The organism is Duganella flavida (assembly GCF_009857445.1).
Classification (GTDB): domain Bacteria; phylum Pseudomonadota; class Gammaproteobacteria; order Burkholderiales; family Burkholderiaceae_D; genus Rugamonas; species Rugamonas flavida.
Window position 1 is genome coordinate 1 of the sequence record NZ_WWCN01000022.1, and the last position, 57671, is coordinate 57671.

The window sequence follows — 57671 nt, forward strand, 5'->3', positions numbered from 1 at the left end:
AGTTTAGTATCTATTCCACGCTCCATGCGCACTGGGTCAGCTTGGTGTTGTGATTCGATATAGTCACGCACTGCGCGTTCAATCAGCTGCTCATCGGCGACATTGGTGGCCTGGGCCAAGTATGGCGTTACTACAAACCACACAAGCAATAAAGTACGTTTCATCAAATATCTTCCTTTATCAAGGGCCGCTGGTGGCCGCTAGCGGCAACCATCAGGCGGATTTCCATACTGCCAAGGACATAACGTACCATCGCCAGCTAATTTGAAAATATCAAACTCGATGCAATAGTTGGCAACGTCTGCACCTGGCCGCCTCCGGAATTAACCAATTGTCAGCGAAAACAGGGGCCAGACAATTAGACCTGCCACGAAAAAAACTACTAAGAATATTGATGCATACCACCTCACTGCCGACTGTGCCCATCGAGGCAATCTTCCGACGAAGCGACTCCCCGGCTGAAGATTTCCTCGTTCAGGATGAAACCAAAAACACAGGCACAAAAATCCCCAGGGCATAATAATAAGTGGTCCGGCAAGCGTTCCAGCTATCCAACCCACCCTAGTGGGAACGTAAGATAAAATTATTGCCAGCCCAGCAAATGCTGCGACAGAAATAAGGAAAAACCACCATCGGTGGCTAAAGAGTTTTGCCGCAATGTTGGAGCACATCGAAGGTAGCATCTAACATTCACTTCCATCAAAAGTATGATTGATTCGATTGCTATTACGATGCGTAACGTCCGGTTCTGGCCGTACCCAGCCAACATCAGAGAGCTTAGCATCTTGCTCGCATGAAAGGCTCACACTTTGCCACTCCAGGCGTTGTCGCCCCAAAGTTAAATTTGGTTCCTCTAGCGTTGGAAACTGGACACTTGTCTCGGGTACAAGCACCTCACGGAATCGTGAATATGGCTAGCACAAGGAAGCAACCACCGACGGCAAAATACAATGTTCCGTAGGCAAACCTATAACGAAATCCCGATCAGTAGAAGCAAACAACACTTGCCAACCTTGATTGCTACCTGCATTTACGCTCCAAGTTCAACTTTAAAGACTCCGTCAGCTTCTGGCCGATAACAGTATTTTCAATCGAAATGCACGCGCTCGAGCTTTCCGGTATGGACTGGTATTGCAAAATAAGAGCCAGTAACCAATGAGACGACTAACTGATTTGATTTATTGAAACTTTGTATACTGCCCCAAGCATAATGAGACATGGTTGGAGTAAGTTCCACTATGCTGTCGAACAAATCCCCAAGCACAACCGTGCGCACCAACTTATTCCGGCTGTATAAGAGGATGATTGGCTCCGCCAAAGTTACGCTACGCGGCACCAAATTCATTCCCTCATACCCAATTGCAATTGTTTCCCCGTCATCGGACACGAATATCCAACGATGCCATCCCGGAACTACCCCAAGCAACTCTCCTGTTGATTTCACTCTCAGTGAAGTGGTTTGAGCGTGGATATCAGCGGTCGCACAGAACCTCCCCGAAATAGAACATACGGTTTGGGTCTCAGGAGACGGTAGTGGTTCATCCGCCCATGCATATCCGGTTGAGCAGGCCATTAATAGTATTGGAAAAAAGTATCGAGTCATAGATCCAAATTTTTTGCGTTTCGCTAATGTCCGCAGTTGGCCGAATCGAGCCTTCTCAATTAGCCCCACGAAACAGCTCCGATGGGAGCGAGTCAGGCTCATCATCATGCCACCACCATTGAATTGGCGTTTCGGCACCATCCGATGTGAAGGTGAAGACAGTCGCTGAATCGTACCGACTGTATGCGATATCAACAAGGCGATAATGCTGTGCCGGTGAAAAGCTTGCAGCCTGTCTGTTGATGGGAACAGAAACCACATATTCGCCTCCCCAGACAAGCGGGTGAGTACGCCAAGCTGTGGTATTGGATGTCATGATTTGATTGAGTAACGGCTCCTGGCCGTTTTGGGACATGAATTTCATCTCTCAGTAACAATTTTTCCAGTAGAAGTCTGTGATAGCGTCCTGAATATTTTTCGGAAGATTCTCATGAATTCTCAAATTTTCTAGCCATAAAAAAACTTTCCTCGGCGTGGAATGCTCGCAGACCTTTTGAAATTCGGCAGCACAGGCTGGGTTAAAGCTTTGCAAAGCCCCTTCAATCTTTCTATATGTGAAGGCCAATTCTTCCATTTGCGTTCCTCAACAGAGAACCAAGAATAAAACCTAGGTGACCGATCCTGGCCGGAACACGACGCAGCCCCTTATTCAAAATATTACTGCAATTTCTCCATTCTCTCTTTGTAGATTTGTAGCATCTCAACTGGACAGCCATCGGAAGTACGTTTTAGCGGTCCAATGCCGCTAATGAAAAAATTACGTTCCTTATTTTCTTCACCAAGCTTCGGATTGCTTACAGATCTAGACCATTGGGCACGCAATACATTATGACTCACCTCAATGAGTAACATGGATTGGGTTTCCACCCAACTAGGTTTTACCTTGTCATTTCTATCGGCATCTTGAAAATAAATTAAATGATTTCCATAATTTGAGTCATTTTTATATTCCGTTAACGAAATACTATAATTTTCATCATCTAATTTAGGCCAAAACATACCTTTGCCATCGCAAATCGTTACCATGAAATCGGTAGTTTTTTCAATTTTCTCTCCATCAGAGTTCGTGTCAGTATTATCAGAGTATGCCCCAACTAATTGGAGCGTTCCTTTCCAAATACCGTCAGGAAGTCTAGCATTCTGATGGCTCTGGTTAGAGGGAGTATTGCTATTCCTCTCCATTTGATTGGCGCAACCAGAAAGAAGAAAGATAATTAAAATTATGTGATTTTTAATCATATCGAAATTTTTATTTCTAAATACTTCAACCTTTCAGGATTTACGAATAGGCGACCGCTTTTATGGCCGAAAGCGGAAGAGCCATAAACAACTATGGATTTCGCTCATTCAACCAGCGGATTGCATGGGCTTGTGCGCCAAAAACGAGTGACGCGACGAAAAAACCCGAAAAGAAAAGAAATGGAACATTTGTCAATGCCGTATCTGTAGATGCATACACTCCGCCACATGCTGAAAGGACAAGTGTCGGCAATGCATACGTCCTTGTACGTGGCTTTATACATCTCACGATCAGAAATACAAAGATACACAAGCCAATGCCCGCTGCGATATAGATTAAAATCTCTCCGCCCATATTGTTGTGCCTTCAAATCAAGGTAGTCTGCTTTTGGCCGATTGGTGCCGTCACTCGAATTGAGTATAACTCAGGGTTACGTAGTCAAAAATCTTAGCGGCAACCTGGAGGCGCATTGATCTTGGCTAGGCAATCCACAAAAGCGTGCTCACCAAGCTGCTGGCATGCACGAAATTGTGCTCTAGCAGCGTCACAAGTCATTTGCGGAGGCTTGGCCATCTTAGTCCTAGTCCGTCCGTTGATGTTTATGAGCTTGCCTGAAAAGTATAAATAAGAAATGCTTTGTCCCTTGGCTACCGGAAGCCTGCACATGCGTACCTGAGGGTTCGGCATTTGCTCGCACCTGACGGATGGAAACATTTTTACCAGCTCAGATTCATTTGTTTCGAAGTTGATTGCTGTGTAGTCGACTATCAGGTAATCAGTATTTTTCTTCACTGCCAGGCTCGATTTGCCGGTCTGTGCCATAGATGGGCAGATGAGAAAACAGCTCATTAAGAATATCGCGCTGACTGTTTGTTTCATTCTTTCTTCCCTATGTTATCGCTGCAAAACAAAAAGCCTACTGTGTATCTAAACCGAAAATTTGGCGCTGCTTTCAACGTCCTGTACTGGCCGTCAGGCGTCGGAAAATGTGGCGGCGAGGAAGCCGCTTTCATCCATGGCTCCGGATGCCGATATGCGTAATTCCCTGGTTAGCCATAAGATTGATGAGCTCAACTAGAGCCTCGATTGGAGCTGTTCCAAAGTCACCCGTCATATGCCACCAGTCTCCCGTCTTCTGTAGCTGTGTGAACGAATGAACCGCGCCGCTTAGCCCTTCTCTATTCATTCCGCCTTGATCTTCGATATCGAGCCAGTGCGTGATCCAATCTTCGATTTGCTTGATATTGTTGGGCGCGCTGTTGAGCAGAATCTGCACTTGGTTCCACAAAAACGGGTGCAGCTCCAAAGTCAACGGACCAAATTTGTACATCTGTGGTTTGAAATTTGGATCTAAATCAATTCGAACTTCCGTTGGTTTATTCTGCCCATCATCGGTTTTGCTCATCAGATCGACGCGCAAGTATCGATATGGATAAGGTATCGCATCATTGTTGATGCTAAGTAGTAGTTCGCTGACGGTGCTGGGAAGCTTCGATGTGATGTCGTCCCTTGCGTGCAAGAGGAACCGTACGTAGCGCTCGCGTTCCCCCGAGAGGATTTCTTGTAAATTCATACTTCGCTCAGTTTGATTTTAGGAGGTAGAGCGTGCTGCCACTGACTGCTCTTGGCCGGTTGCAGTCTAAACAATAGCGGAGGAGCGAGTTTTTAGATAGTCCTCAACCCGTTTTAACAGCAGCGCGCAGCGTAGCATCGTTGCATCGCTATCATTCAATTGTTCGCGCTTGACGACCGTGAATTCTTGAACGATTGAGTTGGCCGGAAACTGCTGCCAGGTTACATCAATATGGCGCCAGTCCTCCCCGATGCGAAGTCCATTCCAGAAATGGATCTCTAGCGCTTCTCCAGTCCATACCTTCCCCTTGAGGATCTCTGTCTTGGGATAGTAATACTGCACCGTCCGGGGCGTAGGATAGCATTGGCCTAAGGCTGGATTGCCCATCTGTTCCGCTCCTAAATAAGCGGTTTGCCTGTCTCATGAAGCAGTGAGCGCGTCTCTAAGGTGAAGCATAAAATCTTGAGGATGACGCTCCATTGTGCAGTCCGATCTATATCCTCTTATCGCGTAGGGCCGCTATTGGCCGGTTGCAGCATTATCGCTCGACCACTTGAACCGCATGCTCGTGGCCGGTTTTAAACATTTTCGCGAACGCGACCACCTCTTCTAACGATTCGTTCCGATGACAGGTAGTGATGATGAGATGCTGTCCACTCCCATCCTCGCCAACGCAAATCCAGTCCAGAGCATCCTCCCATTTATCGGCGTCCTGGCCGAGTACGCAAAAGAGCTCAATACGGTCCTGAAGCAATTCGCGCAGAAACCCATCGTCCTGCTCGGAACGATATTCGGATTTCGAAAACAAAACAATTTTTCCAGAGTAAGCCATATTTTAAAAGGGTCCGCATTTGGCCGACTTGCGCCTAACGTGCTTTAAATTGCCGGTGTACTGCAATACTTCCGCCAATACAAATTCCTAGCAGCAGTACACCAGGAATCAAAGAAATTACCGATTCCTGCGCGGACGCTATCGGCCAGCCCCTGTGCAGCAAACTTAAAATCGCTACGACCCACCAAGCGGTTGTTACGATTGCGATGACGTACCATAGGTACTTTGCCCAGACTCGTTTCAACACTAAACCGAGAGAAGTCAGCAACAGGCTGCTGGCGGCCACTAGCCACACCATAGCGTCGTTGGACAACGCCCACCACCCAGCATATCCGGCCGTCACAAGTAGCAGCATTGCGATTGTCTTTACAGCCATTGCATCTTTTCCTCAATAAACTATCTGTGCTGTACCAACCCTGGCGCTCATGCGACTTTCCGGTTATGGCCGTATTCGGTCTGCTCCATGCAGAGTAGCATCTTGCTCGTTTGAAAAACTCACGCATTGTCACTGCAGGCACTACGGCCCCGAAATCTCTTAGACGACAGAGCTCATGGTAGGACTATCAAAAATGAACAGGATTGAGAATGGGTTAGCCTGAATGCCATAATGATTATTGCATTTTAGAAACGTATCTTGGCCACGACAATCATTTTAAAACGAGCAAAATAGATTGCAAATTGACACTGGTCGATGTATTTTTAATACCTTGCTACATCAACATTTTGAGGGGATCATCATGCATCGCTTGCTTTCCGCTTCATTGGTTATGGCCTGCTTCGCTCTGTGCTCGACGCAAGCTTCGGCCGATACCGTCCAACTTAATAGCTGGACCAATGGCTGGGCTGACGTATCAGTCTTTAACTCAATTGATAGTCACGCCTACAGCGGTGCGGCCGGCGGCTTCAGCGGTCAGTTGAATGGCGGTACCTTCCAGACGTATTGTGTCGATCTGTACCAATCCTTCAATTGGGGCACCACATATACCGACTATTCCGTAGTCGCTCTGAGCACTACCGTGTCGCACGACTTAGCTCGCTTGTTCACCAGCCATTTGGGCGACGTGGTCGATGGCAATACTTCTGCGGCGTTTCAGCTGGCCACTTGGGAGATAATGTATGAGCAAGGCGGCAGCTACAATCTGAGTGCCGGCAATTTCACCGAAAGCGGCAATGCTACTGTGCACAACATTGCACAAGGCTACCTTGACACACTCGGCCAGAGCGCTATCTACACCGTCCAGAAACTGGAAAGCCCGACCAGCCAGGACTTTGTCCTCACCACCGCCGTCCCAGAGCCTTCCAGTTACGCCATGCTGGCGGCGGGCTTGGGTCTCATAGGCTGGATCAAGCGCCGCAAGGCCTGATCCATGACCGGCCCGGTCAGCGCGCTTCTCCAGGATACGCTGAAATTACTTTCGGATTAAGTACTGCCGCCTCGAACCGCAGCGGCTCGGCACCGTTGTCTGCCACCTCATTAGCGTCACAGGTCGCGGGTGTGAGATATGCTAATTTGACATGTGTCAATGCCAAAACTCACGAAAACCGGATCTCCGTTGCGCTGCGGGACGGTAAAGCTTGTCGTGTTATACGATGGTCCTCCGTCATGGCCTGGAACGGAGAATTCGATCGGTTTGCTCCCTAATGCAGCCTCGAGGGATGTTGTAGTGGGACACGACATGCTAGCAAGTTCGAGGTTAAGAACATTGAGAATCTTCGGTTTGTTTGGCGGTGACTGCTCTAAGCTCCAGTGAATAACGACCTTCTTGATTCCCAATTCGGATGCAGGGGGATCGTAATACGCGAAGAATCTAGGGGATGAATGGGCACTAAAAGGCCCTTGCCAAATGATCTGTTCGTTTAAGTTTGGCAGCTTCAACTCCTGCTCGATAGCACGGATATCTACTTCTTGATCAATTCGCGCGAGCTTGGCCACAGCTTCGGCGATTACCTGACCTGAGCTTTCCTCTTGTAGCTGTGCGGAGACTTGTGACACAGAGGCCAATATTACCGCTCCAAAAATTGTGCTGAGTCTTCTCATCTCTATTCTAAAAATTGCTTTGGTAATAGTCAGCTATTGGCCGACACCTGCCAACCGCTAGTGCCTATACACAGCCAATAGCATTAAAGATAGCATTTTTGCTCCTCTGCAAAATGCGTGAAATCTCACTAGCTTGAGTGAAGCGAAGTGAATCGGGCTATCGAGCCAGCGGGTGGGCGTTGAGCCAGGTTTGGAGTTGCGCGGCGGCGTCGGTTGGCAGGTGCAGGCCTAGCTTGGTGCGGCGCCAGAGGATGTCTTGGGCGGTGCGCGCCCATTCGTAGCGGCGCAGGTATTCCACTTCGGTGGCGTAGAGGCCGGGGGCGATTTCGTCGCCTAGAGAAGCGATGTCGATACGATCGGCCAGCAGGGTGTGGATGCGGGTGCCGTAGGTGCGGCAGTAGCGCGTCACCAGCGCTGATGGCAGGCCGCTGTAGCGTGCCAGCTGCGCCTCCTGCCATTTGCTGAATTCCAGCACCGAGCGGTTGTGCGGCTCGGCGCCGAATAAGTCGCCGCCCGGCAGGCAGGCGTTGTGGGTCCAGCCGCCGTGGCGGTTGTCCAGCGCTTTGGCTACCTGGTCGACCGCTTCCTCCGCCAACTTGCGGAAGGTGGTGATTTTGCCGCCGAAGACGCTCAGGATCGGCGGACCGTCGTCGTCCACTTCCAACCGGTAATCGCGCGTGACGGCTTTGGCGTCGGCGCCGTCTTCCACCAGCGGGCGCACGCCGGAATAGGTCCACACCACGTCAACCGGCGTAATCGGTTGCGTGAAGTACTGGCTGGCCAGCTGGCACAGATAGGCGATTTCGTCTTCGCTGATGGCGACCGCGTTGGCGTCGCCCTGATAATCAAGGTCGGTGGTGCCGATCAGCGTAAAGTCGTGCTCATACGGGATCGCAAACACGATGCGTCCGTCGGGATGCTGGAAAATGTAGGCGTTGTCATGCTCGAAGATGCGCTTGACCACGATGTGGCTGCCCTTGATCAGCCGCAGGTGGCCGCTGTCCTGCTTCGGCAGCGCTGATTGCAGCAGGCTGGCGGTCCACGGTCCCGCCGCATTCACCACGTAGCGCGCGTTGACGCGGATTTCGCCGCAACTCGGCTTGAACAGCGTCGCTTCCCAATCGGCGGTCTTGCGTTCCAGCTTGGAGCACACGGCTTGCGTGAGGATGGTCGCGCCCTTCTCGCAGGCGTCGATGGCGTTCAGCACCACCAGCCGAGCGTCGTCCACCCAGCCGTCTGAATAAATGAAGCCGCGCTCAAACTCCGGCTTCAAAGGCTTGCCTGCCGCGTGGGTACGCAGGTTGATACCGGCCGATGCCGGCAGCAGTTCGCGGCGCGCCAGCATATCGTACAAAAACAGCCCGGCGCGTATCATCCACGCCGGCCGCTGGCCCTGCGCATGCGGCATTACGAAGCGCAGCGGCCACATGATGTGCGGTGCCGCACGCAACAGCACCTCGCGCTCGATCAGCGCCTTGCGTACCAGGTTAAACTCATAATATTCGAGATAGCGCAGGCCGCCGTGTATCAGCTTGGTGGACGCCGACGACGTATGCGCCGCCAGGTCATCCTTCTCGCACAGTACGACCGACAGCCCGCGACCCGCCGCATCACGGGCGATACCGGCGCCGTTGATGCCGCCGCCGATGATCAGGACATCGCAATCGAGTATGTGCTGCGGTTCCGCCATATGGTCCCTTTGGAGCTGTATACCTGTACGTTACGACAAGTGACGTCAAGTAACAATAGGCATGATCTATAATCGCGGATACTTCTGCAACTGAGAGATGATGTTTTGACAACCTCGAACTCCCTACCCGCCTGGATTAATCGCCGCAATATGATACGTGCCGCCATTGCCGCCGGTCTTGCAGCGCTGGTCGCCGGCGGCCTGCTGCTCGCCTACCTGCTGCTTTACGTAGCACCCAACCTGCCGTCGCTGGAAACCATCACCGACTACCGTCCGAAAATCCCGCTGCGCGTCTACACCGCCGACAATGCCCTGATCGGCGAATTCGGCGAAGAGCATCGCGATTTCGTGCCGGTCAAGGACATTCCGGAACTGATGAAGAAATCCGTGCTGGCGATCGAGGACAAGCGCTTCTACGAACATAACGGCATCGACTGGAAACGCGCGTTGGGCGCGGCCAAAGCTAATCTCGGCGGCGCCATGCGCCAGGGCGGTTCGACCATCACCATGCAGGTGGCGCGTAACTTCTTCCTGACGCGCGACAAATTCTATGGCCGCAAACTGAATGAAGTGATGCTGGCCCTGAAAATCGAGGCGACGCTCAACAAGGACCAAATCCTTGAGCTGTACATGAACCAGATTTACCTCGGCCAGCGCTCGTTCGGTTTCGGCGCCGCCGCCCAGACCTACTTCGGCAAGTCGCTGAAAGAGCTGTCGATCGCCGAGATGGCGATGCTGGCCGGCCTGCCGCAGAATCCTGCGCGCCACAATCCGGCCGTGAATCCAAAGCGCGCCAAACAACGCCAGCAACTGGTGCTGCGCGCCATGCGCGATGCTGATTTCATCACTGACCAGCAGTACCAGAAGGCGCTGCACGAAACCCTGCACATCAGCCGCAAAGGCCAGGACTTCGACGTCCACGCCGAATATGTGGCCGAACTGGCGCGCCAGGCGGTGTACGCACAGTTTAAGGAAGATTCGTACACCAAGGGCATCAGCGTCTACACCACGATTTTGAAGGCCGATCAGAAGGCCGCTTACGAATCGATGCGCCGCAATGTGCTGAACTATGACCAGCGCCACGGCTACCGCGGCCCGGAAGCCTTCATCACGCTGCCGGCCAGCGAAGAGGAACGCGACGACGCTATCGAAGAAGCACTGCAGAAGCGCCCAAGCAGCGACGGCCTGATTCCCGCCGTCGTGCTGGACGCCGGCCCGAAAGCAGTCAAGGTGCAGAATCCGTCCGGCGAAGAAATCTCCATCAGCGGCGACGGCCTGCGCCTGGTCACCAACGCCTTGAGCGACAAGGCCAAGGAAGGCGTGCGCCTACGTCCAGGTGCCGTGATCCGCATCATGCAGGGCGATAAAAACGGCTGGATCATCACCCAAGTACCGCAGGTATCGGCGGCCTTCGTGTCGCTGGACACCGTCAGCGGCGGCTACCACGCCATGGTGGGCGGTTTCGATTACAACCTGCAGAAGTTCAACCACGTGACGCAGGCATGGCGCCAGCCCGGTTCCTCGATCAAGCCATTCGTGTACTCGGCAGCGCTGGAGCGCGGGTTCTCGCCGGCTACCATCATCAACGACGCGCCACTCAACCTGACCGGCGCCGAAACCGGCAACGAAGCCTGGTCGCCGCGTAACGACGACGGCAAATTCGACGGCCCGATCTCGATGCGCACCGCGCTGTCGGAATCGAAGAACGTGGCCTCGGTGCGCATCCTGCGCGCCATCACCGTACCGTATGCGCACAGCTATCTTGGCAAGTTCGGCTTCGACCTGGCCAAGCATCCGAAGAATCTCACGCTGGCACTGGGCACCGGCTCGGTGACGCCGGCGCAGCTGGCCGGCGCCTACTCGGTTTTTGCCAACGGCGGCTACTCGGTCGAGCCTTACCTGATCGCCAAAATCGTCGATGGCGACGGCAAGATCATCCAGGAAGCCAAGCCGCGCACCGCGCTGCCGGACGAAGCCCGCGTGCTTGATCCGCGCAACGTGTTCGTGATGGACTCCATGCTGCGTGAAGTGACGCGCAGCGGCACCGGCGGCGCAGTGGCGCGCCTTGGCCGCCCTGACCTCGCCGGTAAAACCGGTACTTCCAGCGATGCGGTCGACGGCTGGTTCGCCGGCTACGGCGGCGGCATCGTTGCGGTATCGTGGATGGGCTTTGACGATTCGCGTTCGCTGGGCGGCAAGGAGTTTGGCGCCACCGCAGCGCTGCCGATCTGGATCGACTACATGAAAGTAGCGATGCAAAGCCGTCCGCCGCTGGACCGTCCGGTGCCGATCGGCCTGACGCAGGTGAACGGCGAATGGCTGTACGATGAATTCACGGGTGACGCCGCGCGCCACTCGCTGGATATGGATGAAGAGCCGGCCGGTGCTGAGAACGTGGAGCCGGCGGCTGCCGGCGCAGCGGCAGCTCCTGCTGCACCGGCAGCGCCGGCGGCGCCAAACGCGGAGAACATCAAACCGGTGCCAACCGGCCCGGCGCGCTAATTAAGGCCGACGCTTAGGCCGACAGATAGCCGCGCATCATCCGCACGGCACTGTTGGCGAAGCGGTCGGGATCGATATCGGCCGCGCGGTACTTCCAGCGCTTGACGTACCAGTCCTGGAACATGGCCATGATGTGCGCGGCCACCAAATCCGGGCTACCTTGCGGTCGTCCCGGCACCTGCGCGATCACGTCGGCATACAGCGCCTGCACGTGCATCTCCGATTCCTTGGCCGTGCTGCGCTGCTCCGCCTGCAGCACGCGTGAATCCATAAAGACGAAATAGAACCACGGCTGCAAAATTTCCGACACATAGATCGAGGCACGCATCAGCGCCTCCAGCCGGTCCAGCGGATCGGCGATGTCGGTGTACATCTTGGGTAGCTCGTGGGTAGCGTGGCGCACCACGTCTTCGATCATTTCCGCCAGCTGATCCTTGCTGCTGATGTAGCCATACAAGCCACCCATCGACAGCCCGGTCTCGCCGCACAAGTCGCGCAGGTTCATGGCGCGGAAGCCCACCTCGTTGGCCAGCTTGAAGGTGGCGTTGAAAATTTTCTCCAGATTCTCCAGCGCCGGCTTGCGGCGCTTCACCGTGATGCGGTCGGCATAACGGTCGAGCAGATATGCCCAGATATTGACGCCGTCCAGCGGCGTCACAGCCTGAAATTGTTGGAAGTCGAATTGCGCCGCCAAGGTTGTCCCTGTGTTGTGTATTTTTCTCAATCGATTATAGCGCACGAGCCTCTGTACGCTCACGACGCCCGCAGATTGGCTCCCAAGGCCGTGCGTGCGGACTGCAAGGCCTGTACGCCGGTGCTACATTTTGAAGACAACCATAACCACCGGAGACCATCATGACTCGACGCATCTGGAGCACCCTCACCTTATGCCTTGCCTTTCTCGCCGCCCTGCCCGCGCCATCGTGGGCGGCCGGCTACACCCAGACCAAGTATCCCATCGTGCTGGTGCACGGCCTGTTCGGCTTTGACAGCGTGGGGCCGGTAGACTACTTCTACGGCATCGCTTCGGCGCTGCGCAGCGGCGGCGCCGATGTGTATGTGACCTCGGTATCGGCCGCCAACAGCACCGAGGTGCGCGGCGAACAGCTGCTGCTGCAGGTCAAGCAGATCCTGGCGGCGACCGGTGCGTCCAAGGTCAATCTGGTGGGCCACAGCCACGGCGGGCCAACCGCGCGCTATGTCGCTTCGGTGCGGCCGGACCTGGTGGCCTCGGTCACCAGCGTGGGCGGCGTCAACAAGGGCTCGCGCGTGGCCGATGTGCTGATCGGCGCGGTGCCGAATGTGACGTACAGCGTGGCGAATGCGGTGTCGGGCCTGATCAGCTTCCTGTCCGGCAGCCCGACCTTGCCGCAGAATGCGCGCGCGGCGGCGACCTCGCTCAGCACGGCCGGCACGGCAGCCTTCAACGCGCGCAACCCTCAAGGCGTGCCGACGTCGGCCTGCGGCGAAGGCGCGTATCAGGTAAGCGGCGTGTACTACTTTTCGTGGAGCGGTGCACAGCCTTACACCAATGTGCTGGACGCCAGTGATCCGGTGCTGGCGCTGACTTCGCTGGCCTTCGACGGCGCCAAGAACGATGGCCTGGTCAGCAGCTGCTCCAGCCATCTGGGCCGCGTGATCCGCGACGACTATGCGCTCAACCATCTGGATGAGGTGAACCAGCTGATTGGCATCACCAATCTGTTCGAGACCAATCCGGTAACCATCTACCGCCAGCAGGCCAATCGCCTGCAGGGACTGGGGCTCTGATGCGGATCGCGCTGCGCATTGCGGTGTTGGCTGCGGTTGCCAGCTGTGCGGCCTACTTGCTGCTGATGCGGCAGGACGGTCCCGCCGCCCTGGCCGCGCCTGCGCAGCGCGCCTCGCCGGACTACTTCCCGTTCGTGCGCTCGATGGCCGGCACGCTGCCGGACGGCGCGGCGCGCGTCAATGCGGACGGTCAGCTGGTCGTCAATGCGGAACTGGCCTACCTGTTCGATTACTATCTGGCCGGTTTGGGCGAGCGCCCGCTGGAAGCCATCCGCACCGAGATCATCCGCGAGCTGGAGCGCCGGCTGCAGCCTGGGCCAGCCGCGCAAGCACGCCGCCTGCTGGATGCATGGCTGGCCTACAAGCGCGCGCTGGTCGATGTGGAACGCGGCCTGCCGGCGCAAGCCGATCCGGTGCTGTGCGCACGCCAGCGCTTGACGGCCATGCAGCAACTGCGCGGCGCCTATTTCAGCCAACCAGAAATCGCCGGTCTGTTCGGCGACAGCGACGCTTACGACCTGGACGCCATCTCCCGGCTGGAAATCAGCAGCGATGCCAGCCTGACCGATGCACAGCGCAAGCAAAAACTGGCAGCGTTGGACGCCCGCCTGCCGCAACAAGCCCGCGAAGAAAAAGAAGCGCCGACGCGCGTACTGAGGTTGGAAGAATCCGTCACCGCAGCCCGTGCACGCGGGGCAGATGACAATGAGGTGTACCGCTTGCGCTCCGCCGCTATCTCCCCCGCCGCCGCCGCGCGTCTGGCCGACGTCGACCGCGAAGAAGCCGACTGGCAGCGCCGCATCAGCAGCTACCAATCTCAGCGCCGTCAGCTGCAGCAAACCGCCGCCAACGAAGCCGCATTCCAGCAACTGCGCGACAGCACCTTCAGCGCCGAGGAACAAAAACGCCTGCCGGCCTACGAATAATCAATGCACATACCGCGCAATAAAATACACGCCACCAATCACTACCGAGGCAAAGCCGTAAAGCTTCCAGGCTTGATTCGTAAGGAATTTGTAAAAATCCATGTGCGTTGTGGTCAAAGCAGTGTGAAAATCTTCCCACTGCTTGGCCAACGCCGCATTGAAATCTTCCCGCTGCTTGGCTAGCGCTGCATTAAAATCATCCCGCTGCTGCGCCATTGCTGTCTTCATCTCTAACTTGTGCTCGTACAACAAGGCTAAGATACGCTCGTGGCCATCGCGCATTTCCGAACGCAACAGTTGAATATCATCTTTGGTGGCAAAACTCGCGTGTATCACAGCCACATCGGTCTCCACTGCCGCGGCACGGGCTTCGATGGCGGCGAAACGTACATCATAGGCAGGTCGCCCGGCCTTTTCAACTCCTTCGTTTCCATTGGTGTCTGGCATGATCGCTTTCCTTGAAAGCGCTATCGATGAGCCATCACGCTAACACCTGTGTGCAGGCGTCATTTGATCTGCCTCAAACGAAAAAAAGGCAGCCCGGAGGCTGCCTTACTGTGCTGCTGTGCCAGATAGTGGCTTACTTTATTCTTGCTTAGAACTCTTCCCAATCGTCCGACGACGCGCTGGCCATCTGCTTGGCCGGCGCTTTGGCAGCAGGCGCTCTCGCTGCGGGTGCTTTCGGCGCCGGACGCGGCGCGGACGCGACAACGGCCGGCACGGTGCTGGTCTTGCGCGCCGCTATCGCCGGTTTGCGCGGCATGGTCGACTGGTCGATACGGAACACGCTCACCACTTCCGCCAGTTGTGCCGCCTGCTCCTGCAGCGATGCCGCCGCTGCAGCCGCCTCTTCAACCAGCGCCGCATTTTGCTGCGTCACCGTATCCATCTGCCCCACCGCCATGTTGATCTGGTCGATGCCGGTGCTCTGCTCCTGGGTCGCCATGCTGATCTCGCCCATGATGTCGGTCACGCGCTGCACGCTGGTGACGATCTCGCCCATCGTCGCACCGGCCTCTTCCACCAGCTTGCTGCCAGCGCCGACCTTCTCCACCGAGTCGCCAATCAGCTCCTTGATTTCCTTGGCTGCTGCCGCCGAGCGCTGCGCCAGCGTACGCACCTCGCCCGCCACCACCGCAAAGCCGCGGCCCTGCTCACCGGCACGGGCTGCTTCCACCGCCGCATTCAGCGCCAGAATATTGGTCTGGAAGGCGATGCCGTCGATGACGGCAATGATGTCCACAATCTTGGCCGACGAGGCATTGATCGAATCCATGGTCTCCACCACGCGCGCCACCACATCGCCGCCCCGCTGCGCCACGCCGGAAGCGGACGCCGCCAGCGTATTGGCCTGGCGCGCATTATCGGCATTCTGCTTGACGGTGCTGGTCAGTTCTTCCATCGAGGATGCCGTCTCTTCCAGCGAGCTGGCCTGCTCCTCGGTGCGCGACGACAAATCCAGATTGCCGCTGGCGATTTCCGCCGACGCCGTCGCAATCGTATCCGTACCATTGCGCACCTGGCCGACGATGCTGATCAGGCTATCGTTCATGCCCTTGAGCGCGCCCAGCAGTTGGCCGGTTTCTTCCGTGGTCTGCACCTCGATGCGGCTGGTCAGGTCGCCCGAGGCCACCGTCTGCGCCACGCGCACCGCTTCATTGATCGGAGTCGTAATCGCGCCAGTGATGTAAGCGGCGCAACCGATCGCCACGGCAGCAGCAATCACCGCAGCAATTACCATCGCCCATTCGGCGCTGCTGACCGCTTCCGTGCCGATCTTGACGCTGTCATCGGAGATGCCTTCGTTCAGGCGCTCGATTTTCATCAGCGTGACTTCGGCCTTCTGGAACAGCGGGCGCGACAGGTCAAACTGCTTGTAGAAATCGACGAACAGCTCTTTCTGCTTCTGTTCATCCTTGTTGGACGCCGCTGCGCTGATGATGTTGCCGATCTTGTCGTCGACCGCCTTCCACGCGTCCCACTCGCCGGTGAACTGCTTCCACAACACGGCTTCTTCATCGGTTTGCGGCAATGGCTCGTAGCGTTTCCAGCCGCGATCGATATTGGCCCAGGCCTTCTTGCGCATTTCAATCGCGGCGGCGAACTTGTCCTGCGCCTGCGGATCCTGGTCGTACATGCCGGCGTACGTCGTGGCGGCCGACACGGCGGTCTGTCCCTCGCTCATCACCAGCAAGCCCTGCACCGACGGCAGACGCACCACGCCAATCTCGTTGACCGCACCGCCCACCTTGACAATGCCGCGATATCCGGCAGCTCCCACCACCAGCAAAGCCACCATCATAATCGCGACCAGCGTCGCCAGCTTCCACTTGATGAGTAGATTCTTGAACATCCCGTACTCCTGATAGTGGACAGTTAGAATTGGTGAATATTGACTATTCCCAACTAATATGCGGCGGCGGGAACTCCCCCGTCAATCATAATCTGACGGGGTGTGGCTAGGCGCTCACAGTATCAACCAGCGGCCACGCGGTTGCGGCCGGCCCGTTTGGCCTCGTACATGGCGGCGTCGCCGGCCGAGATCAGGCGGATCAAATCGTAATCGTGCTGGTCCGAGCACACCACGCCCATGCTGGCTGTGTAGCGCACCGACAGCTTGTCCAGTTCCACCATCTCGTACTCGATGCGGGCGCGCAGGCGTTCGGCCACCTTGAGCGCGGATGGACGGTCAACGCCGTCCAGCACCAGTACGAACTCCTCGCCGCCGAAACGGGCCAGCAGATCGTGCGGCCGCAATTCCAGCCGCACCAGGCGCGCCAGGTGGCGCAGCACTTCGTCGCCGACAGGATGCCCGTAGGTATCGTTTATGACTTTGAAGAAATCCACATCGATCATGATCACCGCCAGGCTGCGGCCACCGCGCTGGGCCCGCAAGCCGGTGCGCTTGCCCTGCATTTCCAGCCCGGCACGGTTCAGCGCCCCGGTCAGCGCATCCAGCGTGGACAGGCGGCGCAGGCGCTCGGCATAGCGCCACATCACCATCAGGATCACGCCAAAAGCGATGCAGATTTGCGCCAGCGGCACCGCCAGCGTACTCAGCGCCATCACCAGCGAGCTGGCGGCGTCGGCTGGATCGCTGTGGGTAAGCATGTGCGTGCCGCGTAAAAACAACGCCACGCCCAGCAGCACAAAGCCCGCCACGGCAATGCCGGACACACGCCAGCTGCCGCGCCGCGCAATGGCAAACGCGCACATCCAGTTGAGAATCGCATAATAGAAACCGCTGAAGCACAGGCGCGCGCGCAAGCTTGGCGCTACCAGCGTGTAATAAGCCATGACCACCAGCGCAATGCCGGTGATGATGCCGATCGTGGTCCATGACAGCGTGTTGTTGCAGTAAACCCGCAAGCCGCGCAGCACCAGCGCGATGCCGAAGGCAATCACGCCATAGCCGAGGATATTATTGACCAGCAGCGGCAAACCATCGACATTGCACATCACCATGCCGATCGACACCGCCACATTGCCAGCGGCCCACCAGCGCTGCTCAGGCGGGCTGTCCGCATAGCAGGCGGAAGCAACCAGCAACGCTGTGGTCAGCAGCGTCACGCAAATTTGAACCAGTAAAAGAGTGTCGAGATTCAGCACGCCAGCATCCATCGTGAGGAACTGTCAATGTAGCGCACGCACAGTCCATAGGCAATCACTAAATTGCAGAAAAGAAAGCAAGCGGGCCGCCGCGTACACCCAGTATCATGTACAGTGATGTTTATCGCAGACTACCCACCGCACCATGCCTTATCCGATTGAGCACAAGCTGGTCATTGGCATCGCCTCCAGCGCCCTGTTTGACCTGACCGCCTCGCACCAGGTGTACCTGGAAGGCGGCGCCGAAGAATACCGCAAGTACCAGGAGCAGCAGATCGGCACCGTGCTCGACAAGGGAGTCGCCTTCCCCTTCATTCGCCGCTTCCTGAGCATTAACAAGCTGCATCCGGACCAGACGCCGGTAGAAGTGGTGCTGTTTTCGCGCAATTCGCCGGAAACCGGGCTGCGGGTGATGAATTCCATCGCCCACTACGGGCTGGACATCTCGCGCGCCTGCTTCCTGACCGGCGGCGCGCCCTACACCTACCTGCCGGCCTTTAACACCTCGCTGTTTTTAAGCGCCAATGAGGAAGACGTACGCCGCGCGCTGGACGCCGACTACCCGGCCGGGCTGGTACTGCCATCGCGCACCGAGGATGATGAAAACGACGGCGAACTGCGTATCGCCTTCGACTTTGACGGCGTGATTGCCGACGACGAATCCGAAACCGTCTTCAAGCGCAATAACGACGTCGACGAATTCCACGCCCACGAAATCGAAAAAGTCGCCATCCCGCACCAGCCGGGCCCCTTGGCCGATTTATTCCGCAAGCTGTCGATGATGCAGCAGATGGAGGAAGAGGCGCAGCGGCGCGACCCGGCGTATAAAAAAATCCTGCGCATCGCCATCATCACGGCGCGCAGCGCGCCGGCCCACGAACGCGTGGTGACCACGCTGAAAAGCTGGGGCGTATCGGCCAACGAAACCTTCTTTTTAGGCGGGATGGAAAAGGCGCGCGTGCTAGGCATCTTCAAGCCGCACATGTTCTTCGACGACCAGCTTGGCCATCTGAAGTCCCCGGCCGGGAATATCCCTATGGTGCACATCCCATTCGGCGTGGCTAACCGCGTATAATGTAGCCCTTAGATAACCGTTGAATGTCTGTTGTGTCGTCAGCCTTAACTAAATCCATTCCCAAACCCGGCAACCGCTTTGCCCTGCCCGCGCTGCATGGCTCGGCGGACGCTTACGCCCTCGCGCAAATCGCGCTCGATCTCAAATCGCGTGGCCAGATGTTGGCCATCGTGGTCGCCAACGCCAGCGACGCCCAACGCTTGCGCGATGAAATCCCTTGGTTCGGCGGCGATCAACTGCGCTGCCACCTGCTGCCGGATTGGGAAACCCTGCCTTACGACGCCTTCTCGCCGCACCAGGACCTGGTGTCCGAGCGCCTGGCAACCCTGCACGAAATCACCAGCGCCCAGTGCGACGTGATGCTGGTGCCGGCCACCACTGCATTGGTGCGTATGGCGCCGCCGTCCTTCCTGGCCGCCTACACTTTCTTCTTCCAGCAAGGTGAATCGCTGGACGAGGCGCAACTCAAGTCCCAGCTCACGCTAGCCGGCTACACCCACGTCACGCAAGTGATGTCGCCCGGCGAGTACTCGGTGCGCGGCGGCTTGATTGACCTGTTCCCGATGGGCTCTGCACTGCCGTATCGCCTCGACCTGTTCGGTGACACCATCGAAACCATCCGCACCTTCGACGCCGACACCCAGCGTTCGCTGTACCCGGTCAAGCAGGTGCGCTTGCTGCCGGGCCGCGAGTTCCCGATGGATGAAGCGTCGCGTACCGCCTTCCGCAGTCGCTGGCGCGAGCATTTTGAAGGCGATCCGTCGCGCGCTGTGGTCTACAAGGACATCGGCGCAGGCATCGCTTCCGCCGGTATCGAATACTACCTGCCGCTGTTCTTCGAACAAACCGCCACGCTGTTCGAGTACCTGCCGCAAGGCGCGGTGGTGGCCACCGTCGGTGATATCGAAGCTTCGATCAAACGCTTCTGGACCGACACCTCGTCGCGCTACCGCTTCATCAAGTCGGACCGCGAGCGCCCGATCATGGCGCCGGAAGACCTGTTCCTCAACGAAGAACAGTTCTTCGTGCTGGCCAAGCCATATCCGCAGATCGCCATCCGCAAGAACGCTGATGCCGGCGCGTCCGAGCTGTCCGCACCTGTGCCGGATATCGCCGTCAACCGCCACCTCGACGATCCACTGACCAATCTGCGCGCCTACCTGATGCAATCGGGCAGCCGCGTGATGATCTGCGCCGAATCCAACGGCCGCCGCGAAACGCTGCAGCAGTACTTCAGCGAATACGATTTACCGCTCGCACCGGTAGAAGGCTACGACGGCTTTGCCGCCTCGGACGCCAAGCTGGCCTTGGGCGTCGCCCCGCTGCACGCTGGCTTCGAGTCGTCCGCCAACGGCTCAAACCTGATCTTCATCACCGAAACCGAACTGTATGCAGGCTCCGGCCGCCGCGTCGGCAAGAAGAAGCAGGAAGCCGTCACCCAGGTCGAATCGATGGTGCGCGACCTGTCAGAGCTGAAGATCGGCGATCCGGTGGTGCACGTCAATCACGGCATCGGGCGCTACATGGGCCTGACCAGCATGGACCTCGGCGAAGGCGAAGCAGAATTCCTGCACCTCGAATACGCCAAAGAGACCAAGCTGTATGTGCCGGTCTCGCAGTTGCACGTGATTTCACGCTACTCCGGCGCCTCGCCGGACGATGCACCGCTGCACACGCTGGGCTCCGGCCAGTGGGAGAAAGCCAAGCGCAAGGCCGCAGAACAAGTGCGCGACACCGCCGCCGAACTGCTCAACCTCTATGCCCGCCGCGCGCTGCGCCAGGGCCACGCGTTTGAATATTCGGCGCACGACTACGAACGCTTCGCCGACAGCTTCGGCTTCGACGAAACGCCGGACCAGCAGGAAGCCATCAACAACGTGGTGCGCGACATGACCTCGGGTAAGCCGATGGATCGTCTCGTGTGCGGCGACGTCGGCTTCGGCAAAACCGAGGTAGCGCTGCGCGCAGCCTTCATCGCCGTCATGGGCGGCAAGCAGGTCGCCATCCTCGCGCCGACCACGCTGCTGGCCGAGCAGCATGCACAAACCTTCGCCGACCGCTTTGCCGACTGGCCAGTGCGTATCGCCGAGATGTCGCGCTTCCGCACCGGTAAAGAAATCGCCCAAGCCATCAAGGGCATGGCCGACGGCACGCTCGATATCATCATCGGCACCCACAAGCTGCTGTCGGATGACGTGAAGTTCACGCGCCTCGGTCTCGTCATCATCGACGAGGAACACCGTTTCGGCGTACGCCAGAAGGAAGCCCTGAAATCACTGCGCGCCGAAGTCGACGTACTGACGCTGACCGCCACGCCGATCCCGCGCACGCTGGGCATGGCGCTGGAAGGCCTGCGCGATTTCTCGGTAATCGCCACCGCGCCGCAAAAGCGTTTGGCCATCAAGACTTTCGTCCGCAGCGAGCAGGAATCCATCATTCGCGAGGCCTGCCTGCGTGAGCTCAAGCGCGGCGGCCAGGTCTACTTCCTGCACAACGAGGTGGAGACCATCCAGAACCGCCTCGCCATGTTGACGGAGCTGCTGCCGGAAGCGCGCATCGGCGTGGCCCACGGCCAGATGCATGAACGCGACCTGGAAAAAGTGATGCGCGATTTCGTCGCCCAGCGCTTCAACATCCTGCTGTGCACCACGATTATCGAAACCGGTATCGACGTGCCGACCGCGAACACCATCATCATGCACCGCGCCGACAAATTCGGCCTGGCGCAGCTACACCAGTTGCGTGGCCGCGTCGGCCGTTCGCACCATCAGGCGTACGCTTACCTGCTGGTGCACGACGTGCAGTCGCTGACCAAACAGGCGCAGCGCCGCCTCGACGCCATCCAGCAGATGGAAGAACTGGGCAGCGGCTTCTATCTCGCCATGCACGATCTGGAAATCCGCGGTGCCGGCGAAGTCCTCGGCGACAACCAGTCCGGCGAGATGACCGAGATCGGCTTCCAGCTGTACTCGGACATGCTGAACGAAGCGGTGCGCTCGCTGAAAGCCGGCAAAGAGCCGGACCTCGCCGCGCCGCTGGCCACCACCACCGAAATCAACCTGCACGTGCCGGCGCTCCTGCCTGCAGATTTCTGCGGCGACGTGCATGAACGCCTGTCGATCTACAAGCGTATGGCAAATTGCGCTTCTCAGGATAAAATCGACGACATGCAGGAAGAGCTGATCGACCGCTTCGGCAAGCTGCCGGATCCAGTGAAAGCGCTGATCGAAACGCACCGCCTGCGCATCGCCGCCAAAACCGTCGGCATCGTCAAGATCGACGCGCACACCGAGGCAGCCAACTTGCAATTCATGCCGAAGCCGCCGATCGACCCAATGCGCATCATTGAACTGATACAGAAGAACCGCCAGATCAAGCTGAATGGGCAGGACAAGCTGAAGATCACCGCCGTCATGCCCGACCTGTCTGCGCGCGTAGCACAGATCAAGGCCGCGATTAAACAACTTACTTAACTACTTCTACGCCACATGACTATCGCAAAAACCGCCATGAACCTCGTACTCCAGGGTGTAGGCGATTGCAAAGCGCGCCTTGAGCGCATTAGCGCACTGACCGCGTCGGCCAACCTGACCTGGCTGAGCGACCGCGCCGTACGCTGCGAAGGTATCGCCTTCTCGCCAGCACTGCGCCAAACGATTGAAGTAGCAGCGCAAGCCGCGCAGTTGGATGCGACCTACTCGATCGGTTATCACAAAATGAGCGAGTTCAAACTGGTGGCGATGGATATGGACTCCACCCTGATCACCATCGAGTGCATCGACGAAATCGCCGACATGCAGGGTTTGAAGAAGCAAGTCTCGGAAATCACCGAAGCGGCCATGCGCGGCGAACTGGATTTCTCGGAAAGCCTGAAGCGCCGCGTGGCGCTGCTGGAAGGCCTGGACGCATCGGCGCTGGAGCGCGTGTACGAAGAACGCCTGCAATTGTCGCCGGGTGCGGAAAGCATGCTGAAAGCTGTGCAGGCTGCTGGCCTGAAAACCTTGCTGGTATCGGGCGGCTTCACCTTCTTCACCGAGCGCTTGAAAAAACGTTTGGGCCTGAACTACACCCACGCCAACGAACTGGAAATCGTCGACGGCAAGTTGACCGGCAAGGTAGTTGGCGGCATCGTTGATGCGGAAGAGAAGAAATGCACCGTGGAACGCGTGTGCGCGGAGCTGGGCATCTCGCCATCGCAAGCCATTGTGATGGGCGACGGCGCCAACGACTTGAAGATGATGAGCATCTCGGGCATGTCAGTGGCATTCCGCGCCAAGCCGGTGGTACGCGGCCAGGCCAACGTGGCGCTCAACTACGTCGGCCTTGATGGCATCCTGCCGCTACTGACTTAATTTCAGTAGCTCCTTGTTGGCCGTCTTGACCGCGTACATTTTCGCGTCACCGGCGGCCAGCAGCTCGGCTACGCTGAGCGGCTTTTCAGGATCAAATTCCACTACACCGCAGGAGAACTGCAACCGGTAGCCGCGCTGCGCCTTGTTGTTGTAGTCATCCAGCATGCTGCCGAATTTATCCAGCACGGCCAGCGCATCGGATTCGCGCGCGCCGGTCAGCAGCACCACAAATTCGTCGCCACCCAGCCGCGCAAACAGGTCCGTGCTGCGGAAGCTGGCGCACATCACCTCCGCAAACGCCGCCAGCGCGAGGTCACCTTCTGCGTGGCCAAAAGTGTCGTTGATCGGCTTGAAGTGATCGAGGTCAATAAACGCCAGCGACGCTGGCCGCTTATTACGCACGCAAAAACTCAGCCCGTATTGGGCTAGCTGCAGGAAGCCGCGCCGGTTGGAGATCTTGGTCAGTTCATCCGTGGTCGAGGTATGGAGAGCTGCCAGTTCATTTTCCACCATTGAAGCGAGGTCGCGCAAAGCGATGGCGTCGTCCTGGTCGAACTCACGTGGTTCGCTGTCGATAATGCACAGCGTACCAAGCTTTTGGCCATCGCCGGCACGTAACGGATAGCCAGCGTAGAAGCGGATATTCGGATCGCCCGCCACCAGTGGATTGTCGGCAAAGCGCTCGTCCTTGAGCGCATTCTTGACGAGGAAAACATCGTCGCCGAGGATGGCGTGGCCGCAGAAAGAGATGTTGCGTGGCGTTTCGGTGGCGTCCAACCCTTGCGCCGATTTAAACCACTGGCGGTCTTCATCGACCATGCTGACCAAGGCCGTCGGCACGCCGAACATGCGTTTTGCCATGCGGGTGACACGGTCGAAGCGCTCTTCCGGCGGCGTGTCCAGTACATTGAGGGATTTCAGCGTTGCTAGCCGAAGCGCCTCATTTTCGGGAATGCTAGGCTCTTTCAAAATGGCCTCCCAAGCTGTGATATGTGAATACTACCCTAACTTTTTGCTAGTTAGCGCAGCTATTAAGCCATCTGTCGCATCCTCGATATAGTCCAGCACCTGATCGAAGCCTTTGGCGCCGCCGTAGTAAGGATCGGGCACCACATCCGAGCCGCTGCGTGTGGCGTGCGACATCATCAGCCCCAGTTTATGCTGATGCTGCGGTGGACAGGCAGCCTTCAGCAACTTGAGGTTGTCGTGATCCATCGCCAGCAGGTGGTCAAATTCTTCAAAGTCCTCTGCCAGGACCTTGCGCGAGCGCTGCGCCGACAAATCGTAGTCACGCTTGGCCGCATATTCCATCGAACGCCCATCGGGCGGCTCGCCGATGTGATAGCCGTGCGTGCCGGCCGAATCGATATGGAAGCGATGCGCCAATCCGGCCGCATCAACGCGGTGGCGGAACACGCCTTCCGCCGTCGGCGAGCGGCAGATGTTCCCCATGCAGACAAACAGCACCGATACAGGCTTGGACATGGGATACTCCTCAGTTAATCGACAAGCTTGTATTTTATCGCTGAAGGAGAAGGAATGACATTGCACTGCGGCTGCCGCTTGGTGAGTATTAACGACAAAGTACAAGGCGCGGTCGTGCCGACGGCCTTTCTTTATCCCGCGGTGGGCGAGGAAAAGCTGGAGCAGTTCGGCCCTTACTCGCTGGAGGTGGCGTTGGATGCGCCGCCGGCGGACGGCGTCTATCCGCTGGTCGTAATCTCGCACGGGAACTCCGGCACGCCGTGGGCCTATCGCCAATTGGCCAAACACCTTGTACTGGCGGGCTTTGTGGTCGCCATGCCCGCACACACCGGCAATACACGGCTCGATAATTCGCTGGCCGGCAGCGCCGCCAATCTTGCCAACCGTCCGCGCCACATTACGCTGGCCATCGATGCGGCGCTGACCGATCCGGTGCTGCAAGCGCATATTGCAGGCAGCGGCGTGGCGGTAATCGGCCATTCCATCGGCGGCTACACCGCGCTGGCGGCGGCCGGGGGGCAAGCGTGGAGCGGCCAGCACGAACGTAAGGACAGCAACGGAGAGCCAGCGCCGGTGCCGGTCACGCCGGATGCGCGCATACGCTCGCTGGTGCTGCTGAATCCCGCCACCTTCTGGTTCATCGACGGCTCGCTGCGCTCACTGCGCCTGCCTATCCTGATGCGCACCGGTGAAAAAGATGAGCTCACACCGATTGAACACGCGCACAACGTCATCAACGGCGTCGCCGATGCGTCGCTGGTTGAGCACAAAGACATTTCCGGTGCGGGCCACTTTGCCTTCATGAGCAAGTTCCCGCCCGAGATGACGCGGCCGAACTTCAAGCCGTCGCAAGATCCGGAAGGCTTCGACCGCGAAAGCATCCAGCCCGAATTCTTCGCCGACGTCACCGCCTTCCTCAAGCGTACGCTCTCTTAGTGCGACACCACCGCCAGGCGATGCCGCGCCGGCGCACTGCGCGCCAGCGGCACCGCCGGCGTGCTTGGTACGGCGCGCAGCGCGCCCTCCTCCTGCAGGCTGAGACGGAACACGCTCACCAGCTGCGCCAGTGAAGTCGCCTGCTCCTGCATGCTCCGCGCCGCAGTCGCAGCCTGCTGCACCAGCTCCGCATTCTGCTGCGTCACTGTATCCATTTGCGTGATCGCCTCGTTGACCTGCTCAATGCCGTGGCTTTGCTCCTTGCCCGCATGCGTGATCTCGGAAATCAGATTCGTCACCTGCTGCACACTGGCGACCACGCGCGACATCGTCTCGCCGGCTTCCGCTACCAGCTTGCTGCCCGCCTCCACCTGCCCGACCGAATTGCCGATCAACTCCTTGATCTCCTTGGCCGCACCGGCCGAACGCTGTGCAAGGTTGCGCACTTCTGAAGCCACTACCGCAAAACCACGTCCCTGCTCACCCGCACGCGCCGCCTCCACCGCAGCGTTCAACGCAAGGATATTGGTCTGGAAGGCGATACCGTCAATCACCGCAATGATGTCGCCAATCTTGCGCGAAGACGCATTGATCGACTCCATCGTATGCACCACGCGCCCCACCACCTCGCTGCCCGCCTGCGCCACCGTGGACGCCGAACTGGCCAGCTGGTTGGCCTGTGCCGCCGCGTCGGAATTCTGGCGCACGGTGGACGTCAATTCCTCCATCGACGCCGCTGTCTCCTCCAGCGAGCTGGCTTGCTGCTCGGTGCGCGAAGACAAGTCGAGATTCCCCGCCGCGATCTGGTCGGAAGCCGCCGCAATCACGTGCGTGGAGCCGCGTACGTCAGTCACAATCTTGGCCAGGCTGTCGCGCATCAGCTTCATCGCGTACAACAGGCTATGCGTATCGCCGGCACGCACCTCCACGTGTGCCGACAAATCACCAGCGGCGATGCGGGTGACGATGTCGGTAGCGTAGGCAGGCTCGCCGCCCAAACCACTCATCAAGCGGCGCGTGATCATCAACGCCCCCACCGCACCCAACACCACACTGCCCACCATCAGCGAAATAATCAGCATGCGCGATGACGAATAGCGCCGCACGCCCTCTTCCGCCGCATCCTTGCCGCCGTCCGAGTAGAAGTTGACCAACTTATCAACCTGCCCGCGCATGGAGACGATCAACTTGTTCGATTCGCCGCGTATCAGTTTTTTGGCGCCTTCCGCATCGCCGGCGCGCATGGCGGCGCGGATTTTAGCGTCTTCCACCATGTAGCGGTCCCACTGCTCGGAGAACGGGCCGTACAGTGCTTTTTCTTCCGGCGTTTCCAGCATGGCCTCGTATTCGCTCCGCATTTTTTTTAAATCGTCGAGGTCGGTGGCGATCACTTTGTCGTATTTATCCATATCCGCCGGATCGGTCGAGATAATATATTGAAATTCTCGCGTGCGAATTCGCGCTATTTGAGACTTAACATCCTCAATAATTCTCACACTTGGTAACCAGCGGGATGAAAGTCTAGTCGATATTTCATTAACTTTTGCAAGTTCGTATATCGAAAATATACCCACAATGGCCGTCATTAACAGCACCGCGCAGAATGACAAGCCTAGCTTGGTTGCTATCCTCATGATATTCCCCTTTTAAATCACCGCGTTCATTTAAATTTATCACAGGCGAATAAAATTAATCTAGAATAATTCGTGATATGCACCCGGGAGCTAACCATGCTGGCATCGATCGAATATCAAGGAAAAATCGCACAAGCGCTTGCTAATTTCTCCTGGGATAATGATTTAAATATTATTTTTGAGATTTTACGGAATCGTTTTGATAGTTTCAACGATAACGGTTTTTATCCACATCCGGACGAAGTGGCGTTGCGCCAGGAGCTGAAAGAAGTGTCCACCTTGCGCAGACTGGCGGAGCAGATTCGCGCGCTGGACGCCAATGGTGTGGTGCTGCGCAATCTCGGACTCGCCGGCCTGCAGGAGGATCGCCGCAACGCCGTGCTGTACGCGCTGACGCTGATGCTAGGCTATCCGACTTCTACCGACCAGCGCACCGGCCGCGTGGCGTGGGACGTGAGGGCGCGCCCGCAAACCGGCACCGATGGCCGCTTCGTTACCTTCTCCGAACGCGTGGGCAGCGCCGACATGCACACCGACTCCTCGTTCTACCCAATGCCGGAAGAGCAGTTCATGCTATACGTGGTGAGCGCCGCGCAGTGCGACGGCGGCCACTCCATCCTGATCGACGCCGATGACATCTATCACGGCCTTCATCGCACGCCGGAAGGCGCAGCCGCCTTCGCGCTGTTAAGCAGCACACCCGTACCGTTCCGGGTGCCCGCCGTGTATGCGGCCGGTGACGACCAGCTGGAGATCTACGAGGCACTTGTCTTCGGCCCGCCGACGCGCAAAGACGAGTTGTTCACCATGCGCTGGCGCTATGACTCGATCAAAAAAGGCCTGGCCGCGCGGCCCGACATGAGCAGCCCAGAACTGGAAGAAGCGGTAGAGATCATGCACTGCGTAGCCGAGCAGGAAGCCGTGCGCTTCATGGAGCAGCTGCCGACCGACACGCTGATGCTGGCCGATAACCACCGCATGCTGCACGGCCGCACCACCTATAGCGACGAGCGCCGCCACCTGGTGCGCATCCGCATGTCGGACGTGCCCAATGCGCAGCGCATCGGGCCTTCGGGAGTGGTGAGGGATTAGGCCAGAATTTGCTTGAGCGCTTCTACCAGCTTGGCGCATTCCTCGTCGGTGCCGATAGAGATGCGCAGGAACTGGTCAATGCGCGCTGCGGTGAAGTGGCGCACGAGAATGGCGCGCTCGCGCAGGCCCTTGGCCAGTTTCGCGCCGTCGTGCTGCGGATGGCGAGCGAACACGAAGTTAGCCTGCGACGGCAGCACGTCAAAGCCCAGCGCCTGCAACTGCGCATTCAGCCAAGTGCGGCTGGCAATGATGGCGTTGGAAGTCTGCTCGGTGTAGGCCACGTCATCCAGCGCGGCCACCGCGCCGGCTTGCTGCACTTGACCCAGCGGGTAGCAATTGAAGCTGTTCTTTACGCGCTCCAAACCGGCGATCAAATCTGGATGGCCAAGCGCAAAGCCGACACGCAGACCCGCCAGCGAGCGCGATTTGGACAGCGTCTGGATCACCAGCAGGTTGTCGTAGCGGCCCAGCAGCGCAGCGGCACTCAGGCCGCCAAAGTCCACGTAGGCTTCATCGATCACCACCACCTGGTCCGGGTGCGCAGCCACCAAAGCCTCGATCTGCGACAGCGGCAGGCCAATGCCGGTCGGAGCGTTTGGATTGGCGATGATGATGGCGCCGCACGGCTGGTTGTAGTCGGCGATGTCGATTTCGAAGCGCTCGTTCAGCGGTACCTGCACACACTCGATGCCGTACAGGCTGCAGTAAGTCGGGTAGAAGCTGTAGCTGATGTCTGGCGCAAGCAGCGGCAAATCGTGCTTGAGCAAAGCGTGGAAGGTATGCGCCAGCACCTCGTCCGAGCTGTTACCGACGAAGACCTGCTCACGCGTCAAGCCGAAACGGCGCGCCACCGCATCCTTCAGCGCCGCGTTGGACGGATCGGAATACTTGCGCAGGCTATCGCCTGCCGCCGCCTGCATCGCGGCGATGGCTTTCGGCGACGGGCCGTAAGGATTTTCGTTGGTATTCAGTTTCACGAGGCCCGGCATCTGCACCTGCTCGCCCGGCGTGTAAGGCGTTAAACCATGTACGACTTTGCTCCAGAACTTACTCATTACAGCTCTCCAAATGCTTGCTCAATATCTGCGATCAAATCCTGTACGTCTTCCAGCCCGACGTTGAAGCGCACCAGCGTGCCCTTGTCCTGCCAATTCTTGCGCATGTGCTGTATGCGGTATGGCATGACCAGGCTATTCGCACCACCCCAGCTATAGCCGATCTTGAACAGCTTGAGCGAGTCGACAAAGCGGTCGGTCTGTTCCTCGGTGTAACACTCGTCGAGAATCACTGAAAACAAGCCGCCAGCGCCGCTGAAGTCGCGCTTCCAGATTTCGTGGCCGGGGCAATCCGCGAAGGCCGGGTGCAGCACCTTGGTGATTTCAGGCCGCGCTTGCAGCCATGCTGCCAGCGTGCGTGCTGCTGTGTCGTGCGCGTCGAAACGCAGGCGCATGGTCGGCAAGCCGCGCGACACGAGATAAGCATCGTCCGCGCCGACGCCCATACCGAGCCGCATATGCGCGAGGCTGATACGGTCATGCAGGTCGCGGTCGCGCGTAATCACAGCGCCCATCAGCACATCCGAGCCGCCTGACTGGTACTTGGTCAGCGCCTGCATGATGATGTCCACGCCCAGATCAAAACCGCGCAGCGCCAGACCAGCAGACCACGTGTTATCGAGCGCCACCAGCACGCCGCGTTCATGCGCAGCCTTGCAGATGGCCGGCAGGTCCGGCACTTCCATCGACACCGATCCCGGCGCCTCGGTCCAGATCAATTTCGTATTCGGCTGGATCAGCGCCGCAATGCCCTCGCCGATCAACGGATCGTAGTAGCGCGCCGTAATGCCGTAATCGGCCGACAGCCAGCGTCCCAGCTCGCGATTCGGGTTGTAGACGTTATCCGGCAACAGCACATCGTCACCAGATTTGAGCACCGCAAAGTCCACCATCGCAATCGCCGCCAGCCCGCTCGGCGCCAGCAGGCAGTGCTTACCGTCCTCGATCTCCGCCAAACGCGCTTCCAGCGTGAAGGTGGTCGGCGTGCCATGCAGGCCGTAGGTATAGGCGTTCTTCTCTTTCCAGTCGCCCGAACGCATGGCCGCCACGTTCTTGAACAGCACCGTGGATGCGTGATGGATCGCGCTAGGAAAAGCAGCAAAGCCTTCCGGCGCCTGATAATCCGTGTGGATCAGCGCCGTTTGCGGGGACTTTTTAACGCTCATCGCATATTGCCGGTGTGGCCCAGCGAATAGCGGCCCGGTTGCGGCCAGACGGTCAGGCCGTGCGGCTCCTGGCCCACGCTAATTTTTTTCACGTCGCCGTTGCTGGTGTCGATGCGGTAAACCACATCGTCAAAGCGGCCCGAGATCCACAGCCATTTGCCGTCCGCGCTGACGTTGCCCATGTCCGGGCTGCCGCCGCCAGGAATCGGCCACTGCGATACTACTTTTTCGGTGGCGAATTCGATCACGGTCACGCGGCCTTTGCCTTTCGGTTTGCCGTGAATGTTGTGGGTGCCACGGTTGGCCACATACAGCTTGGTGCCGTCGCGGCTTGGATACAGGCCGTGCGCGCCCACGCCGGTCGGGATGAAGCCGACTTTAGTGAACGACGCCGCATCCACCACGTGCACGCCGTCGGCGTCCATGTCGGCGATGTAGTAACGCTTGCCGTCCGGCGAAACGCGTATATCCTGCGGCATGCCCTTCTTCTTACTGCACACTTCATTGGCCAGCAGCTGGTCGATCGGATCTTTCTCCGAGAAGCGTGTGGTCGGCATCGACAGTTTCAGATAGCCGTCCACCTTGCGCGTGGCGAGGTCGATACGGGCCACGGAACCGGCGAATTCGCAGGTGAACATGGCGTAGCGGCCGTCCGGCGAGAAGTCGGCGTGGTTGATGCCGCCGCATTGCGGCACGTCGATCGCGTATTGCAGCTGCATGGTCTTCGGATCGCGGAAGTCCAGGCGGTGCAAGGCCTCTGCCACCACGATGGCCGATTTACCGTCCGGCGAGAAGTACATATTGTATGGATCGTCCACCGGCACCTGCGCGCCCGGCTTGCCGGTGCGCGGATCGATCGGCGTCAGGCTGCCCTTGTTGGTGCGTTCGGCGTTATTCGCCACCCACAGCGTTTGCAGGTCCCACGCAGGAACCACGTGCTGCGGACCGACGCCGACTTTGAATTTGTCGACGACTTTCAGCGTCTCCTGGTCGATCACGTAGACGTCGTTGGAGCGCAAGTTAGGCACGTAGATGCGTTGCAGGTGGTCGCGCACCGAAGGGCTCATGTTCGCAGGACTGATGCCGGCATAGACGTTGGCCGGAGCTGCAGCAGGTGCGGCGGCAGGTGCTGCCGGTGCAGACGATTGGGCGGCGGCCCACAAGCCGCCTGCGGCGATCAGACCGGTGGCGGCCAATGCCGCATAAACGATATGATTAATTTTCATTTGGATTCTTTACTAGAAGTGGATGGCGCGCCATGCGCCGCAAAATCGGAAATCGCTGCCACCGAGGTATCGACAACGCGCTGCACGCCAAGCTTGCCCAATTCGGCAGTGGCGCGGCGCGCGTCACCGCGCACGCCGTCGCTCACGGTCGGCGATGGGCCGCGCGCCAGCGCTTCGGTGCGCACCAGGGATTTATCGGTTGCCAGCATCAGGGCCGCATCGGCAAGACCGGCATGCAAGCCGATTTCAGCCTTGCTGTAGCCGCGCTTTTCGAGATCGGTGACGTAAGCCTCCTGCGTGACGTCGTAGTAAGCCAGCAGTGCCAGCGCGCCAGCCTTGCCGTCCTTGGCCCACGCCTTGTTCAGGCGTTGCGCCACCCGCGTTTCGCTTTTCTGGTAGCCGCCATGATCGCCGATCAGGACGATGTGGCGGAAGCCGTGCTGGCGCAGGCTCTGGCCCGCCGCGAACAGCAGGTCTTCAAAAGTGGATTCAGGGATCGACAGCGTGCCGGCGAACTTCATATGGCCTGCGGGCGGCGTAATGCTGCCTTCCGGGACGTAGGACACCACCGGCGCCACCACCGCATTGCCCAGCTTTTGCGCGATCATTCGCGCCAGCACGGTGGCGCGCACATTGTGCTTGCCCAACGCGATATACGGGCCGCTTTGCTCGGTGCCGCCGATGGGAATGATCACGGTGGTCGCGCCGGCGTCAATGCGCGCGCGCAGTTCGGTGCTGGTCATTTCTTCCAGCATGACCGGCGCATCGGCGGACGACGCGACGGCGGCAGCGGAGGCCATCAACATGCAAGCGGCAAGCGCCGCAAGGAATCTCAAGTCAGGCATAAGCATCATCTAACAAAAAAGGCGGACTGCCGTTACGCTAGTCCGCCTTTATTATAGTGGATGAATCGCTTAAAGCGCCTCACCCCACATGTCATGTGCATCCGAAGTCGTGATTTTCACGTCAACGAACTGGCCAACCACCAGCTTCTTGTGCGGTTCGAATGGTGGCTTGACGTACACCACGCCATCGATTTCCGGCGCGTCTGCGGCCGAGCGACCTACACCACCGGTGCGGTTGACTTCATCAATCAGCACGCGCATGGTCTTGCCGACCTTCGCTTTCAGGCGCGCTTTCGAGATTTCTTCCTGCAGCAGCATAACGCGGCCGCGGCGCTCTTCGCGCACTTCTTCCGGCACTGGATTGGCCAGTTCATTGGCGGTTGCGCCTTCTACCGGCGAGTAGGCGAAGCAACCCAGGCGGTCGATCTGCGCTTCTTTCAGGAAGTCCAGCAGGTACTCGAATTCCGCTTCGGTCTCGCCAGGGAAGCCGGCGATGAAGGTCGAGCGGATGGTCAGGTCCGGATTCATCTTGCGCCATGCGAGGATGCGGTCCAGGTTTTTCTCGCCGCTGGCCGGACGCTTCATGCGCTTCAGCACATCAGGATGCGCGTGCTGCATCGGGATGTCGAGGTAAGGCAGGATATGCTCGCCCATCAGCGGGATCACCTGGTCCACGTGCGGGTATGGGTAGACGTAGTGCATACGCACCCACGCGCCGTAGGACTTGGCCAGCTCGCCCAGTGCTTCCATCAGCTGCGTCATGTGGGTCTTGATTGGACGGCCGTTCCAGAAACCGGTGCGGAACTTGACGTCCACGCCGTAGGCCGAGGTGTCCTGCGAGATCACCAGCAGTTCCTTCACGCCCGACTTGAACAGGTTCCCCGCTTCCAGCAGCAGTTCGCCGATAGGACGCGACACCAGGTCGCCGCGCATCGATGGAATGATGCAGAACGAGCAGCGGTGATTGCAGCCTTCCGAGATTTTCAGGTAGGCGTAGTGCTTCGGCGTCAGCTTGATGCCTTGCGGCGGAATCAGGTCGATGAATGGCTCGTGCGGTTTAGGCAGGTGCAAGTGCACCGAGTCCATCACCTCGCCCAGCGCATGCGGCCCGGTGACGGCCAGCACTTTCGGGTGGATCTTGGTGATCAGGTCCGTACCGTCGGCGTCCTTCTTGGCGCCCAGGCAGCCGGTCACAATCACCTTGCCGTTTTCGGCCAGCGCTTCGCCGATGGCGTCCAGCGATTCCTGCACGGCGGCGTCAATGAAGCCGCAGGTATTGACGATCACCAGGTCGGCGCCGTCGTAGGATTTAGCGGTCTCGTAACCTTCAGCGCGCAGCTGGGTCAGGATCTGTTCAGAGTCGACCAGCGCTTTAGGGCAGCCGAGCGATACGAAGCCCACTTTAGGTGCTGGCGCGCCGGCGGCTGGCTTAGGAAGACGGGAGAGTGGTTGCGATTGCATGATGGTTGCTTAAAACGTCACAAAGATTACGAGCAATCGACGATTATACCATGTTAGGATATGGACTTAACGCCTCATTGTTATAGGAGATTGTGTGGCAACACTGAAAGACGTCGCAATGCTCGCCGGTGTAGGCATGTCGACAGCATCGCGCGCCATTTCAGGCGCCGGCCCGGTATCGGCCGAGGCGATGAAAAAAGTCCAAGCCGCCATCGAACAACTGAACTTCCGCCCTTCTTCCATCGGCCGCTCGCTATCGGCGCAGTCGCTGGGCATGATCGGAATTTTCGCCCCCTCCTTCTTCGGCGCCTACTACGGCACCATCCTTAAACAAACTGACATCGAACTACGCGCCATGCGCCGCCACGTGGTGGTGGCTACCGGTTGCGGCGACGGCACGCCGCGCGAGGAAGCGATTGAAGCGGTCAAGTTTTTGATCGGCCGCGATTGCGACGGCATCGTGGTGCTGGGCCACGACCTGCTCGACGAAGACATGCAGATGCTGCACAAGATGCACCCGAAGATGGCGTTCCTGAACCGCCGCAGCACAGAGCTGGAGTCGTCGTCGTTCTGCCCCGACCACCATCACGGCGGCGAGCTGGCGGCGCGCACCTTGCTGGATGCGGGACACCGGCAACTGGCGGTGATTTCCGGCCCGACTGGCACCTCGGACAATGAAGAGCGCTTGCGTGGCTTCTTCGACGAGCTGGCGCGGCACGGCATTGCGCGCGATGCAGTGCGTTTGATTCCGTCGGACTTCTCACGCGAAGGTGGCTTCGCCGCGACGCAGCAACTAATTAATGAAGGCCGCAGTTTCACTGGCCTGTTCTGCGCCAATGATGAAATGGCGATCGGCTCGATGTCCTGCTTCCACCGCGCTGGCATCAGTGTACCGAAGGACGTGTCCATCATCGGCTATGACGATGACTATTCGGCAGAATTCTCGTCGCCAGGCCTGACCTCCGTGCGCATCCCTATGCAGCAGCTGACGCAGAATGCGGTGCGCTGGCTGCTGAATATGTGCTACGGCACCCAGCACGAAATCACGCGCGAGTTCCCGGTGACGGTGACTCGCCGTGGTTCGCTGGCCGCGCCGGCCTAGCCTTCCGCCTTGCTCCAGCCACCGCCCAGTGCCTGGAACAAGGCCACAGTGTCGGCATAGCGCGCCGCTTCCGCCTGAATGCGCGCCAATACGGCCTGCTGGTAAGCCAATTCTGCTTGCAGTACTGCCGGCTGGCCGATTGCGCCGGCCTGCCGCTGCTTCTGAGCGATGGTGAGGCTGCGCCCAGCCGCCTGCTCAGCCGCCGTCAAGGCGCGCAGTGCGCGGCTATCGGCTTCAATCGCATACAGCGTATCGGCCACGTTCTGGAATGCCGACAGCACCACGCCGCGGTACTGCGCCGCTGCCTGGTCGTAGCTGGCTTCCGCCGCCAGCTGCTGGTGTTTCAGCGCGCCGCCATGGAACAATGGCTGCACCAGATCTGCACCGATACTCCAGAATCCCGTGCCAGCGCTAAACAGCGTGCCCGCGCTCAAAGCCGAACTGCCCAGCGTCGACGTCAGGTTGATGTTCGGCAGGCGCGCGGCGCGCGCCACGCCTACCTGCGCACTGGCTGCGTGCAGCTGCGCTTCGGAGGCGCGGATGTCGGGGCGCTGCTCCAGTAGTTGGGCCGGCACGCTGAGTGGCAATTGCTCCGGCAAGCGCAGCGTGGCATAGGTCATGTGCTGCGTGACGCCGTCGCTGGGAAGACGGCCAGCCAGTACGGCTAGCAAGTCGCGCTGCTGCGCCATTTGTTTTTCCAGCGGCGGCAAGGTAGCTTCCGTTTGCGCCAGCAAGGCTTCCTGTGCGGCGACATCAGCTGCACCCAGTTGGCCAGCGCGCTGCTGCTTGCGGACTGCATCCAGCTGCTTGCGGGCGTTGTCCACCAGCGTGCGCGTTGCGTCCAGTTGGGCGTGCAGCGAAGCTTCCGTAATCGCGGCGAGCACCAGGTTGGAGGTCAGCGTCAGGCGCGCAGCGTCGCGCTGGAAGCGCACCACGTCGGTTTGCGCGTCGGCGGCTTCCAATGTGCGGCGGGTGCCGCCGAAGACGTCCGGCGAGTACGCGATGTTCAGTTGCGCGGTATGCAGCGAGTACAAATTCGCGCCTGATGACGCGGATGTGGCCACCGGATCGGCGAACTTCTGGCGCGTCGGCTGCAAGTGCAAGTCGACGCTCGGCATCAGCGCGCCGCGCTGGGCGGCGGCAGTTTCGCGCGCGGCGCGCAGGCCCGCTTCCGCCGCTTGCAGATCGGGATTGGCGGCCAGCGCGGCGTCCACCAGCGCATTCAGTTCATCGGAGCCAAACAGCGTCCACCAGCGCGATGATACGTCCTGGCCGACGGTATAGCGCTGGTCGGCGACGTCGGCCAGCGGTTCGGCGGTGTAGCGGTCCAACGCTGCGCCCGATGCCGACACCGGGACGGTTGGACGGATATAATCAGGACCGGCCGCGCAGCCGGACAGCAGTGCAGCCAACGATGCGGCCAGCAGTCCAAGCGCTGGCGCCGCAGGTACAAATTTTTTGATCACAGGTGTTCTCCTTCCACCGCATCCAGCGTCACCTTGCCATCAGGCGGGGCGCGGCGTGCGACGCGGTCTTCAATCAGGTAATACAAAGCAGGCAGCAGTACCAGCGTCAGCACGGTAGCCGTCACCAGGCCGCCCACCACTACGGTGGCCAGTGGACGCTGTACGTCGCTGCCCAAACCATGCGCCATCGCCGCAGGCACCAGGCCAAGCGCCGCAACCGTCGCAGTGGTCAGCACAGGACGCACGCGTTCGCGCGCAGCGTTGATGACGGAGGTGCGCAGATCGTCCGGCAGCAGCTTGCGCCAGCGATTCAGGTTAGCCAGCATCACCACCGCGTTCAGCACCGAGACGCCAAACAGCGCAATGAAGCCCACCGCCGACGACACGTTCAATGTCATACCGCGCATTTGCAGCGCCACCAGCCCGCCCAGCAGCGACAACGGCACCGCCATCAAAATCAGGCCAGGCTGGCGCAGGTTGCCGAACTCCGAGAACAGCATGACAAACATCAGCACCAGCACGGCAGGCACGATCACCGCCAGGCGTGCCTGCGCGCGCTTTTGGTTCTCGAACTGGCCGCCCCAGGTGATCTGGTAGCGCGCGTGGTCGTACGGTACTTCATGCTCGATGCGCGACTGTGCTTCTTCCAGGAAGGACGACAGGTCGCGGCCGCGCAAGTTGGTGCGCACGGTCAGGTGACGGCGGTTCATCTCACGCGTGATGGTGGTCTCGCCTTCCGACAAGCGGATGTGCGCCACCTGCGCCAGCGCCACGTGCGCGCCGTTGGCTGCATTCAGCACCAGATCACCGATGGCCTGCGGGTTGTTACGCGTATTGCCGCTGAAGCGCGCCGCAACGTCGTAGCTGCGGTCATCCACGAACACCTGCGCTACCGGGCTGCCACCAATACCGGTCTGGATCAGCGTCATCACGTCGGACACGTTGATGCCGAGGCGCGCAGCAGCGGCGCGGTCCACATCAATCCGTACCTGTGGCAACGGCGGCTCCTGGTCGATGATCACGTCTTCCGCGCCCGGCACGGTACGCAGCAAACGCTCAACAGCGCTGGCCAGCTTGCGGGTCTGGTGGAAGTCCTCGCCATACACTTTCACTACCAGGTCGCTGTGCGCGCCGGCCAGTTTATCCAGCACGCCATCGATCATCGGCTGCGAGAAGCCGACATCGGTACGCGGCAGCTCGCGGAAGCGCGCGGCCAGCTTGTCGATCAGGTCTTGCTTGCTCATGCCCGACGGCCATTCGCTGTACGGATGCAAAGTCACCGCGCATTCGATGTGCGATGGCGTGAACGGGTCGGTGCCTTCGTCGTTACGGCCAAGCTGCGTGACCACGTGGGCCACTTGCGGTTCTTTCAGCGTTTCTGCCCGCAGCGCGTCGGCCATCTGGGTGGCCTTGGTCAGTGAAATCCCCGGCGGCAGCGTTACTTGCAGCCAGATCGAGCCTTCATCCAGCGTCGGCAGGAAGTCGCGGCCAATGGCGCCGCCCAGCACAATCACACCTGCCAGCGTGGCGCCGGCCAACACCAGCACCAGCCGCGATTTACCTACCAGCCGTTGCAACAACGCTTCGTAGCGCGGCATCAGCCATTCCAGCAGCGGATTGTGGAAAATCTTGCGCGGCTTGCGGAAGGCCCAGAAGGCCATGCCCGGAATCAGCATCATCGTCATCAACAGAGCGCCCAGCAGCGCGAAGCCCACGGCAAACGCCATCGGCGAAAACAGTTTGTACTCGATGCGCTGGAAAGCAAACAGCGGCAGGTAGGCGATCATGATGACCAGCATGCCGAAGAAGGTTGGACGCATCACTTGCAAGGTCGCCTTCATCGCATCCTTGCCGGACATCAGGCCGTCCGGCTGCTCCTCGCGTTTGCGCAGGATACTCTCCAGCACAAAGATAGCGCCGTCGACAATGATGCCGAAGTCGATCGCGCCCAGCGACAGCAAGTTGGCCGGAATTTTAAAATGCTGCATCAGGATAAAGGCGAACATCAGCGATACCGGAATCGCCGCCGCCGCGATCAGCGCCGCGCGTGGGCTGCCGAGGAACAGCACCAGCACCAGCGTCACCAGCACCACGCCTTCGACCAGCGTCTTGCCGACTGTATGCACGGTGGCGTCCACCAGCGTGCTGCGGTCCATGTATGGCACCACCTTGACACCTTTCGGCAGCAGATGGTCGTTCAGGTCCTGCACTGCTTCGTGCACGCCGGCGATCACGCGCGACGGATTCTCATTCTTCAGCAGCAGCACAATGCCGGACACGGTGTCGGACACATTGTCCTTGCCCAGCACACCGTGGCGTTCCTGATTGCCCAGCGTGACATTGCCCAGATCCTTCACCAGCACAGGCACGCCATCCTTCTGTGTGACGACGATATTGCCCAGGTCATCGAGGCTGTGGATCAAGCCCACGCCGCGCACTACCAGCCCTTGCTCGCCGCGCGTTAGCACACTACCGCCGGCATTGGCGTTGTTGGCGGCGATGGCTTGCGTAATCTGCGCCAGCGACAGGTTGTACTTGGACAGTTTGGCCGGATCAAACTCCAGCAGGAACTGCGTAGTCAGGCCGCCGAAATTACTGACATCGACCACGCCCGCTGCCTGTTTCAGGCGTGGGATCACTTTCCACTTCTGCAGTTCGGACAGATCGCGCAGGTCGTGCGTCTTCGATTCCAGCGTGTAGCGGTAAATCTCGCCGATTGGCGAGGTCAGTGGATCCAGCGTCGGCTGCGCGCCGTAAGGCAGGCTGACGCCGGAGATACGCTCCTGTAAACGCTGGCGCGACCAGTAATCTTCGGCGCCGTCCTGGAATACCACGGTAATCAGCGACAGGCCGAAGGTCGACTTCGAGCGCATCACGTGCATGCCGGGCGTGCCCATGATCTCGCGCTCCAGCGGGATGGTAATCTGCTGCTCGACTTCTTCAGCGGCCAGGCCATTGACCTGCGTGACTACCTGCGAAGTAGTGTCAGCGATATCTGGATAAGCCTCCAGCGGCAGCTGCGTCCAGCAGTAAGCGCCATACAGCGCCACCATCAGGAAAATCAGCGAAACAATGCCCCGGCGGTTAAAGCACAGGGTAACCAGGCGCTCAATCATTCAGCAGTACTCCATCCTTGACCACAATACGCTCGCCCGCCTTCAGGCCGGCCAACACTTCCACTTGCTCGCCGATCTGCGCACCCAGCTTCAATTCGCGCGCCTGGAATTGCCAAGGCTTGACCTCGACAAAGGCGCGACTGGCGAAGCCGCTCTGGATCACGGCGGACATTGGCACCACGATGCCGGAATGGGCACGCGCACGCAGCGTGGCTTCCGCAAACATGCCAGGCTTGAGGCGGCCATCACGGTTATCGAACGGCAGGCGCACCTTGACCGTGCGGGTGTCGGCGTCCAGCATCTCGCCCACATAGCCCACCTGCCCTTTCAGCGGTTCGGCATACGCATCAAGCTTGATGCTGGCCTGCTGGCCGACGTACAGCTGCGGCAAATCCTTTTCCTGCGCATTGGCGCTGACGAACACGCGCGACAAGTCGGCTACCGTCATCAACGGCGCAGTGGCGTCGTTCCAGTACGCGCCTTCGGCTGCGGCCAGTGCGACCACGCGGCCGGAGATCGGCGAACGCACCGCCAGCTTGCCCCCGGCGACCGCATTGCCTGCCGCACCGCCGGCCTGCGTGAGGCGGGCAGCGGCACGTGCGGCTTCGCTCGCGGCTTGTTCGTAGTCGCTTTGCGCCTGTTCCAGATCGCGGCCGGCGGCGATGTCCGCCTTATCCAGCTCGCGCTGGCGTTCCAGATTGCGGCGCGCCAGCGTCAATGCAGATTGCGCCTTGGTGGCATCCGCGTTGGCTTGCGCGAAATCGGGAGCGTCCATCACAAACAGCACCTCGCCGGCCTTTACCGCATCGCCCAGTTGTTTGTTAAGACGGATCACGCGACCGGCCAGCGGCGGCAGTACGCGCACCAGCCGCGCCGGATCGGCTTCCACTGTCGCCGGCAGCACGAACGGCGCCTGCACCGATTGATCGACCACGGCCTGCACCACCAGTGAGCGGCGCAGCGGCGATTTTTGCGGCAGTCGCAGCAAATCGCCTTCATGCACCAGTGCCGGTTCCGGTGCAGGAGTGGATGCTTCGTGCGCCTGCAGGCCGACCACGTTCCAGCCTATCAGCGCTGCGGCGCCAATCGCGAGCGCACAAGGTAGATAAAAATTCTTCAACGTTGTTGTTGTCATGGCGAGATCCTTTTTAATGCCTGCATATTAGTTATTTTTTGTGCACTGCATCCTGAATTCTTCTTCAGGAAAGGCCGCCGCCAGCACTGCTATACTCTGGGCCATGCACATCCTGTTGGTAGAAGACGATCACAAGGCAGCAAGGCTGCTGGCCCGTGGCCTGGAAGAAGAAGGCTACGCGGTGACGGTCGCCCATTCGGCCGAGGAAGCCAGCACCCATGCGCTATCGCGCTTCGACATGGTTATCCTGGACTGGATGATGCCGGGGAAGGACGGCGTCACCCTGTGCGCCGAATGGCGCGATACCGGCGAGACGCTGCCGGTCCTGATGCTGACCGCGCGCGACACCGTGGCCGACCGCATCACCGGTCTGAATACCGGAGCCGACGATTATCTGACCAAGCCTTTTGTATTCGACGAGCTGCTGGCACGCGTGCGCGCCCTATTGCGGCGAGTGGAACGCGCGCAGCCGGCGGCGCTGCAAGTGGGCGACTTGATGCTGGACCTGCGCAGCCGCGTGGTGGCACGGGCCGGCGCCAAACTCGATCTCACGCCCAAGGAATACGCCATCCTCGAACTGTTCATGAAAAACACCGGCACGGTGGTCAGCCGCCAGCAGTTGGCAGAACACGTCTGGCACGCCGACTTGATCGCCATCGACAACCTGATGGACGTCCATATCAAAAACCTGCGCCGCAAAGTCGACGCGCCGGGCCAGCCAGCCTTGATCGCCACCGTGCGTGGGCGCGGCTTCCGTCTCGCGCTACCGGAGCATCAAGGTGCTTAGCCTGCGCCGGCGGCTGGTGCTGGTGCACTTGCTGGCAGTGCTGGCCGCCATCGGCGCGACCGCCGCTGCTGGCTGGTGGGTGCTGTCGCAATCGGTCAATCGCCAGTTGGATGCAGCGCTGCTGGCCCTCGCCGAAACCGAACTGGGAATGCTGGCGGATGGCGGAGGCGACGGCGCCACGGTGCGCATCCACGAAGCACCGAGCGGCAGTGCGCCGCCTTCGCTGACGCGGCTGGACCGGCTGGTGCAGATCATTGACGGCAACGGAAAAATCCTCGCACGCAGCGCCAACCTCGGATCGGAAAAGCTACCGGTATCGGCATCGCTGCTGTCGCAACTGGCGGCTGGTGAAACCGTGTTCCAGACGCTGCCAGATACCAGCGAGGAGCCGCTGCGCATGGTGTCCCTGCCCTCGCTGGCGCACAGCCAGCGCTATGCGGTACAGGTGGCGGGCTCGCTGGATGACGCCAACCACATCGTGCAATCGGCGGCCATGCTGTTTGCTGCAATGGCGGTAGCGCTGCTGGCGGCGGTGGGCTGGGCCGGTGCGCGCCTGTCCAGCAAACTATTCGTCGCAATCGATAACATCGTCGACCAGGCCCACCATATCGGCGACAGCAATTTGCACCAGCGCCTGCCCCGCCCCGGCGGCGAGGACGAAATCGGCCATCTGGTTGATACGCTGAACGCCATGCTGGGCCGGATCGAGCAGGCGTTTGAAGTGCAGCGCCGCTTCACCGCCGACGCCTCGCATGAATTGCGCTCGCCGTTATCACGGCTGCGGGCGGAAATTGAAATCACGCTGCGCCGGCCGCGCGACAGCGAATCCTATGTCAGCGCGCTGCGCTCCTGTCTCGACGAAGTCGAGCGCCTGACTATGCTAGTGGAAGAGTTGCTGATGCTGGCCCGCATGGATGCCGGCCAGGAACGCGCACCATCCGAACTGGGGACGCTGGAAAAACTGGCGACCGATGCGCTGCAGCGCATGCGCGTTGTGGCGGATGAACGCAAGGTAGAACTGGTGCTGATCAACGAGCTACAGTCAACGCAGCAGGTAGACCTTGGCCCGCTTGGACTGGTGCTGCGCAACCTGCTGGACAACGCCATCAAGTTCTCGCCGCAGGGCAGCAGCATTACGCTGCGCCTACAGGAAGATAGCGGCGGCGCCCTGCTTACCATCGCCGACCAAGGCACAGGACTGAACGAAGCGGAGATGCCCTTCATCTTCGACCGATTCTTCCGCGGCTCACGCCCGCGCGCGGGGGAAGTCGATGGCTTCGGCCTTGGGCTGGCGCTGTCGCAGGCCATCATGCAAGCCCACGGCGGCCGCATCGAAGTAAGCAATCAAGCAAACGGCGGCGCACTTTTCAGCATGCGCCTGCCATCACAACCACCTCAATAACGCTGCACAATCAACGACACATTACTGCCACCGAAGGCAAAGGAATTGGACATCGCAGCTTGCATCGCCTGCCCGTGACGCGCTTGCAGCGGCACGTAATCAAGGTCGCACTCCGCATCGCTCTGGTCGAGGAAGGCCGTCGGCGGTACCGAGCCGCTAGCCAGCGCCTGCACCGTCATCACGAATTCCAAAGCACCGGCAGCACCCAGCGTGTGTCCGTGGACGGCCTTGGTCGAGCTAACCATCAGCTTATCCGCAGCCGCGCCGAAGGTCTGGCGTATCGACTGCGTTTCTGTCAGGTCGCCCGCCGCCGTGCCGGCGCCGTGTGCGTTGATATAGCCAATCTGCGAGACGTCCAACCCGGCGTGCCGCAACGCCATCATCATCGCCCGCCGCTGGCCATCCGCGTCAGGCTTGGTGATGTGGGTGGCGTCATTGCTGGCGCCATAGCCGACCAGCTCCGCTAGAATCGTAGCGCCACGCTGCTGCGCCGACTCCAGCGACTCCAGCACCACCGCCGCCGATGCCTCGCCCAGCACCAGGCCATTGCGGTTGGCAGAAAACGGACGGCAGGAACGCGCGACATTGCCGCTATCCGCGCCGGCCAGCACGCGCAGTGCATCCCACGCACTGACCACGCCATAACTGAGCAAAGCCTCCGAGCCGCCAGCCAGCACACGGTCGGCATAGCCATGATGGATGTGGCGATAAGCCTCGCCGATCGCCTGCGCGGACGACACGCAGGCATTGCTGTAATTGCTGACCGTACCTTTGAACTGGCTGCGCAAGGCAATCTGCGAAGCCGCAGCATTGTTCATGCCCGCTACCACCGACATCGGGCGCACACGCGACTTCCCTTCGACGAACAGATCGACATAGCCCGCTTCCACTGTCGTTGCACCACCCATGCCGGAGCCCCAAAACACGCCGCTGCGCTCATCGCCGGCCTGTATGCCGGCCTGCTCCAACGCTTCAGTGGCGGCGGACCAGCCAAGCAAAGCGTGGCGGTCAAACAGCGCATGTTCGGCAGCCCTGATCAAATCCGGCAAAGGAAAACGGATCTGCGCCGCCGGAATGCGAGCGCGCTGGTGCTGGCCGGGTAGCTCCAGCAAGTGAATGCCGCTCTGGCCCTGCAAGGCTTGGTCAAAATTGCGGCTGGCACCAACGCCCAGCGCGGAGATCGCACCGAGGCCGGTAATCACCACGCGCTGCGTGCTCATGGTGCTGCCACTTGCGAGGCGATGCGGCGGTCGATCTGATCGGCGATGTCTTGCACGCACTTGAGATCCGGGCGCTCGTCGCCAACCTGGATGTTGAAATGCTCTTCAAGATCGAAAATCACTTCGATCACGGTCAGGGAATCCGCCCCCAGGCTTTCCAGTTCGGTTTCTCCGGTAATCGACTCCGGTGCGACTTCCAGGCTTTTTGCCAGCAGATTGATAACAACAGGTAAAGAAGTAGTCATGATGATTAAGCGATTTTCAGATGTTGGTGGAATGCCGGGGCGTGACGGTCAAAGAATGCGATCGACTCATCGGCCACGCGCTCCTTCTCGTTGTCCAGCGTGATGATGTGATAGCTGTTGTCCAAAATGATTTTGCGGCAGAAGTCAGAGCTGATCTGTGACTGAACGAAATCCGCACTGCGCGGGCTAGCCACGTCGTCCTCTTGCGCATGAATGATCAAGGATGGCGTACGCACTTGCGGCAAGCCGCGCCGCACTTCCTTGATCAGGCGGTGCGCCTGGAAGATGCCTTCAGCGGACAAGCGCGACGCACCGGCCGCCGACGAGCCACTCACCTTCATTTCGCGCGCGATCCAGCGCTGCAGGTTTTCGTTCTTCAGACCATACGGATGGCGCTCGTGATACGCATACAGATAGCGCGCCGGCGTGTAGTAGGCCAGCGGCAGCAGGAAGCGGTACCACGGCAGGCTCCAGCCGTCATAGGCCAGCGTGGTCGAAAGCAGCGACAAACCGGCCACCTCATCGCCACGTTCAATCGCCAGCCGCAAGGCCAGCACCGCACCGATACACAGGCCTGCCAGCGAAACCGTTTTATGCGTAGCCTTCAAGGCGTCGAAGTGACGCGCAACTTCTTCATACCAGTCCTGGTAGCGCGTGGTGCGGTACGACTGCCCTGCCCCGGTGGCGTAGCCGTAGCCGGGTATCAGCGGGATAACCACCGTGTAGCCGGCTTTCTGCAACCGTTTTCCCAAATACTGCATCTCCAGCGGATTCCCGAGCAAGCCATGCAGCGCCAGTACGGCATGTTCACCGCCCGGCAAAGTCATTGTTTTCATCTATTCCCCGATTGTCGTTCTAGTTGAAGCGGTAACTCACTGCCAGCAGGCCGCTGTCCAGCGTGGAGCGCCGTACTTGCGGGCTGTCGCCTATTGCTCTGCCCAGCCATGTTCGGCGCAAATTAAGATTAACATAACATTTGCTGGTGAGTTGTATCTCGGCGAAGATCGCTGCGAAGGTATTATTTGACGCACCCGCGCGGTCCGACGCGTAATATCGTACATACGCTGCCGAACGATGCTCAACGCCGACCTGCGGATACAGCGTGACTGGGCCTAGCGGCAGCTCGGCCGCATACATCGTATCGAGCAGCATGCCTTTGGACTTGCCAACATCGCGATACACATTGACCATGAAGGCACCGACTGATGTCACCTGCAAAGTGCCGACGCCCAGCGGCAGCGAGTCCGCGCGGCGCGCTGCATCCCATCCTGCACTACGCGGCGTGTAGCCGTCTGACAGCACGCGCGTCAACAGTTCAACGCTGCCAGCACCGAGCGGTGCGACCTTCACGCCAAAGGTGTCGATACGGGCAAACACCGGACCGTAATCAAAGTTCAGATACGGCACCGCCGCCGTACCATTCGATTGCGCGCGGGCCGCTACCGGCGCGGCATTGACGCCGACGCCGACATCGCCGACCAGCTTCCATGTCTCGTCTTGCTGTGCATATGCCGGGGGCGCCAGTAATAAGCACAGGCGGAAGAAATGTGCGATGCGGCGCATACGGGCTTGGCTGACTGGCATACAGTTCAATCGCCGACGGCAGCCGTCACCGGCAGCACACGGCTGATATGGGCAAGCTGGCCTGCAGCGCAATCGGCCGGCCACAATTCCACTTGCTCGCCATCGACCAGCGGCACGCCCGCCGGCAATTCAGCCACCGCGTCGTGCGAATGTTTACCCTGGCGATAGCGCACTTTAACAAAGCGATGCGCGACGTAGTCGTCGGCCCGCAGGTTGGCCAGGCATGGTGGCAAGGTGGCGCCGATGGCGTCCGGTGTATAGCGCGCCACGATCCAGCCGCGCCGCGCGCCGTGATCCCAGTCGACCGCACTGATAGGCTGCTTGCTCGCGCAGCCCGCCGAAATAGCCGCTATTGCCGCCGTTGCCGCCAGCACGGCCATGGAAAGAGCGCCCTGTAATGTCGTACGCATAATGCCTCCTGATTTCTACTGCTCGTTGCGATGCCACCAGCCGCCGCCCAGCGCCTGGAATAAAGCCGCGCTGTCACCCAACTGGCTGGCGTGCGCTTGCGCCAGCGCCATGCTGGCCTGGCGTACATTCTGTTCAGCAGCGATCAGCGCCAAACGGTCCTGGTAACCCTTTGCGTGCTGGCGCTCCGTCAGTGCCAGCGCCTCCTGCGCGGCAACGCTGGCCTCTTCGGCCGAGCGCAGCGCCGCCGTGTCGCTGTCGATGGCGTGCAGCACGTCGGCCACGTTCTGGAATGCGCCAGCCACAGTGGAGCGATAACTGGCGACTGCGCCGCGCAGCGTTTCATTTGCGGCGGCTTCGCGGTGTTTCAGCGTACCGCCGTCAAACAGGCTTTGCGTCACGCTGGCGGTCAGCTCGAAGAATTTACCACTGTTCCAGAACATCTGGCCGAACTGGCTAGCGGCGCCGCCCGCCGTGCCGGTAATCGAGAACTGCGGCAGGCGCGCCGCGCGGGCGATGCCGACATCGGCACTGGCGGAACGCAGCTGCTCTTCGGCAGCGCGCACGTCCGGCCGCTGCTCCACCAGTTGCGACGGCAGCGTCAGGGGCAGCTCTTGCGGCAGCCGGAATGTGTCCAACTCAAATGCGGGCAACGTGCCATCGCTGCGGATACCGGCCAACACGCGCAGCAGATCGCGGTTTTGTTCGAGCTGTTTTTGTAGCGGCGGCAAAAGCTGGCGCGCTTGCGCCAGCGCCCCCTGCTGGCCTGCAAACTCCAGCCGTGAGATATAGCTAGCCTTGAGTTGACGCTGCGTCAGCGCCAAGGCGTCCTGATTGGCCTTGATGGTTTCCTGCACCAGCGCGATCTGCCGCCGCAGCAAGGCGTCCTGGAACGCCGCCGCCACGATGTTGGAAGCCAGTGTAATGTAAGCCGCTTCCAGCTGGAAGCGCTGCACCTGTTGCTGCGCCTGGGCTGATTCCACCAGCCGGCGATTGGCGCCAAGTACGTCGGCCGTGTAGCCAACCGTCAGCTGCGCAGTGTGGAAGTTATAGATCACCGGCGCATTGAATGGCGCTGAACCGCCCTCGCTGGCCGGGGTGTTCTGGGTGGTGCTAATCACCGAGCCGTTGCCCTGCACGCCCGGCGAGTTGCCGCCTTGATTACCTGCCAGCTTGGTGCGCGACGGCGAGTAGCCCGCTTGCACCGACGGATAAAAATAGCCCTGCTGCGCATAGACGTTTTCCTGCGCTGCGCGCAAAACAGCCGTTGCAGCTTCGATGCCGGGATTAGCAGTCCACGCCTGTTCTATCAGCGCGTTCAGCACCGGCGACTGAAACAGCGTCCACCAGTCGCGCTGGATATCCTGCTGCGTGTAGCGTTGTCCAGCCGCCGGCGGCGCGTCTGCATACGCTTGCGGCAGGTCCAACGCAGGCCGTTGGTAATCCGGCCCGACAGCGCAGCCGGCGAACAGCATGGCCAGCGCTGCAGCGACGCCGCAACGGCGAATGAGGGTGAGTGGCTTCATGGCGCTATCCGGGCTGCATCGCCCGGCTCAGAGAAATTCCCAAACAGGCGCAGCGCAACCGGCAGCACCAGCAGCGTGAATACGGTGCCGCTAACGATGCCGCCCACGATCACGCAAGCGAATGGCCGTTGCGTCTCGCTGCCGATACCATGCGACAGCGCAGCAGGCAGCAAGCCCATACCAGCCATCAGCGCGGTCATCAAAATCGGCCGCAGGCGAATCGCCGCGCCCTGCACGATGGCGAGGCCCACCACCGTACCTTCACGTACGCGCTGCATCACCTCTTCCACCATGATCACGCCGTTCTGCACCGAGATGCCTGCCACCGCGATAAAGCCCACCGCTGCCGATACCGACAAATGCAGCCCCGCCAGCGCTAGCCCAGCCAGCCCACCGATCATGGTGAATGGCACCATACCCAGCACCAGCGCCGCCAGTCGCACCGAGCGGAAGGCCCAGAACAGCAGCGAAAACATCAACAACACCGTCAGCGGAATAATCACCGCCAGCCGCTTGGCTGCGCGCTGCGAGTTCTCAAATTGTCCGCCCCAGCTGATGTCATAGCCGGGCGGCAGTTTCACCTTGTCCTGCACCGCGCGCTGAGCTTCATCGATAAAGCTGCCCTGGTCGCGGCCCAACAGATTCATTTTGACGATGACGCTGCGCGAGCCGGCCTCGCGCAAGATGCGCGACACGCCCTGGCGCAATTCGATATCCGCCACTTCGCGCAAAGCGACCGTGCCCGGGCCATTGCCCACCTGCGTGCCCGGTACCGCCAGCCGCAGTTCGCCGATGGCGTCGATGCTGCCGCGGCTACGCTCATTCATCTTCAGCACCACGTCGAAACGCTGGTCCTGCGAGAAGTAGCTGCTGGCGGCGGCGCCCGACAAGGCTTCGTTGACCAGGGTGTTGACGTCGCTGATGCTGATGCCGTAACGCGCCAAACGGCTACGGTCCGGCGTCACCACGACTTCGCTCTGGCCGCCGATATGCGTTGCTTCAACATCGGTAGCGCCGGGAATCGCCTGTATCACATCAACCAGCTGCTGCGCCTTGCTTTCCAAAATATCGAGATTGCTGCCGCTGATTTTGGCCACAATCTCGCCACGGAAGCCGGACAGCGACTCCTCCACGTTATCCTGGATCACCTGCGAGAAATTGGTAGTCACGCCGGGAATCCCGGCCAGGCTGGCGGACATACTAGCCACCAGCGCCTCCTTATCAGCAAAGCGCCATTGCTCGCGCGGCTTCAGGTCCACCAGCGTTTCGAGATTGTTCGGCCCTTTGGGATCGGAGCCGTCATCCGGGCGGCCGGCCTGACTGATGACGTGCGCCACCTCGGGATAAGCCATCAACTTGGCGCGCATCAAACGCTCCACTTGTTTGGTGGTTTCCAGCGCAGCGGACGTCGGCAAGGTGATGGTCAGCCAGATATTCCCTTCATCCAGCTTGGGCATGAATTCACTGCCAAGGCGCGGCGCCAGCGCAAACGCCAGCACTACCGGCAGCAGCGAGATCCACAGCACCGGACGCGAACGAACCAGCGCCCACTCCAGCAAACCCTGATAGCGCTGCTGTAACCACGCCAGCCAGCGGCTGTGCTTTTCCACCAGAGGGCTGCGCTGTGTGGTCCACGACAGCAGCGTAGGCAGCAAGGTAAAGGTCAGCAGCACCGCACCCGCCAGTGCAAACGACAGCGTCAGCGCCACCGGCGTGAAGATCTTCCCTTCCACGCGCTGGAAAGTGAAGATCGGTACAAAGGCCAGGATGATGATCGCCTTCGAGAACAGCACCGGATGCGCCATATCGCTCATGGTCCGGTGTAGCACGTGCATACGCGCCTCGATCGGATTGGTCTCTTGCACCGGCATCAGCGCCATGCGCACCATCAGCGCTTCCACGATCACCACTGCGCTGTCGATGATGATGCCGAAGTCCACCGCGCCCAGTGAAATCAGGTTGGCCGATACGCCGCGCGCATGCATCAAGATAAAGGCAAACAGCAGCGCCAGCGGAATCACGGTCGCCACGATCAGCGCCGCGCGCCAGCTGGACAGGAACACCACCAGAATCGCGATGACCAGCAACGCACCGGTGACCAGGTTCTCCGCCACCGTTTTTACCGTGTGGTGAACCAGGTCGGTGCGATCGTATATCGGCACGATGCGTACGCCGGCCGGCAAGCGCTTTTGCAGCTGTGCGATACGTTCCTTCAGGTCGGCATTGATCTTGGATGGATTACCACCCTTGGTCATGGAGACGATACCTTCGACGATACTGTCGCGCGCATCAGCGGCAACGATGCCGAAACGCGGACGTTCGCCTTCGCGTACTGTGGCCACATCGCCCACCATGATGGCGCGGCCTTGGCGGGAAGCGATCACCACCCGGCGCATATCGGCCATGTCCTTGAACAAACCAGCGGAACGCACCACCAGCGATGCATCGCCAAGTTTCAACAAGCCGCCGCCGGCGCTACCGCTGCCGTTGCCGATGGCCTGGTTCAGCTGATCCAGCGTAATTTGATATTTTTGCAGCAGGAAGGGATCGGCCTCGATCTGGTATTCCTTGATCGCGCCACCAAAGCTCACCACATCCGCCACGCCCGGTGTCATGCGCAGCGCGGGACGGATGGTCCAGTCCTGCAGGGTGCGAATGTCCGCTTCCGGCATGCCGCGCGGCGCTTCCACCGCGTAGCGATACACTTCACCGACGGCAGTGGACAAGGGCGCCAGCTGCGGTTGCACGCCGGTAGGCAGCGTGACGGTGGCGAGTTTTTCTGTGACTTGCTGGCGCGCGAAGTAGTTGTCGGTATCGTCATCAAACGTCAGAGTGACGATCGAGAGGCCGGTCATCGTCACCGAACGCACGTTGATCAAGTGAGGAACGCCGGCCACCTCGCGCTCAATCGGCAGCGTTACCGTGCGTTCCATGTCTTCCGGCGCCTGCCCTGCCAGCTGCGAGATCACGCGTACCTGCACGTCCTGCACATCGGGAAAAGCTTCAATCGGCAGATTGGACAAAGCGTACAAGCCAAATCCCACCAGCGCACACACCAGCACCATTACAAACACGCGCTGGCGCAGCGCGAAAACGATCAAGCGGTCAATCACGGCGCGCCACCTGCGCGGGTGCCCATTTCCGCATCCAGCAGCAAGGCGCCGCTGATGACGATGTTTTCGCCGCCCTTAACGCCTTCGCCGAGATAACTGGCGTCACCGCCATGCGTCAGCATTTTTACCTGACGGCGCTGAAAATGTCCGGCGCCGGTCTGCACGAACACGTAGTTGTACAAGCCGCGATTGACCAGCGCGCTGTTAGGCACTTTAACCGCACTGCCCTGCGCATGCAGCAGCGTGCTGCGTACGAACATCTCCGGTAGCAGTTTGCCAGCCGGGTTATCGAGGCGCGCACGCACCACCACGCGGCGCGTGTTCGGATCGACGGTCTGCCCAAGCTGGGTAATCTCGGCCTTGAAATGCTCGCCCGGGAAGGCGTCGCTTTCAACATCAACGCCGGTGCCCAGCGTAACGCTGGACAGCATGGATTCCGGCACATCGATCAGCAGCCACAGTCGGCGCGGGTTGGTCACCACGAACATCGGCGACGCCATGCCCGGACCGACGTCCAGCGACGGCGTCACCGCGCGCTCGGCCACCACGCCATCCATCGGGCTGGCCACGGCAAAGCGCTGGCCCGGCAAATGCAGACCGTGGGGATTGATATTCTTGACGCGCTGCGCGGCACGCACGGTTTCAGCACGCGCTTGCAAGTAGTCGGCCTGCGCGGCCTCCCAGTCCTTGGCGGCGACGGCTTCGCCGGGCCCTAGCTCCTTGGCGCGCTCAAACACCTGCCGCTTACGCTCTTCGTCGGCCTGCGCTTTGCCCAAATCCGCCAGCGCTGCGCCGAAATCCGGCGAATCGATTTCGGCCAGCACCTGACCGGCGTGCACCTTGTCGCCAGGCGCCGCCTTGATGGCCATCACGCGGCCAGCCACGCTGGCGCCCAAACGCGCGGTGACATCTTCGTCGTACACCACGCGCGCGCTAAGTGCATCGCCGGCCGGCACAGCAACCGACGGCAGCACCTGCGCGCTGATCATCGCCAGCTGCGCTGCGCCGTTGGGATACTGAAGTTCATCCGGATTCCCCGGCGCCGTCGCTGCAGGCTGTGTGGCAGCCATCGCCGGCTGCTGCAGATACAAGTGATATCCGATCGCAACCGCCCCCGCCAAAACCAGGGAGGCGATGACGACCGGCGTTTTTTTCATGTTCATGCCGTTACTCGTGTCAGTTACAATGATGCGGCGCATTGCCAGCGTTGCATTGCTTGATAATACCCAGCCAACCTTGCCTGAACCTTGCCATGCCAATTTTGCTCGTTGAGGATGACCGCGAACTCGCCCACGGATTGAGCAGCTCCCTGGCGCAATCTGACTACGTCACCGATGTCGTCTTCGATGGCGAGTCGGCGATTGCGGCCTGCAAGCGCACCGCCTACGACTTGCTGGTGCTGGACCTCGGCCTGCCCGACATGGATGGACTGGAAGTGCTGCGCCGCCTGCGCCGCGTCGGCATGAGCGCACCGGTGCTGATCCTGACGGCGCGCTTCGACCTGGACGACCGCGTGTCCGGCCTCGATGCAGGCGGCGACGACTACCTGGCCAAACCGTTCGCGCTGCCCGAACTGGAAGCGCGCATCCGCGCCCTGCTGCGGCGCGGCGCTCCACAAGAATCACGTATCCAGTTTTGCGATATCACCTTCGAACCCGCCTCCAAGCAAGCCAGCATCCACGGCCGCGAGCTCTCGCTGACGGCAGCCGAAGCATCGGTCCTCAGCCTGCTGCTGCGCCGTCCCGGGCGTGTGGTGAGCAAGTCGCAGTTCGTCGATGAAATCTACGACCATGCCGATGAAAAGAATCCTGCCATGATCGAAGTCTTTGTCAGCCGCTTGCGCCGCAAATTAGCGGAGGCCGAATCGCGAACGCTGATACGTGCGTTGCGTGGTCTTGGCTACAGGTTGGAACAGGCGCAGCATGAATAAGCCTGCACAACTGAGCCTGCGGCGGCAGCTACTGATCCATCTGGCGATCCCGCTGCTGGCCGTGTTGGGGTTGGGCGGCGCGGGCGGCATGCTGATTGCCCGGCAGGTGGGCTATCAGGTGCACGACCAATGGCTGCTCGATTCGGCGATGACGCTGGCCTCGCAAGTCAAGAGCGATGGCCGGGAAGTCAAGCTGATACTGCCGGTCACCGCGATCCAGATGTTTGAATGGGACCGGGTCGACCACATTTACTGGCAAGCCACCTCGCAGCAGCAAGGACTTTTGTTGGGTAACGCGGAGCTGCCGCCGCCACCTCCGCCCATGCTGAAATCCAAGCCGCAATTCTACGACGCGATCGCGGACGGCCAACCGGTGCGCGTTGTTGCCATTGATTGGCCGGCGCCCGACGGCATCAACGACACCGTACGCATACTGGTCGCAGAGACTATGCATAAGCGCGAAAGCGTGGCCGCCAAAATCTTTTCGCAATGGGCGCCGCTGCAAATCGGCGTGCTGGTACTGGCAGCGGCCTTTATCTGGCTGGCGGTGACGCGCAACCTGAGAAAAGTGGACAGCGTCGCGGCGCATCTGGGCGCGTATGAAACCGGCAGCCTGACGCCGATCGCCGACGCAGAACGTATGCCTGCCGAAATCGCGCCACTCATCAGCGCCATCAACGGCTTGCTGGCGAAGCTGGGCACGGAGCAGGAATCGCAAAAGCGCTTCATCTCCAACGCCGCGCACCAGCTGCGTACACCGCTGGCGACACTCCAGATCCAGACCCAGCGCGTATCGCGTGAACGCGATCCACTCAAACACAGCGAGGCGCTGGATGATGTGCACCGCGCGGTCACGCGCCTGCACCACGTCACCCACCAGTTACTGACGCTAATGCGTTCAGAACAGCAAACGGAAAAGCATTTGAAACTGGCGCAGCTTGACCTGGCCGATATCGCACGCCAGGAAGTCGAACGCTGGGCCGACAGCGCGCTGGAAAAGGAAATCGATCTTGGCTACGAAGGCCCGGAACACGGCCTCACGATTACCGGCGAAAGCAATCTGCTGCGCGAGTTGATCGGCAACCTGATAGACAACGCCATTCGCTACCAGACTGCCGGTGGCACAGTAACGCTCATCCTCGAAGACAACCCGGTCACGCTTTCGGTAGACGACGATGGCCCCGGCATTCCGGAAGCGGAGCGCGGCCTGGTGCTGGAACGTTTTTATCGCGGCAGCACCAGCGAGATGGCCGGCGGCTGTGGACTGGGGCTACCCATCGCCTACGAAATCGCTGCCCGCCACGGTGCGCAGCTGAGCATCACGTCAGGCACCTGGAATCGCGGCACGCGGGTGCAGGTCAGGTTCCAGCAGACATAAACCTGCCTCAGACTGTGAATGGACTATTATTAATACTCACCGGTAAATATTCGCTACTCATCAGTAGCTTTTTTTATTTGATGGTAGTACCATCAGCTTGTCGCCGCCCGGCCGCCTCGCCCTTTACTACCGCTTTTAAGCCGATATGACTCTGCGTACTGCCTTTTCCCTCCTGGGCTGGATTACTGTGACAGCCTGCTTTGCTGCCCTGGGCGCCGCTGGATCGGCCTCCGCGCCAGTATTTTATGCGCAACTCTCCCAACCATCATGGGCGCCGCCGGCATGGCTGTTCGGCCCTGCGTGGACACTGTTATACCTGCTGATGGCGGTGGCAGCCTGGCGCATTGCGCGTACCGAGCACGCCACGCCGGCCTTGCAGCTGTATGTGGGCCAACTGATTCTTAACGCAATGTGGAGCTGGCTGTTCTTTGCGTGGCATCAGGGCGCTTGGGCGTTCGCCTGCATCATCGTGCTGTGGCTTATGATCGTCGCCACCATCGTCCAATTCAAGCGCCGCGACCGCGTCGCCGCAGCGTTACTGCTGCCTTACATCGGTTGGGTCAGTTTTGCCACGGCGCTGTGCTTCAGCATCTGGCAGCGCAATCCCAGCGTGTTATGACACTCATCGGAATAACCATCATGAATGAACAGGCCATTGCCTACCGCGCCGACCATACACCGGTATCCGAACGCATCCGCGCTCGCCTGATGCAGCACGGTGCACGCTTCCATGCCAATGACAATATCGCCGACTATATAGAACCGGGCGAGCTTGATGCCTTGCTCGATGAAGTGAGCCTGCGCATGCAAGGCGTACTGGAAAGTCTGGTGATTGATACCACCAACGATCACAACTCGCAAGATACGGCGCGCCGCGTCGCCAAGATGTATTTGCAGGAGGTGTTCGGCGGCCGCTACACGGCGGCGCCCTCCGTCACCGAGTTCCCCAACGTCTCGCACTTGAATGAGCTGATGATCATCGGTCCGATCACGGTGCGCAGCGCCTGCTCGCATCATCTGTGTCCGGTGATGGGCAAGGTTTGGATAGGCGTCATGCCGAATCAACACTCCAACCTGATCGGCCTGTCGAAATATGCGCGGCTGGCCAGCTGGATCATGAGCCGCCCGCAGATTCAGGAAGAAGCCGTGGTGCAGCTGGCCGAGCTGCTGCAAGACAAAGTGAAGCCGGACGGCCTGGCGGTTATTATGGAAGCCGATCATTTTTGCATGCAGTGGCGCGGCGTCAAGGATAACGACGCGCGCATGATTAATAGCGTGATGCACGGCTCCTTCCTTAAGGATGCAGCGCTGCGGCGCGAATTCCTCGCGCTCATCAAACGTTGACCAAGGAGTTACCATGCTCGTCCGCCTACTATATGCCAGCCGTCCTGCGGTCCAGACTGATATTGATGTCATCGCTATTTTGCAGCAAGCGCGGCGCCATAATCCGGCCGCCGGCATCACCGGCGTGTTGTGCCACAACGAACGTCTCTACCTGCAAGTGCTGGAGGGCGGACGCGCGCAGGTGAACCTTCTGTATGGCCGCATCATGGCCGACACGCGCCACACCGACGTGACACTGCTGCGCTATGAAGACATCAGCGAACGCCGCTACGCCGGTTGGACCATGGGACAAACCAACCTCGATAAACTCAATCCCGGTACGCTGCTGCGCTACTCCGCACTGCCGGAATTTGATCCCTACAGCCTGGGCGGCGATAGTTCGCTAGCGCTGATTGATGAACTGATGAACGCGGCCGCTGTGCTGGGCCGCGCATAATATTCAGGCCGCCCAAAGACGGCGATAGGCGCCGTCGGGATCATGTTCTGCGGTCTGCTTGTCGAGATTAAAGCGGCGACCGCCGCGCGGATCGCTGCCACGGCCGGCGATATATAGCCAGTTACCTTGATTGCTGTAGACATCGTAGTCGACCAGTTGCGATTCAAACCAGGCAGCACCGGCACGCCAATCGCCATCCAGTTCGTAGATCAGGTAACTAGCCACTGCTTGCCGCAGGCGGTTGCTCAAATATCCTGTCGCTTGCAACTCGCGCATGGCGGCATCGACCAGCGGTTGACCGGTAGCGCCGTTGCACCAGCTTTCGAACGCGGAAGCATTATGCGAGGGCGTGGGCAGTGAGCCAAGTCCGCGCCCACGATACAAGCGGCTACCGTATTGCAGGTGCAGGAAACGGAAGTAGTCACGCCAGAGCAATTCAAACCATAGCCAATAACTGCCGTCACTGGCGCCATGCACCGCCTCAAACTGCCGCAACGCATCGAGAATATAGCGGGCCGACAGCGCACCGCTGGCAAGCCAGGGTGACCACTTGCTCGAGTAGTCCAAGCCGGTCAGGCCGTTACGGGTTTGCTTGTAGGTAGTTGGCAGTTGGCGCTTCAGGTAACGCGCCAGATGCGCCTTGCCCGCAGTTTCTGCGCCGGTCAGGCCAGCCAGCGACGAGCGAGCATCACTTGCCGCCATTGGAGCAAACGGCAGCGCAAGCAAGTCTGGTGGCAGCGTTATGCCGGACGGCCAAGGTGGCAACGTGGCCGGCGCCGGTAATGGCATTGGCGCCGCCAATTGCGCGCGTTCCACCGCTTGCCGGAATGGCGTGAAGGAAGCCGGCAAGTCCGCCGCTTGCCACGGCAGCGCAGACGGATCTAGCAAGCTACTCTGCCAGATGGTCTGCACCTGCAAGCCAGCCGCCCGCAACGCATCTACCTCCGCCTGTTCCTGCGGTGCCGCGATCTCCTCGCATACAACACGATGTGCACCAAATACACGCGCCAGTTCTGGCAGTGTGATGCTGGCAGCACCCCGGCAAATCAATAGCGGACAATTCAGCTGTTCGAGCTGCTGCGCCAGGTCCTCCAGCGCCGCCGCCAGCCAAGCGCGGCGATGCGATCCCACGCGTGCGAAACCAAACTGACTACGCTCGTCTAAATCGGGCAGGCAAAACACCGGCACCAGATGGCGCGCTCCCCCCTCGCAAGCGCGCTGCAGCGCCAGTTGATCATGCAGGCGCAGGTCGTTACGAAACCAAAATAGCACTGTACTCAAGATACACTCCGACGCTTGCCGTTGCGGCTACTCCAAAAAACGTCATCGATAATATCATGCAAAAAAAAGGCTGGCGCGGGGACGGCGC

50 protein-coding genes are annotated in these 57671 nt (G+C 59.9%); 17 read left to right on the forward strand and 33 right to left on the reverse strand.

Going from position 1 to position 57671, the window contains the following annotated elements; all coding sequences use genetic code 11:
* Window positions 1-1087: 1087 nt before the first annotated feature.
* The 7 genes from GTP46_RS25785 to GTP46_RS25815 form a co-directional block, all read right to left on the reverse strand.
* Complete coding sequence (locus GTP46_RS25785) at window positions 1088-1864, reverse strand: hypothetical protein (protein WP_161009497.1); 777 nt, start codon at window positions 1862-1864, stop codon at window positions 1088-1090.
* A gap of 106 nt (window positions 1865-1970) precedes the next feature.
* Window positions 1971-2177, reverse strand: a complete 207-nt coding sequence (locus tag GTP46_RS25790) for a hypothetical protein (protein WP_161007280.1) — start codon at window positions 2175-2177, stop codon at window positions 1971-1973.
* A gap of 83 nt (window positions 2178-2260) precedes the next feature.
* Window positions 2261-2842 (reverse strand): hypothetical protein, encoded by a 582-nt coding sequence (locus tag GTP46_RS25795; RefSeq protein ID WP_161009498.1) that lies wholly within the window; start codon window positions 2840-2842, stop codon window positions 2261-2263.
* Between the two features lie 448 nt (window positions 2843-3290).
* A complete protein-coding gene (locus GTP46_RS25800; RefSeq protein ID WP_161009499.1) occupies window positions 3291-3722 on the reverse strand; it encodes a hypothetical protein in 432 nt (143 codons plus the stop codon).
* A gap of 130 nt (window positions 3723-3852) precedes the next feature.
* Window positions 3853-4416: a hypothetical protein gene (locus GTP46_RS25805; protein ID WP_161009500.1), complete on the reverse strand. Its 564-nt coding sequence runs from the start codon at window positions 4414-4416 to the stop codon at window positions 3853-3855.
* Between the two features lie 66 nt (window positions 4417-4482).
* Window positions 4483-4803, reverse strand: a complete 321-nt coding sequence (locus GTP46_RS25810) for a YunG family protein (protein WP_161009501.1) — start codon at window positions 4801-4803, stop codon at window positions 4483-4485.
* Window positions 4804-4954: 151 nt separating this feature from the next.
* On the reverse strand, window positions 4955-5248 hold the full coding sequence (locus GTP46_RS25815) for a DUF7684 family protein (protein ID WP_161009502.1): 294 nt from the start codon (window positions 5246-5248) through the stop codon (window positions 4955-4957).
* A 737-nt stretch (window positions 5249-5985) separates the two neighbouring features.
* Here GTP46_RS25815 and GTP46_RS25820 point away from each other — a divergent pair.
* Window positions 5986-6612, forward strand: a complete 627-nt coding sequence (locus tag GTP46_RS25820) for a PEP-CTERM sorting domain-containing protein (protein ID WP_161009503.1) — start codon at window positions 5986-5988, stop codon at window positions 6610-6612.
* Between the two features lie 116 nt (window positions 6613-6728).
* Here GTP46_RS25820 and GTP46_RS25825 read toward each other — a convergent pair whose 3' ends face one another.
* Both GTP46_RS25825 and glpD read right to left on the reverse strand, forming a co-directional pair.
* Window positions 6729-7286 carry a hypothetical protein gene (locus tag GTP46_RS25825; RefSeq protein ID WP_161009504.1) on the reverse strand — a complete coding sequence of 186 codons (558 nt, stop codon included), beginning with the start codon at window positions 7284-7286 and terminating at the stop codon, window positions 6729-6731.
* A gap of 157 nt (window positions 7287-7443) precedes the next feature.
* Window positions 7444-8976, reverse strand: coding sequence for a glycerol-3-phosphate dehydrogenase (gene glpD, locus GTP46_RS25830; RefSeq protein WP_161009505.1), 1533 nt, complete (start codon window positions 8974-8976; stop codon window positions 7444-7446).
* A gap of 150 nt (window positions 8977-9126) precedes the next feature.
* On the opposite strand from glpD, the gene GTP46_RS25835 reads away from it, so the two are divergent.
* Window positions 9127-11478 (forward strand): penicillin-binding protein 1A, encoded by a 2352-nt coding sequence (locus GTP46_RS25835; protein ID WP_161009506.1) that lies wholly within the window; start codon window positions 9127-9129, stop codon window positions 11476-11478.
* 13 nt (window positions 11479-11491) lie between these two features.
* On the opposite strand, the gene GTP46_RS25840 is transcribed toward GTP46_RS25835, so the two are convergent.
* Entirely contained in the window at window positions 11492-12172 is a 681-nt protein-coding gene (locus tag GTP46_RS25840) for a TetR/AcrR family transcriptional regulator (RefSeq protein ID WP_202414434.1), read from the reverse strand.
* A gap of 161 nt (window positions 12173-12333) precedes the next feature.
* Here GTP46_RS25840 and GTP46_RS25845 point away from each other — a divergent pair, with 161 nt between their 5' ends.
* Window positions 12334-13248 carry a lipase family alpha/beta hydrolase gene (locus tag GTP46_RS25845; protein WP_161009507.1) on the forward strand — a complete coding sequence of 305 codons (915 nt, stop codon included), beginning with the start codon at window positions 12334-12336 and terminating at the stop codon, window positions 13246-13248.
* A complete protein-coding gene (locus GTP46_RS25850; RefSeq protein ID WP_161009508.1) occupies window positions 13248-14174 on the forward strand; it encodes a lipase secretion chaperone in 927 nt (308 codons plus the stop codon). The genes GTP46_RS25845 and GTP46_RS25850 overlap by 1 nt, the downstream gene beginning before the upstream one ends.
* Here the strand turns inward: GTP46_RS25850 and GTP46_RS25855 are convergent, their stop codons facing one another.
* The 3 genes from GTP46_RS25855 to GTP46_RS25865 form a co-directional block, all read right to left on the reverse strand.
* On the reverse strand, window positions 14175-14621 hold the full coding sequence (locus tag GTP46_RS25855; protein WP_161009509.1) for a hypothetical protein: 447 nt from the start codon (window positions 14619-14621) through the stop codon (window positions 14175-14177).
* 148 nt (window positions 14622-14769) lie between these two features.
* On the reverse strand, window positions 14770-16527 hold the full coding sequence (locus GTP46_RS25860) for a methyl-accepting chemotaxis protein (RefSeq protein ID WP_161009510.1): 1758 nt from the start codon (window positions 16525-16527) through the stop codon (window positions 14770-14772).
* Window positions 16528-16649: 122 nt separating this feature from the next.
* A complete protein-coding gene (locus GTP46_RS25865; protein ID WP_371869765.1) occupies window positions 16650-17783 on the reverse strand; it encodes a GGDEF domain-containing protein in 1134 nt (377 codons plus the stop codon).
* A 145-nt stretch (window positions 17784-17928) separates the two neighbouring features.
* Between GTP46_RS25865 and GTP46_RS25870 the strand changes: the two genes are divergently transcribed.
* From GTP46_RS25870 to serB, 3 genes are read left to right on the forward strand one after another with little or no spacing between them, the layout of a single operon-like run.
* Complete coding sequence (locus tag GTP46_RS25870) at window positions 17929-18858, forward strand: 5'-nucleotidase (RefSeq protein ID WP_161009512.1); 930 nt, start codon at window positions 17929-17931, stop codon at window positions 18856-18858.
* 23 nt (window positions 18859-18881) lie between these two features.
* The gene (gene mfd, locus GTP46_RS25875) at window positions 18882-22331 is read left to right on the forward strand and encodes a transcription-repair coupling factor (protein WP_202414435.1); all 3450 of its coding nucleotides are present in this window, start codon (window positions 18882-18884) and stop codon (window positions 22329-22331) included.
* A 36-nt stretch (window positions 22332-22367) separates the two neighbouring features.
* Entirely contained in the window at window positions 22368-23210 is an 843-nt protein-coding gene (gene serB, locus GTP46_RS25880; RefSeq protein WP_161009514.1) for a phosphoserine phosphatase SerB, read from the forward strand.
* On the opposite strand, the gene GTP46_RS25885 is transcribed toward serB, so the two are convergent.
* Together GTP46_RS25885 and GTP46_RS25890 are read right to left on the reverse strand one after the other, a co-directional pair.
* Entirely contained in the window at window positions 23199-24179 is a 981-nt protein-coding gene (locus tag GTP46_RS25885) for a sensor domain-containing diguanylate cyclase (protein WP_161009515.1), read from the reverse strand. The genes serB and GTP46_RS25885 overlap by 12 nt on opposite strands.
* A 30-nt stretch (window positions 24180-24209) precedes the next feature.
* Window positions 24210-24695, reverse strand: a complete 486-nt coding sequence (locus tag GTP46_RS25890; RefSeq protein ID WP_161009516.1) for a low molecular weight protein-tyrosine-phosphatase — start codon at window positions 24693-24695, stop codon at window positions 24210-24212.
* Between the two features lie 54 nt (window positions 24696-24749).
* On the opposite strand from GTP46_RS25890, the gene GTP46_RS25895 reads away from it, so the two are divergent.
* Complete coding sequence (locus GTP46_RS25895; protein WP_161009517.1) at window positions 24750-25631, forward strand: alpha/beta hydrolase family protein; 882 nt, start codon at window positions 24750-24752, stop codon at window positions 25629-25631.
* Here the strand turns inward: GTP46_RS25895 and GTP46_RS25900 are convergent.
* On the reverse strand, window positions 25628-27265 hold the full coding sequence (locus tag GTP46_RS25900; protein WP_161009518.1) for a methyl-accepting chemotaxis protein: 1638 nt from the start codon (window positions 27263-27265) through the stop codon (window positions 25628-25630). The genes GTP46_RS25895 and GTP46_RS25900 overlap by 4 nt on opposite strands.
* 96 nt (window positions 27266-27361) lie before the next feature.
* Between GTP46_RS25900 and GTP46_RS25905 the strand changes: the two genes are divergently transcribed.
* Window positions 27362-28357 carry a TauD/TfdA family dioxygenase gene (locus GTP46_RS25905; RefSeq protein WP_161009519.1) on the forward strand — a complete coding sequence of 332 codons (996 nt, stop codon included), beginning with the start codon at window positions 27362-27364 and terminating at the stop codon, window positions 28355-28357.
* On the opposite strand, the gene hisC is transcribed toward GTP46_RS25905, so the two are convergent.
* The 5 genes from hisC to rimO all read right to left on the reverse strand — a co-directional run bounded on the left by hisC (window position 28354) and on the right by rimO (window position 34110).
* On the reverse strand, window positions 28354-29412 hold the full coding sequence (hisC, locus tag GTP46_RS25910) for a histidinol-phosphate transaminase (protein ID WP_161009520.1): 1059 nt from the start codon (window positions 29410-29412) through the stop codon (window positions 28354-28356). The two genes, GTP46_RS25905 and hisC, sit on opposite strands and share 4 nt — an antisense overlap.
* Window positions 29412-30578, reverse strand: coding sequence for a cystathionine beta-lyase (locus tag GTP46_RS25915; RefSeq protein ID WP_161009521.1), 1167 nt, complete (start codon window positions 30576-30578; stop codon window positions 29412-29414). Before GTP46_RS25915 ends, hisC begins: the two co-directional genes overlap by 1 nt.
* Entirely contained in the window at window positions 30575-31804 is a 1230-nt protein-coding gene (locus GTP46_RS25920) for a YncE family protein (protein WP_161009522.1), read from the reverse strand. Before GTP46_RS25920 ends, GTP46_RS25915 begins: the two co-directional genes overlap by 4 nt.
* Window positions 31801-32649, reverse strand: coding sequence for a creatininase family protein (locus tag GTP46_RS25925; RefSeq protein WP_161009523.1), 849 nt, complete (start codon window positions 32647-32649; stop codon window positions 31801-31803). The genes GTP46_RS25920 and GTP46_RS25925 overlap by 4 nt, the downstream gene beginning before the upstream one ends.
* A gap of 69 nt (window positions 32650-32718) precedes the next feature.
* Entirely contained in the window at window positions 32719-34110 is a 1392-nt protein-coding gene (rimO, locus tag GTP46_RS25930) for a 30S ribosomal protein S12 methylthiotransferase RimO (RefSeq protein WP_161009524.1), read from the reverse strand.
* 94 nt (window positions 34111-34204) lie between these two features.
* On the opposite strand from rimO, the gene GTP46_RS25935 reads away from it, so the two are divergent.
* Window positions 34205-35212: a LacI family DNA-binding transcriptional regulator gene (locus GTP46_RS25935; protein WP_371869766.1), complete on the forward strand. Its 1008-nt coding sequence runs from the start codon at window positions 34205-34207 to the stop codon at window positions 35210-35212.
* On the opposite strand, the gene GTP46_RS25940 is transcribed toward GTP46_RS25935, so the two are convergent.
* Genes GTP46_RS25940 through GTP46_RS25950 form a run of 3 tightly spaced genes read right to left on the reverse strand, consistent with a single transcriptional unit; the run spans window position 35209 to window position 40929 of the window.
* On the reverse strand, window positions 35209-36675 hold the full coding sequence (locus tag GTP46_RS25940) for an efflux transporter outer membrane subunit (protein ID WP_443093209.1): 1467 nt from the start codon (window positions 36673-36675) through the stop codon (window positions 35209-35211). The genes GTP46_RS25935 and GTP46_RS25940 overlap by 4 nt on opposite strands.
* Window positions 36675-39794, reverse strand: coding sequence for an efflux RND transporter permease subunit (locus GTP46_RS25945; RefSeq protein ID WP_161009525.1), 3120 nt, complete (start codon window positions 39792-39794; stop codon window positions 36675-36677). The genes GTP46_RS25940 and GTP46_RS25945 overlap by 1 nt, the downstream gene beginning before the upstream one ends.
* Window positions 39787-40929, reverse strand: a complete 1143-nt coding sequence (locus GTP46_RS25950) for an efflux RND transporter periplasmic adaptor subunit (protein WP_161009526.1) — start codon at window positions 40927-40929, stop codon at window positions 39787-39789. The genes GTP46_RS25945 and GTP46_RS25950 overlap by 8 nt, the downstream gene beginning before the upstream one ends.
* Window positions 40930-41032: 103 nt before the next feature.
* Here GTP46_RS25950 and GTP46_RS25955 point away from each other — a divergent pair, with 103 nt between their 5' ends.
* A complete protein-coding gene (locus GTP46_RS25955; RefSeq protein WP_161009527.1) occupies window positions 41033-41716 on the forward strand; it encodes a response regulator transcription factor in 684 nt (227 codons plus the stop codon).
* On the forward strand, window positions 41709-43118 hold the full coding sequence (locus GTP46_RS25960) for a sensor histidine kinase (protein ID WP_161009528.1): 1410 nt from the start codon (window positions 41709-41711) through the stop codon (window positions 43116-43118). Before GTP46_RS25955 ends, GTP46_RS25960 begins: the two co-directional genes overlap by 8 nt.
* On the opposite strand, the gene GTP46_RS25965 is transcribed toward GTP46_RS25960, so the two are convergent.
* From GTP46_RS25965 to GTP46_RS26000, 8 genes are read right to left on the reverse strand one after another with little or no spacing between them, the layout of a single operon-like run.
* Complete coding sequence (locus GTP46_RS25965; RefSeq protein ID WP_161009529.1) at window positions 43112-44338, reverse strand: beta-ketoacyl-[acyl-carrier-protein] synthase family protein; 1227 nt, start codon at window positions 44336-44338, stop codon at window positions 43112-43114. The genes GTP46_RS25960 and GTP46_RS25965 overlap by 7 nt on opposite strands.
* Window positions 44335-44583, reverse strand: a complete 249-nt coding sequence (locus GTP46_RS25970) for an acyl carrier protein (RefSeq protein WP_161009530.1) — start codon at window positions 44581-44583, stop codon at window positions 44335-44337. The genes GTP46_RS25965 and GTP46_RS25970 overlap by 4 nt, the downstream gene beginning before the upstream one ends.
* Window positions 44584-44588: 5 nt before the next feature.
* The gene (locus GTP46_RS25975) at window positions 44589-45419 is read right to left on the reverse strand and encodes an alpha/beta hydrolase (protein ID WP_161009531.1); all 831 of its coding nucleotides are present in this window, start codon (window positions 45417-45419) and stop codon (window positions 44589-44591) included.
* Window positions 45420-45438: 19 nt separating this feature from the next.
* The gene (locus tag GTP46_RS25980) at window positions 45439-46167 is read right to left on the reverse strand and encodes a MipA/OmpV family protein (RefSeq protein WP_229259099.1); all 729 of its coding nucleotides are present in this window, start codon (window positions 46165-46167) and stop codon (window positions 45439-45441) included.
* Window positions 46168-46172: 5 nt separating this feature from the next.
* Entirely contained in the window at window positions 46173-46577 is a 405-nt protein-coding gene (locus tag GTP46_RS25985) for a hypothetical protein (RefSeq protein WP_161009532.1), read from the reverse strand.
* Between the two features lie 15 nt (window positions 46578-46592).
* Window positions 46593-48101, reverse strand: coding sequence for an efflux transporter outer membrane subunit (locus GTP46_RS25990; protein WP_202414436.1), 1509 nt, complete (start codon window positions 48099-48101; stop codon window positions 46593-46595).
* A complete protein-coding gene (locus tag GTP46_RS25995) occupies window positions 48098-51214 on the reverse strand; it encodes an efflux RND transporter permease subunit (RefSeq protein ID WP_161009533.1) in 3117 nt (1038 codons plus the stop codon). Before GTP46_RS25995 ends, GTP46_RS25990 begins: the two co-directional genes overlap by 4 nt.
* Window positions 51211-52377: an efflux RND transporter periplasmic adaptor subunit gene (locus GTP46_RS26000; RefSeq protein ID WP_229259100.1), complete on the reverse strand. Its 1167-nt coding sequence runs from the start codon at window positions 52375-52377 to the stop codon at window positions 51211-51213. The genes GTP46_RS25995 and GTP46_RS26000 overlap by 4 nt, the downstream gene beginning before the upstream one ends.
* Before the next feature lie 89 nt (window positions 52378-52466).
* Between GTP46_RS26000 and GTP46_RS26005 the strand changes: the two genes are divergently transcribed.
* From GTP46_RS26005 to GTP46_RS26025, 5 genes are all read left to right on the forward strand, one after another.
* On the forward strand, window positions 52467-53144 hold the full coding sequence (locus GTP46_RS26005; RefSeq protein WP_161009534.1) for a response regulator transcription factor: 678 nt from the start codon (window positions 52467-52469) through the stop codon (window positions 53142-53144).
* On the forward strand, window positions 53137-54522 hold the full coding sequence (locus GTP46_RS26010) for a sensor histidine kinase (RefSeq protein WP_161009535.1): 1386 nt from the start codon (window positions 53137-53139) through the stop codon (window positions 54520-54522). Before GTP46_RS26005 ends, GTP46_RS26010 begins: the two co-directional genes overlap by 8 nt.
* A gap of 145 nt (window positions 54523-54667) precedes the next feature.
* The gene (locus tag GTP46_RS26015; protein ID WP_161009536.1) at window positions 54668-55141 is read left to right on the forward strand and encodes a TspO/MBR family protein; all 474 of its coding nucleotides are present in this window, start codon (window positions 54668-54670) and stop codon (window positions 55139-55141) included.
* A gap of 20 nt (window positions 55142-55161) precedes the next feature.
* Window positions 55162-55866 carry a GTP cyclohydrolase I gene (gene folE / locus GTP46_RS26020; RefSeq protein ID WP_161009537.1) on the forward strand — a complete coding sequence of 235 codons (705 nt, stop codon included), beginning with the start codon at window positions 55162-55164 and terminating at the stop codon, window positions 55864-55866.
* 13 nt (window positions 55867-55879) lie between these two features.
* On the forward strand, window positions 55880-56302 hold the full coding sequence (locus GTP46_RS26025; RefSeq protein ID WP_161009538.1) for a BLUF domain-containing protein: 423 nt from the start codon (window positions 55880-55882) through the stop codon (window positions 56300-56302).
* 3 nt (window positions 56303-56305) lie between these two features.
* On the opposite strand, the gene GTP46_RS26030 is transcribed toward GTP46_RS26025, so the two are convergent.
* Window positions 56306-57583 carry a DASH family cryptochrome gene (locus GTP46_RS26030; RefSeq protein WP_161009539.1) on the reverse strand — a complete coding sequence of 426 codons (1278 nt, stop codon included), beginning with the start codon at window positions 57581-57583 and terminating at the stop codon, window positions 56306-56308.
* Window positions 57584-57671: the final 88 nt, after the last annotated feature.

What these genes read in the sequence shown, in the direction of transcription:
- GTP46_RS25785 (WP_161009497.1), bottom strand. Translation starts at nt 1,864, where the DNA reads ATGTGGTTTCTGTTCCCATCAACAGACAGGCTGCAAGCTTTTCACCGG.
- GTP46_RS25790 (WP_161007280.1), bottom strand. Translation starts at nt 2,177, where the DNA reads ATGGAAGAATTGGCCTTCACATATAGAAAGATTGAAGGGGCTTTGCAA.
- GTP46_RS25795 (WP_161009498.1), bottom strand. Translation starts at nt 2,842, where the DNA reads ATGATTAAAAATCACATAATTTTAATTATCTTTCTTCTTTCTGGTTGC.
- GTP46_RS25800 (WP_161009499.1), bottom strand. Translation starts at nt 3,722, where the DNA reads ATGAAACAAACAGTCAGCGCGATATTCTTAATGAGCTGTTTTCTCATC.
- GTP46_RS25805 (WP_161009500.1), bottom strand. Translation starts at nt 4,416, where the DNA reads ATGAATTTACAAGAAATCCTCTCGGGGGAACGCGAGCGCTACGTACGG.
- GTP46_RS25810 (WP_161009501.1), bottom strand. Translation starts at nt 4,803, where the DNA reads ATGGGCAATCCAGCCTTAGGCCAATGCTATCCTACGCCCCGGACGGTG.
- GTP46_RS25815 (WP_161009502.1), bottom strand. Translation starts at nt 5,248, where the DNA reads ATGGCTTACTCTGGAAAAATTGTTTTGTTTTCGAAATCCGAATATCGT.
- GTP46_RS25820 (WP_161009503.1), top strand. Translation starts at nt 5,986, where the DNA reads ATGCATCGCTTGCTTTCCGCTTCATTGGTTATGGCCTGCTTCGCTCTG.
- GTP46_RS25825 (WP_161009504.1), bottom strand. Translation starts at nt 7,286, where the DNA reads ATGAGAAGACTCAGCACAATTTTTGGAGCGGTAATATTGGCCTCTGTG.
- glpD (WP_161009505.1), bottom strand. Translation starts at nt 8,976, where the DNA reads ATGGCGGAACCGCAGCACATACTCGATTGCGATGTCCTGATCATCGGC.
- GTP46_RS25835 (WP_161009506.1), top strand. Translation starts at nt 9,127, where the DNA reads ATGATACGTGCCGCCATTGCCGCCGGTCTTGCAGCGCTGGTCGCCGGC.
- GTP46_RS25845 (WP_161009507.1), top strand. Translation starts at nt 12,334, where the DNA reads ATGACTCGACGCATCTGGAGCACCCTCACCTTATGCCTTGCCTTTCTC.
- GTP46_RS25850 (WP_161009508.1), top strand. Translation starts at nt 13,248, where the DNA reads ATGCGGATCGCGCTGCGCATTGCGGTGTTGGCTGCGGTTGCCAGCTGT.
- GTP46_RS25855 (WP_161009509.1), bottom strand. Translation starts at nt 14,621, where the DNA reads ATGCCAGACACCAATGGAAACGAAGGAGTTGAAAAGGCCGGGCGACCT.
- GTP46_RS25860 (WP_161009510.1), bottom strand. Translation starts at nt 16,527, where the DNA reads ATGTTCAAGAATCTACTCATCAAGTGGAAGCTGGCGACGCTGGTCGCG.
- GTP46_RS25870 (WP_161009512.1), top strand. Translation starts at nt 17,929, where the DNA reads ATGCCTTATCCGATTGAGCACAAGCTGGTCATTGGCATCGCCTCCAGC.
- mfd (WP_202414435.1), top strand. Translation starts at nt 18,882, where the DNA reads ATGTCTGTTGTGTCGTCAGCCTTAACTAAATCCATTCCCAAACCCGGC.
- serB (WP_161009514.1), top strand. Translation starts at nt 22,368, where the DNA reads ATGAACCTCGTACTCCAGGGTGTAGGCGATTGCAAAGCGCGCCTTGAG.
- GTP46_RS25890 (WP_161009516.1), bottom strand. Translation starts at nt 24,695, where the DNA reads ATGTCCAAGCCTGTATCGGTGCTGTTTGTCTGCATGGGGAACATCTGC.
- GTP46_RS25895 (WP_161009517.1), top strand. Translation starts at nt 24,750, where the DNA reads ATGACATTGCACTGCGGCTGCCGCTTGGTGAGTATTAACGACAAAGTA.
- GTP46_RS25900 (WP_161009518.1), bottom strand. Translation starts at nt 27,265, where the DNA reads ATGAGGATAGCAACCAAGCTAGGCTTGTCATTCTGCGCGGTGCTGTTA.
- GTP46_RS25905 (WP_161009519.1), top strand. Translation starts at nt 27,362, where the DNA reads ATGCTGGCATCGATCGAATATCAAGGAAAAATCGCACAAGCGCTTGCT.
- hisC (WP_161009520.1), bottom strand. Translation starts at nt 29,412, where the DNA reads ATGAGTAAGTTCTGGAGCAAAGTCGTACATGGTTTAACGCCTTACACG.
- GTP46_RS25915 (WP_161009521.1), bottom strand. Translation starts at nt 30,578, where the DNA reads ATGAGCGTTAAAAAGTCCCCGCAAACGGCGCTGATCCACACGGATTAT.
- GTP46_RS25920 (WP_161009522.1), bottom strand. Translation starts at nt 31,804, where the DNA reads ATGAAAATTAATCATATCGTTTATGCGGCATTGGCCGCCACCGGTCTG.
- GTP46_RS25925 (WP_161009523.1), bottom strand. Translation starts at nt 32,649, where the DNA reads ATGCCTGACTTGAGATTCCTTGCGGCGCTTGCCGCTTGCATGTTGATG.
- rimO (WP_161009524.1), bottom strand. Translation starts at nt 34,110, where the DNA reads ATGCAATCGCAACCACTCTCCCGTCTTCCTAAGCCAGCCGCCGGCGCG.
- GTP46_RS25945 (WP_161009525.1), bottom strand. Translation starts at nt 39,794, where the DNA reads ATGATTGAGCGCCTGGTTACCCTGTGCTTTAACCGCCGGGGCATTGTT.
- GTP46_RS25950 (WP_161009526.1), bottom strand. Translation starts at nt 40,929, where the DNA reads ATGACAACAACAACGTTGAAGAATTTTTATCTACCTTGTGCGCTCGCG.
- GTP46_RS25955 (WP_161009527.1), top strand. Translation starts at nt 41,033, where the DNA reads ATGCACATCCTGTTGGTAGAAGACGATCACAAGGCAGCAAGGCTGCTG.
- GTP46_RS25965 (WP_161009529.1), bottom strand. Translation starts at nt 44,338, where the DNA reads ATGAGCACGCAGCGCGTGGTGATTACCGGCCTCGGTGCGATCTCCGCG.
- GTP46_RS25970 (WP_161009530.1), bottom strand. Translation starts at nt 44,583, where the DNA reads ATGACTACTTCTTTACCTGTTGTTATCAATCTGCTGGCAAAAAGCCTG.
- GTP46_RS25975 (WP_161009531.1), bottom strand. Translation starts at nt 45,419, where the DNA reads ATGAAAACAATGACTTTGCCGGGCGGTGAACATGCCGTACTGGCGCTG.
- GTP46_RS25980 (WP_229259099.1), bottom strand. Translation starts at nt 46,167, where the DNA reads ATGCCAGTCAGCCAAGCCCGTATGCGCCGCATCGCACATTTCTTCCGC.
- GTP46_RS25985 (WP_161009532.1), bottom strand. Translation starts at nt 46,577, where the DNA reads ATGCGTACGACATTACAGGGCGCTCTTTCCATGGCCGTGCTGGCGGCA.
- GTP46_RS25990 (WP_202414436.1), bottom strand. Translation starts at nt 48,101, where the DNA reads ATGAAGCCACTCACCCTCATTCGCCGTTGCGGCGTCGCTGCAGCGCTG.
- GTP46_RS26000 (WP_229259100.1), bottom strand. Translation starts at nt 52,377, where the DNA reads ATGAACATGAAAAAAACGCCGGTCGTCATCGCCTCCCTGGTTTTGGCG.
- GTP46_RS26005 (WP_161009534.1), top strand. Translation starts at nt 52,467, where the DNA reads ATGCCAATTTTGCTCGTTGAGGATGACCGCGAACTCGCCCACGGATTG.
- GTP46_RS26010 (WP_161009535.1), top strand. Translation starts at nt 53,137, where the DNA reads ATGAATAAGCCTGCACAACTGAGCCTGCGGCGGCAGCTACTGATCCAT.
- GTP46_RS26015 (WP_161009536.1), top strand. Translation starts at nt 54,668, where the DNA reads ATGACTCTGCGTACTGCCTTTTCCCTCCTGGGCTGGATTACTGTGACA.
- folE (WP_161009537.1), top strand. Translation starts at nt 55,162, where the DNA reads ATGAATGAACAGGCCATTGCCTACCGCGCCGACCATACACCGGTATCC.
- GTP46_RS26025 (WP_161009538.1), top strand. Translation starts at nt 55,880, where the DNA reads ATGCTCGTCCGCCTACTATATGCCAGCCGTCCTGCGGTCCAGACTGAT.